General features: G+C 35.5%; 66 protein-coding genes and 1 riboswitch (1 of these 67 only partly in view). Of the genes, 59 read left to right on the top strand and 7 right to left on the bottom strand.

From position 1 onward, the window contains the following. From KYI10_06200 to KYI10_06055, 30 genes are all read left to right on the top strand, one after another. Window positions 1–1489: the 3' portion of a hypothetical protein gene (locus KYI10_06200; protein ID QYA31989.1), read on the top strand. 131 nt of this gene lie to the left of the window's left edge; only the last 1489 of its 1620 coding nucleotides appear in the window; the start codon falls outside the window, past its left edge; the stop codon is at window positions 1487–1489. A gap of 4 nt (window positions 1490–1493) precedes the next feature. Then, window positions 1494–2582 (top strand): phage minor capsid protein, encoded by a 1089-nt coding sequence (locus tag KYI10_06195; GenBank protein ID QYA31988.1) that lies wholly within the window; start codon window positions 1494–1496, stop codon window positions 2580–2582. Further along, window positions 2560–2772: a hypothetical protein gene (locus KYI10_06190; GenBank protein QYA31987.1), complete on the top strand. Its 213-nt coding sequence runs from the start codon at window positions 2560–2562 to the stop codon at window positions 2770–2772. Before KYI10_06195 ends, KYI10_06190 begins: the two co-directional genes overlap by 23 nt. A gap of 5 nt (window positions 2773–2777) precedes the next feature. Beyond that, window positions 2778–3044 carry a hypothetical protein gene (locus KYI10_06185; protein QYA31986.2) on the top strand — a complete coding sequence of 89 codons (267 nt, stop codon included), beginning with the start codon at window positions 2778–2780 and terminating at the stop codon, window positions 3042–3044. Between the two features lie 254 nt (window positions 3045–3298). Next, window positions 3299–3904 carry a phage scaffolding protein gene (locus KYI10_06180; GenBank protein QYA31985.1) on the top strand — a complete coding sequence of 202 codons (606 nt, stop codon included), beginning with the start codon at window positions 3299–3301 and terminating at the stop codon, window positions 3902–3904. A gap of 13 nt (window positions 3905–3917) precedes the next feature. Beyond that, window positions 3918–4292, top strand: a complete 375-nt coding sequence (locus KYI10_06175) for a hypothetical protein (protein QYA31984.1) — start codon at window positions 3918–3920, stop codon at window positions 4290–4292. Between the two features lie 26 nt (window positions 4293–4318). Continuing rightward, a complete protein-coding gene (locus tag KYI10_06170; protein QYA31983.1) occupies window positions 4319–5323 on the top strand; it encodes a major capsid protein in 1005 nt (334 codons plus the stop codon). Window positions 5324–5364: 41 nt separating this feature from the next. Further along, window positions 5365–5640 carry a hypothetical protein gene (locus tag KYI10_06165; protein ID QYA31982.1) on the top strand — a complete coding sequence of 92 codons (276 nt, stop codon included), beginning with the start codon at window positions 5365–5367 and terminating at the stop codon, window positions 5638–5640. A gap of 17 nt (window positions 5641–5657) precedes the next feature. Beyond that, window positions 5658–6041: a hypothetical protein gene (locus KYI10_06160; GenBank protein QYA31981.1), complete on the top strand. Its 384-nt coding sequence runs from the start codon at window positions 5658–5660 to the stop codon at window positions 6039–6041. 11 nt (window positions 6042–6052) lie between these two features. Continuing rightward, window positions 6053–6385, top strand: coding sequence for a hypothetical protein (locus tag KYI10_06155; protein QYA31980.2), 333 nt, complete (start codon window positions 6053–6055; stop codon window positions 6383–6385). Next, window positions 6375–6857, top strand: coding sequence for an HK97 gp10 family phage protein (locus KYI10_06150; GenBank protein ID QYA31979.1), 483 nt, complete (start codon window positions 6375–6377; stop codon window positions 6855–6857). The genes KYI10_06155 and KYI10_06150 overlap by 11 nt, the downstream gene beginning before the upstream one ends. Before the next feature lie 4 nt (window positions 6858–6861). Further along, window positions 6862–7242, top strand: coding sequence for a minor capsid protein (locus tag KYI10_06145; protein QYA31978.1), 381 nt, complete (start codon window positions 6862–6864; stop codon window positions 7240–7242). Between the two features lie 88 nt (window positions 7243–7330). After that, window positions 7331–7885 carry a hypothetical protein gene (locus tag KYI10_06140; protein QYA31977.1) on the top strand — a complete coding sequence of 185 codons (555 nt, stop codon included), beginning with the start codon at window positions 7331–7333 and terminating at the stop codon, window positions 7883–7885. 75 nt (window positions 7886–7960) lie between these two features. Then, on the top strand, window positions 7961–8482 hold the full coding sequence (locus KYI10_06135; GenBank protein ID QYA31976.1) for a hypothetical protein: 522 nt from the start codon (window positions 7961–7963) through the stop codon (window positions 8480–8482). After that, entirely contained in the window at window positions 8437–8820 is a 384-nt protein-coding gene (locus KYI10_06130) for a hypothetical protein (protein QYA31975.1), read from the top strand. The genes KYI10_06135 and KYI10_06130 overlap by 46 nt, the downstream gene beginning before the upstream one ends. Before the next feature lie 39 nt (window positions 8821–8859). Continuing rightward, window positions 8860–10071 carry a hypothetical protein gene (locus tag KYI10_06125; GenBank protein QYA31974.1) on the top strand — a complete coding sequence of 404 codons (1212 nt, stop codon included), beginning with the start codon at window positions 8860–8862 and terminating at the stop codon, window positions 10069–10071. A gap of 156 nt (window positions 10072–10227) precedes the next feature. Further along, on the top strand, window positions 10228–11022 hold the full coding sequence (locus KYI10_06120; protein ID QYA31973.1) for a hypothetical protein: 795 nt from the start codon (window positions 10228–10230) through the stop codon (window positions 11020–11022). 448 nt (window positions 11023–11470) lie between these two features. Continuing rightward, window positions 11471–16657, top strand: a complete 5187-nt coding sequence (locus KYI10_06115; GenBank protein QYA31972.1) for a LysM peptidoglycan-binding domain-containing protein — start codon at window positions 11471–11473, stop codon at window positions 16655–16657. Beyond that, window positions 16650–17084 (top strand): hypothetical protein, encoded by a 435-nt coding sequence (locus tag KYI10_06110; GenBank protein QYA31971.1) that lies wholly within the window; start codon window positions 16650–16652, stop codon window positions 17082–17084. Before KYI10_06115 ends, KYI10_06110 begins: the two co-directional genes overlap by 8 nt. After that, window positions 17081–18877 carry a phage tail spike protein gene (locus tag KYI10_06105; protein QYA31970.1) on the top strand — a complete coding sequence of 599 codons (1797 nt, stop codon included), beginning with the start codon at window positions 17081–17083 and terminating at the stop codon, window positions 18875–18877. Before KYI10_06110 ends, KYI10_06105 begins: the two co-directional genes overlap by 4 nt. Window positions 18878–18887: 10 nt before the next feature. After that, window positions 18888–19154 (top strand): hypothetical protein, encoded by a 267-nt coding sequence (locus KYI10_06100; protein ID QYA31969.1) that lies wholly within the window; start codon window positions 18888–18890, stop codon window positions 19152–19154. 115 nt (window positions 19155–19269) lie between these two features. Beyond that, window positions 19270–21162 carry a polysaccharide deacetylase family protein gene (locus KYI10_06095; GenBank protein QYA31968.1) on the top strand — a complete coding sequence of 631 codons (1893 nt, stop codon included), beginning with the start codon at window positions 19270–19272 and terminating at the stop codon, window positions 21160–21162. A 132-nt stretch (window positions 21163–21294) separates the two neighbouring features. After that, window positions 21295–21984, top strand: coding sequence for a hypothetical protein (locus KYI10_06090; GenBank protein ID QYA31967.1), 690 nt, complete (start codon window positions 21295–21297; stop codon window positions 21982–21984). Between the two features lie 74 nt (window positions 21985–22058). After that, complete coding sequence (locus KYI10_06085; GenBank protein ID QYA31966.1) at window positions 22059–22520, top strand: hypothetical protein; 462 nt, start codon at window positions 22059–22061, stop codon at window positions 22518–22520. After that, the gene (locus KYI10_06080; GenBank protein ID QYA31965.1) at window positions 22507–22893 is read left to right on the top strand and encodes a hypothetical protein; all 387 of its coding nucleotides are present in this window, start codon (window positions 22507–22509) and stop codon (window positions 22891–22893) included. The genes KYI10_06085 and KYI10_06080 overlap by 14 nt, the downstream gene beginning before the upstream one ends. A 47-nt stretch (window positions 22894–22940) precedes the next feature. Then, a complete protein-coding gene (locus tag KYI10_06075; GenBank protein QYA31964.1) occupies window positions 22941–23207 on the top strand; it encodes a phage holin in 267 nt (88 codons plus the stop codon). 1 nt (window position 23208) lies between these two features. Next, window positions 23209–24114 (top strand): N-acetylmuramoyl-L-alanine amidase, encoded by a 906-nt coding sequence (locus tag KYI10_06070; protein ID QYA31963.1) that lies wholly within the window; start codon window positions 23209–23211, stop codon window positions 24112–24114. 329 nt (window positions 24115–24443) lie between these two features. Continuing rightward, a complete protein-coding gene (locus KYI10_06065) occupies window positions 24444–24881 on the top strand; it encodes a type II toxin-antitoxin system antitoxin SocA domain-containing protein (GenBank protein QYA31962.1) in 438 nt (145 codons plus the stop codon). Then, entirely contained in the window at window positions 24874–26142 is a 1269-nt protein-coding gene (locus KYI10_06060) for a hypothetical protein (GenBank protein QYA31961.1), read from the top strand. Before KYI10_06065 ends, KYI10_06060 begins: the two co-directional genes overlap by 8 nt. 335 nt (window positions 26143–26477) lie before the next feature. Next, window positions 26478–27413 (top strand): Abi family protein, encoded by a 936-nt coding sequence (locus KYI10_06055; protein QYA31960.1) that lies wholly within the window; start codon window positions 26478–26480, stop codon window positions 27411–27413. A 388-nt stretch (window positions 27414–27801) separates the two neighbouring features. Here the strand turns inward: KYI10_06055 and KYI10_06050 are convergent, their stop codons facing one another. Further along, window positions 27802–28233 carry a YolD-like family protein gene (locus tag KYI10_06050; GenBank protein QYA31959.1) on the bottom strand — a complete coding sequence of 144 codons (432 nt, stop codon included), beginning with the start codon at window positions 28231–28233 and terminating at the stop codon, window positions 27802–27804. Continuing rightward, a complete protein-coding gene (locus KYI10_06045) occupies window positions 28208–28498 on the bottom strand; it encodes a hypothetical protein (protein QYA31958.1) in 291 nt (96 codons plus the stop codon). Before KYI10_06045 ends, KYI10_06050 begins: the two co-directional genes overlap by 26 nt. A 266-nt stretch (window positions 28499–28764) precedes the next feature. Here KYI10_06045 and comGC point away from each other — a divergent pair, with 266 nt between their 5' ends. From comGC to gcvPB, 8 genes are all read left to right on the top strand, one after another. Then, window positions 28765–29031, top strand: a complete 267-nt coding sequence (gene comGC / locus KYI10_06040; protein ID QYA31957.1) for a competence type IV pilus major pilin ComGC — start codon at window positions 28765–28767, stop codon at window positions 29029–29031. Next, window positions 29024–29449: a competence type IV pilus minor pilin ComGD gene (comGD, locus tag KYI10_06035; GenBank protein ID QYA31956.1), complete on the top strand. Its 426-nt coding sequence runs from the start codon at window positions 29024–29026 to the stop codon at window positions 29447–29449. Before comGC ends, comGD begins: the two co-directional genes overlap by 8 nt. Then, a complete protein-coding gene (locus KYI10_06030) occupies window positions 29436–29678 on the top strand; it encodes a hypothetical protein (protein ID QYA31955.1) in 243 nt (80 codons plus the stop codon). Before comGD ends, KYI10_06030 begins: the two co-directional genes overlap by 14 nt. After that, window positions 29623–30075, top strand: a complete 453-nt coding sequence (gene comGF, locus KYI10_06025) for a competence type IV pilus minor pilin ComGF (protein QYA31954.1) — start codon at window positions 29623–29625, stop codon at window positions 30073–30075. Before KYI10_06030 ends, comGF begins: the two co-directional genes overlap by 56 nt. 160 nt (window positions 30076–30235) lie before the next feature. Then, the gene (locus KYI10_06020) at window positions 30236–30742 is read left to right on the top strand and encodes a shikimate kinase (GenBank protein QYA31953.1); all 507 of its coding nucleotides are present in this window, start codon (window positions 30236–30238) and stop codon (window positions 30740–30742) included. Then, a riboswitch (glycine riboswitch) is annotated at window positions 30729–30814 on the top strand. It overlaps the preceding gene by 14 nt. Window positions 30815–30879: 65 nt before the next feature. Continuing rightward, window positions 30880–31965: a glycine cleavage system aminomethyltransferase GcvT gene (gene gcvT / locus KYI10_06015; protein ID QYA33921.1), complete on the top strand. Its 1086-nt coding sequence runs from the start codon at window positions 30880–30882 to the stop codon at window positions 31963–31965. 12 nt (window positions 31966–31977) lie between these two features. After that, window positions 31978–33321 (top strand): aminomethyl-transferring glycine dehydrogenase subunit GcvPA, encoded by a 1344-nt coding sequence (gcvPA, locus tag KYI10_06010; protein ID QYA31952.1) that lies wholly within the window; start codon window positions 31978–31980, stop codon window positions 33319–33321. Next, window positions 33314–34783 carry an aminomethyl-transferring glycine dehydrogenase subunit GcvPB gene (gene gcvPB, locus KYI10_06005; GenBank protein QYA31951.1) on the top strand — a complete coding sequence of 490 codons (1470 nt, stop codon included), beginning with the start codon at window positions 33314–33316 and terminating at the stop codon, window positions 34781–34783. The genes gcvPA and gcvPB overlap by 8 nt, the downstream gene beginning before the upstream one ends. 40 nt (window positions 34784–34823) lie before the next feature. Here gcvPB and KYI10_06000 read toward each other — a convergent pair whose 3' ends face one another. Further along, window positions 34824–35204, bottom strand: coding sequence for a rhodanese-like domain-containing protein (locus KYI10_06000; protein ID QYA31950.1), 381 nt, complete (start codon window positions 35202–35204; stop codon window positions 34824–34826). A gap of 104 nt (window positions 35205–35308) precedes the next feature. Here KYI10_06000 and KYI10_05995 point away from each other — a divergent pair, with 104 nt between their 5' ends. Beyond that, window positions 35309–36139: a biotin/lipoate A/B protein ligase family protein gene (locus tag KYI10_05995; protein ID QYA31949.1), complete on the top strand. Its 831-nt coding sequence runs from the start codon at window positions 35309–35311 to the stop codon at window positions 36137–36139. A 14-nt stretch (window positions 36140–36153) separates the two neighbouring features. Here the strand turns inward: KYI10_05995 and KYI10_05990 are convergent, their stop codons facing one another. Then, window positions 36154–36750, bottom strand: coding sequence for a hypothetical protein (locus KYI10_05990; protein QYA31948.1), 597 nt, complete (start codon window positions 36748–36750; stop codon window positions 36154–36156). A 95-nt stretch (window positions 36751–36845) separates the two neighbouring features. Here KYI10_05990 and KYI10_05985 point away from each other — a divergent pair, with 95 nt between their 5' ends. The 15 genes from KYI10_05985 (at window position 36846) to KYI10_05915 (ending at window position 50067) form a co-directional block, all read left to right on the top strand. After that, window positions 36846–37898: a Xaa-Pro peptidase family protein gene (locus KYI10_05985; protein ID QYA31947.1), complete on the top strand. Its 1053-nt coding sequence runs from the start codon at window positions 36846–36848 to the stop codon at window positions 37896–37898. A 24-nt stretch (window positions 37899–37922) separates the two neighbouring features. After that, window positions 37923–38480 carry an elongation factor P gene (gene efp / locus KYI10_05980; GenBank protein ID QYA31946.1) on the top strand — a complete coding sequence of 186 codons (558 nt, stop codon included), beginning with the start codon at window positions 37923–37925 and terminating at the stop codon, window positions 38478–38480. Window positions 38481–38599: 119 nt separating this feature from the next. Beyond that, window positions 38600–39028 carry an acetyl-CoA carboxylase biotin carboxyl carrier protein gene (gene accB / locus KYI10_05975; GenBank protein ID QYA31945.1) on the top strand — a complete coding sequence of 143 codons (429 nt, stop codon included), beginning with the start codon at window positions 38600–38602 and terminating at the stop codon, window positions 39026–39028. A gap of 1 nt (window position 39029) precedes the next feature. Beyond that, window positions 39030–40379 carry an acetyl-CoA carboxylase biotin carboxylase subunit gene (gene accC / locus KYI10_05970; protein QYA31944.1) on the top strand — a complete coding sequence of 450 codons (1350 nt, stop codon included), beginning with the start codon at window positions 39030–39032 and terminating at the stop codon, window positions 40377–40379. An 85-nt stretch (window positions 40380–40464) separates the two neighbouring features. After that, window positions 40465–40812, top strand: a complete 348-nt coding sequence (locus KYI10_05965; protein ID QYA31943.1) for an Asp23/Gls24 family envelope stress response protein — start codon at window positions 40465–40467, stop codon at window positions 40810–40812. Window positions 40813–40854: 42 nt separating this feature from the next. Continuing rightward, on the top strand, window positions 40855–41247 hold the full coding sequence (gene nusB, locus KYI10_05960; protein QYA31942.1) for a transcription antitermination factor NusB: 393 nt from the start codon (window positions 40855–40857) through the stop codon (window positions 41245–41247). A gap of 8 nt (window positions 41248–41255) precedes the next feature. Continuing rightward, window positions 41256–42584 carry an exodeoxyribonuclease VII large subunit gene (xseA, locus tag KYI10_05955; protein ID QYA31941.1) on the top strand — a complete coding sequence of 443 codons (1329 nt, stop codon included), beginning with the start codon at window positions 41256–41258 and terminating at the stop codon, window positions 42582–42584. Between the two features lie 12 nt (window positions 42585–42596). Beyond that, window positions 42597–42797, top strand: a complete 201-nt coding sequence (gene xseB, locus KYI10_05950) for an exodeoxyribonuclease VII small subunit (protein QYA31940.1) — start codon at window positions 42597–42599, stop codon at window positions 42795–42797. Then, window positions 42790–43644, top strand: a complete 855-nt coding sequence (locus KYI10_05945) for a polyprenyl synthetase family protein (GenBank protein QYA31939.2) — start codon at window positions 42790–42792, stop codon at window positions 43642–43644. The genes xseB and KYI10_05945 overlap by 8 nt, the downstream gene beginning before the upstream one ends. 93 nt (window positions 43645–43737) lie before the next feature. After that, window positions 43738–45621 carry a 1-deoxy-D-xylulose-5-phosphate synthase gene (dxs, locus tag KYI10_05940; protein QYA31938.1) on the top strand — a complete coding sequence of 628 codons (1884 nt, stop codon included), beginning with the start codon at window positions 43738–43740 and terminating at the stop codon, window positions 45619–45621. Then, window positions 45608–46444, top strand: coding sequence for a TlyA family RNA methyltransferase (locus KYI10_05935; protein QYA31937.1), 837 nt, complete (start codon window positions 45608–45610; stop codon window positions 46442–46444). The genes dxs and KYI10_05935 overlap by 14 nt, the downstream gene beginning before the upstream one ends. Window positions 46445–46522: 78 nt before the next feature. Further along, window positions 46523–46975 carry a transcriptional regulator ArgR gene (gene argR, locus KYI10_05930; protein QYA31936.1) on the top strand — a complete coding sequence of 151 codons (453 nt, stop codon included), beginning with the start codon at window positions 46523–46525 and terminating at the stop codon, window positions 46973–46975. 12 nt (window positions 46976–46987) lie between these two features. Next, on the top strand, window positions 46988–48655 hold the full coding sequence (recN, locus tag KYI10_05925) for a DNA repair protein RecN (GenBank protein ID QYA31935.1): 1668 nt from the start codon (window positions 46988–46990) through the stop codon (window positions 48653–48655). A gap of 12 nt (window positions 48656–48667) precedes the next feature. After that, complete coding sequence (locus KYI10_05920; protein QYA31934.1) at window positions 48668–49339, top strand: response regulator; 672 nt, start codon at window positions 48668–48670, stop codon at window positions 49337–49339. A 2-nt stretch (window positions 49340–49341) separates the two neighbouring features. Continuing rightward, on the top strand, window positions 49342–50067 hold the full coding sequence (locus KYI10_05915) for a glycerophosphodiester phosphodiesterase (GenBank protein QYA31933.1): 726 nt from the start codon (window positions 49342–49344) through the stop codon (window positions 50065–50067). 30 nt (window positions 50068–50097) lie between these two features. Here the strand turns inward: KYI10_05915 and KYI10_05910 are convergent, their stop codons facing one another. Continuing rightward, complete coding sequence (locus tag KYI10_05910; protein ID QYA31932.1) at window positions 50098–50331, bottom strand: DUF2627 domain-containing protein; 234 nt, start codon at window positions 50329–50331, stop codon at window positions 50098–50100. 172 nt (window positions 50332–50503) lie between these two features. On the opposite strand from KYI10_05910, the gene KYI10_05905 reads away from it, so the two are divergent. The 5 genes from KYI10_05905 to gndA all read left to right on the top strand — a co-directional run bounded on the left by KYI10_05905 (window position 50504) and on the right by gndA (window position 55996). After that, a complete protein-coding gene (locus KYI10_05905) occupies window positions 50504–51598 on the top strand; it encodes a Glu/Leu/Phe/Val dehydrogenase dimerization domain-containing protein (protein QYA31931.1) in 1095 nt (364 codons plus the stop codon). 173 nt (window positions 51599–51771) lie between these two features. Continuing rightward, window positions 51772–52209 carry a BrxA/BrxB family bacilliredoxin gene (locus KYI10_05900; protein ID QYA31930.1) on the top strand — a complete coding sequence of 146 codons (438 nt, stop codon included), beginning with the start codon at window positions 51772–51774 and terminating at the stop codon, window positions 52207–52209. A 3-nt stretch (window positions 52210–52212) separates the two neighbouring features. Beyond that, window positions 52213–53181, top strand: coding sequence for an aromatic acid exporter family protein (locus KYI10_05895; GenBank protein ID QYA31929.1), 969 nt, complete (start codon window positions 52213–52215; stop codon window positions 53179–53181). A 245-nt stretch (window positions 53182–53426) separates the two neighbouring features. After that, entirely contained in the window at window positions 53427–54533 is a 1107-nt protein-coding gene (locus tag KYI10_05890; GenBank protein ID QYA31928.1) for a M20/M25/M40 family metallo-hydrolase, read from the top strand. A gap of 59 nt (window positions 54534–54592) precedes the next feature. Beyond that, on the top strand, window positions 54593–55996 hold the full coding sequence (gndA, locus tag KYI10_05885) for an NADP-dependent phosphogluconate dehydrogenase (GenBank protein QYA31927.1): 1404 nt from the start codon (window positions 54593–54595) through the stop codon (window positions 55994–55996). 110 nt (window positions 55997–56106) lie between these two features. Here the strand turns inward: gndA and KYI10_05880 are convergent, their stop codons facing one another. Further along, window positions 56107–56955 (bottom strand): helix-turn-helix domain-containing protein, encoded by an 849-nt coding sequence (locus tag KYI10_05880; GenBank protein QYA31926.2) that lies wholly within the window; start codon window positions 56953–56955, stop codon window positions 56107–56109. A 10-nt stretch (window positions 56956–56965) separates the two neighbouring features. Next, window positions 56966–57565 (bottom strand): hypothetical protein, encoded by a 600-nt coding sequence (locus KYI10_05875; GenBank protein ID QYA31925.1) that lies wholly within the window; start codon window positions 57563–57565, stop codon window positions 56966–56968. Window positions 57566–57671 lie beyond the last annotated feature (106 nt).

Raw genomic sequence — 57671 nt, 5'->3', positions numbered from 1 at the left:
CGAGATAATTGATATCTTACAATATGGAGAGTACAACGCTAAGAACGTAATGACACCTTATCTCATGCTTAACATCTGTAAAATTATCGTTGATACACCTTCACTGTTAATCAGTCGAGGGATTGGTAAGGTAAAGACTAACTTCCCGAATAAGGAAGAGTTAGCAAATGATACAACGACAGAAGAAGCGAAAATGATTGAGGGAACAGTTGATAATTCATACAACAGTGAAGTCATTGACTTGCAGCAAGAGACGATAGACCAGATTGTTAAGAACTCAAAGATTGATCATAAGATGAACATCACTCAATTATTAGTTGATGGTGGTATCGTAGCTGTCCCTTCTATGATTAACGGACAGTTAAAGCTGATGTTCAAGGAGCGTAATGTTTATTATCCTCATGATGATGGTCATGGATATGATTTAGTATATGAGTTACCTCAGACTGAAGAAGAGAAAGAAGCGGGTATTGATTACGTCCATATTTATACTGAACGTGAAGATGAGGACAGACTTCTTATACTTCATAAGTTATTCAGAAGAAATGGTGAATCTCAACTTGAAGAGGTAGAGGATTTATCTTTTATTCAAGAAAAAATAGGTATCGAACAGTTATATCAAGAGTTTGAAGGACGTAAGCGTTCGTTTATAGCTTATCTTGCGAATAATGCAACGTTCTATAATAAGCTAGGTTCATCTGAACTTAAAGGACTTGCAGGGCGACAAGATGAAGTGAACTGGACCTTAACTAGAGCATCACAAACATTTGAGCGTAATGGTAAGCCACGTATCAGTATTACAAGTGAAACAATGGATACTTTACGAAGAATTGCAGCGGATAGATATGGCGATGAAAACAAGATTGATCATAGAGATTTAGAGATACAAGAAATCGGGGAGAATGGTCAAGTCATGCAGATACATCAGATTGATGTCGATAAAATAGGTGATATGGCTTATCTTAAAGACATTATTAGAGGGATGTTAGCAGAAACACAGACATCACAAGCAGCAATGGAATTTGTAAGAACAGATACTGCAAGTCCACAGTCTGGTGTAGCAAAATTCTATGACTTACTTGTATCTTTGATGAAAGCAGAACAAATCAGAAATGATTATGTTGAATTTCTTAAGAAGTTATTCGAGAGTGCCTTATGGTTAGCGAATAAAGAGAACGACAGTATCATCATTGAAGAGCCTAACATCACAGTTCAAGCGATGATTCCGGTGCCAGAAAAGGAAATCACTGATGCGAATATTGCGAAGTACAATGCTAAAGTTCAATCGCTTGAAGAGACAGTGAGACTGAATAATCCTGATAAGACAGATGAATGGGTGTATGAAGAGGTTGAACGTATTAAATCTGAATCGACATCTCAAGACAGTATGAGCGTATTAAATGGCAATAATACGTTGAATAACTTCTTAAACAATAGACAACCGGATGGAACACCGCTCGATGAATTAGGAAATCCAATCAAGGAGTGATTAGATGAACGCTGAACAATTAACATTGCTGATTGATGAATTGAAGAAGCACATTGTATCACTCCTGCATAATACTGATCATTTAAAAGATAGTGATGTACAAAAAACATTACTGACAATCAATAAAATATTTGATGAACTAGGACTTACTGTTCAAGAGGTGTTACCTGTTGAATTAGCGAAGTCCTATTTTATTGCGATTGATGAAGCTACAGAAGATTTACAAGAGAAAGGTATTCAGTTAAATGGTCGAGCTATTGTTGATAGTGTAGTGCAGGCAGACTTTAAGACACAAGCTAACGTTGAAGCATTATCGAATATCGTTACTGATGCGATGTTAGACATGCAAGCAGCAATTAGAACCGCTAAAGAAAACTTTAATAATAGTTATATACAGACATTAGAAGCAGTCAGAAGTGATATAAGCAAAGGGATTTTAGATGGCAACAATCGTGAAGCAATCATAAAGCGCGTATCAGATACATTCCTACAAGACGGATTTACTTCGTTTAAGACTGTAGATGGTAAGCAGTTACCTTTGGACTTCTACTCACGTACAGTTGTCAGAACGAAAATGAGGACAGCAACGAATCATGGTCATCTAACTAGATATGAAGAAGCGGGTGTCAATCTCGTAACGATAACTGGAAGAGAGCCTACCTGTGGCGTATGTGCCAGATATCGTAACCATGTTTTCAGCATTGACGGAGAAGATAAACGATTCCCACATATCAATGTATACGAACTATTTCCATTGCATCCGAATTGCGAATGCCGTATCAGACCATTCGTAATTGAATATAAAAGTCAGTCTGAAATCAATAAAGCTGTTGTCAAAGCGAAGTCATTTAATCCTGATATTGATCCAAGAGCACAGAAACAAAAAGATGCATACAAACAAGACCAGGATAAGAAACGTATCGCAAGACAAGAAGATAAGCACTACATGAAGATGAAAGCGATATTAGGTGATAAAGCGCCGAAGAATATTGGTGCATATCGAAATATCAAGCGTAATAATCCGAGTAAGTTTGAAGAGTTACGACAACAAATGAAAGGTGTTGTTAAAGATGAAAACAGTAAAACTGGATAGTTATAAAAAGTTTACACCTCAAAATTTAGCAGATGAATTGCAAAATGCGATTGATGAGTATGATGTCGAGGATGTCATCATCATTTATAGAGATAAGGAAAAGAACATTGGTTTAATGCTTTCAGATATAACTAAGACCGAAGCTGTTGGGATGTTAGAGATGACCAAGATGAGAATATTTAATTACTAAAAGGAGTGAGTGAAATGGAACAGCATGATAAAATTTATGATTTAACAACTGTAGTAGATGTCGAAATTACCAAATTTGTGAATGAAGCATTTGATTTAGCAGTATCTAAAGCGAAGAACGTACACCAATTAAAGCAATATGATTTACATAGTGCAGTTGGTTCAAGAGAAATGAATGTACCTAGCGAAATTAATGAATGGTTATGGTGTGAAGCTGATACAAGATTTAAACGAAAAATATTTAATTACATCGCTGAATTGCCTGTTAATTAATTATCCGTCCTAGACATGACGTTAAAAGGTCTCTTTATTATGGATATCTTTAAAACTCACGTCCAGAAAGGAAAAGTGATCACTTAAGTATCTCATGATGGTGGTATTCCATCAGGTCTTGTGAGTGACATCATACTCACGCGTCCAGCTTATCGACGCTATAAATGTAAGTGTCGTTCGCTTGTACGTCAACAAGCTAGTCAATCGCTGACTTTACAGCGTAATAAAATGTAGACGAAAAGAGGAGAATTAATATGGAACGTAAAGATTTAACGGAATTAGGCATTGAAGCAGAAGCAGTTGATAAAATCATGGAAATGTACGGTAAAGATGTCAATCCAATTAAGCAAGAAAATGAATCATTGAAAGCAGAAGTGAAATCTTTTAAAGAGCAAGTAGCTGATCGTGATAACCAACTTGATGAAATTAAAACTAAAGTTGGTGATGCTGAAGCATTAAACGCAACGATTGATTCATTGAAACAAGCTAATAAGGATAAGGACGAAGCACATCAGAATTTAGTGAATCAAGTGAAATTGGATTATGAAATTAAATTAGCATTAAACGAAGCCGGTGCAAAAAATGAAAGAGCAGTTAAAGCTTTAATAGACTTAGACACTGTAAAAATTAATGAAGACGGGCAGTTAATCGGTCTAAACGAGCAATTAACTAATCTGAAATCAACTGACGACTATTTATTTAATTGTCCAATCAATCCTAAAGACAAAGATATTAATAACGATCCGGAAAAGCCACCTAACAACCTTAATCCTGGAGGACAACAAGGAAATGGTGGTAAAGACCCAGACTTATCTGAAGTCGGAAAAGCACATGCAAAACGATTATTTAATAAAGATTAAGGAGGAAAATTAAATGAATTTAAGACCAAAAGTGAGCGCTCAATATAATAATGCTCCTACAGCATTCCGCGATTTTAAAGCAGTAGAATGGAAAGTGGGTAACGCAGTATTAGACGCTTCTAAACTTAAAAAAGGCCAAGTGATTAAACCTTTTACTGCTATTTTCTTAAATGAATCTACTGGTTTATTTGAATTAGTGGCAAGCGATACACCAGCAACAATGAAAGGTGCATTAATTACAGGTTCAGAAGAAGTAGTTATCGAAGATACTACTACAAATGAATTAGTATCAGCTATCCGTAAAGCATCTCTTATTGAAGAGCGTTGCACAGGTGTAACTGCAAACTTTAAAACAGCAACTCAAGGAAGATTAACGTTTGACGTTTAATCAATATAAAACTAGGAGGGAATTAAATGGTATTAGAGATTAAAGAATTTGAACAACCGGCATTACAAGCATTTATCGCTGAAGCGCCGATTACTAAAGAACATAGACTTGCTAAATGTTATCCTGTTGAGCAAGTTGATGAGATTTCAAGCGTATACGACTTAGTGACAAACCAAAAGATTGTTGCAGGTTCTATCGTTGGATTTAACGCAGGTACTCCTGTAAGAACTAAAGGAGAAGCGAAACAAGCAGTGGCGAAATTAACTAAAATCGCTCACGCATATCACTTAGATGAAGAAGATATGTTTAAGTTCCGCAATCCACGTAATGACGAAGAGCGTCAGCGCATTATCGATCGTACATTACTAAGCACAGCTGAATTATCTGAAGGTATTGAAGATACTAAAGAATTGATTCGAGCTGAATTAACATATCGTGGTCGTTTCAATTATGAAGATAAACGTGACAACGTTAAGATTCAGTTTGAATTAGAACGTCCTGATGGGAATGACATGACTGCCACTACAAAATGGTCTGACACTGCTAACTCAACACCGTTATCTGACATTGAAGCGGCAATTGCTCAGTATAAGTTAACTAATGGTAACAAAGAACCAGGTTACATTGTTATGACTGAAGCTACTTATGCATTATTCAAACGTTCTAAACAGGTTAAAGACGAATTATATCGTGATGGATTACAACCTCGTATCATCAAAGATGGTGAAATTGCTGATTTATTCGAATCTAATGGTTATCCAGCACTAGAACTTGAAAAAGGTTTCACTACTTTAGAGAACGCTGACGGTACAACTTATGATGTTGCACACTTAGAAGACAACAAATTTGTTTTGCATGCTGCGATTATGGGTGCTACGTTAAGTGGTCCTGCTGCTGAAAATAACTTCGCTAAAGGTAAGTTTGCTTATCGTGTTATTTCTCAAGATCCAATCGGAGAAAAAACAATCGTTGGTGAAGTAACATTACCTGTTTCTAAAAACTTTAATGGAAATGTAATTGTGACTGTCTAATTTAGACAGTCTTATTTATTAAATAATAGGAGGACTTAAAGATGCCCAAAGTATATGTAGATAAAGGTACTGTAATTCACAAAGGACAGGCATATTTTAGACAGTCTTTAGACCTTACTCCAGAAGAGTATGAGAATGTGAAAGACTTAGTGACAATTGAAGATGCGACTGAAACAACTGAAAAATCTTATAAAGATTTAGATGTAGAAGAGCTTAAAACACTAGTCGAAGAAAAAGGCCTTGAAGTTGTTGCTACAGGTAAAAATGGAGCAGTAAAAGCTGACTACGTGAAAGCATTAGAAGCAGCAGCAGAATAATGTAAAGGTGTGATGTTATGGAAACATTGGAACAACATCAATCATTAATCGATGGCACAGTGGCATACATGAACATCATGCCATTACCTGATTATATTAATGAAGTACCAAGTGAAGACTTACCGAAGTATTTGTTTTCGGCCATTCAAGATATTAAGGATTACTTCCCTGGTATCGAGTTAAATCCTCGAATGGTATATCTGCAACTTGATTACAAGTTAGAAGCGGAAGAAGAAGGCTTTGGAGTGCTTAAGCGACATAACGTTGAAGACTATACAGTTAAGGATGTTAAAGTCGTATTCAATCACGAAAAGCTATCTCCATCGCTACTAGCGATTATAGATGGAATACTAGCTGAGGAACGAAAGACATCCTTAGGTAGAACAGGGAGGTTGATATAATGAGACCTCCAATGAATCAAAGAGTTTTAGTTCATAGAGCTATTAAAAGCTATGGGAATAATACTTTGACTGATAAATATGGTAGACCTTTAACAGAAAAAGTAGAGTCTAAAGCGCGTGTCAGACGTAAGTCTAACTTGATTATTACAGCAACTGGTACTGAAACAAACACAAACATTGAAATTGATGTACCTTCTCAAATGATTGTCAAAGAAGGAGAAGAAATCAGTTATATCGATATGGATGGTAACGATGGTACAGGTAAAGTTATCTCTTACGAGGAAGCAACTAACGTTACAGGTTCACGCGTTCTATTTAGGACGGTGTTTGTTGATGGCCGATGAGTATTTCAAATTTGAATTTGATGATAATTACAAAGAACTGCAAAGTTACTTCAAAAAGTTTGATCAACGATTTACTAAGATCGTTATTCAAGAACTCGGTAAGTTTGGATTAAGAGTAGAAGAAGTCGCAAAAGCACTTGCTCCACGTGATTCAGGAGACTTAGAAGACTCAATAAATACTTCTAAAGTAATAGTTGAAGGTAAGACATTCTCGATTACTATAGGTACCAACATGAAATACGCTCTGAGAGTGCATGAGCAGCCCGAAAGTAAAGGTGTTAGACCTAAATATCAAAGAGGTGTTAAGTACCCTGAATACTATAAAAATGGACGTGGAGAGAACACACGTAACAAACCGAATGTCAATGGATATAAGCCAGGAAGAAAGTATCTTACTAATGCGGTTAAAGTTACTGAAGACGACTGGAATATAATGTGCGAAAGAATTCTAGCGCGAGTATTGGAGGGTTAGACTGATGATACAAGAGTCAATCATGAATCTGTTAAGAGAAAATATAGCTGGGCTTACTTGGTCAGTCGACTACCGTACGTTGGGCGACAATACAGGTACAGTATATTCGGATGGTGGAGAAAAGCCTGGTATCTATGATGATGAAATGAAATATCCGCACTATCAAATCTATATCAGATCAAGTGATTTTGATAGGTGCAAAGACATAGCTTTTAAAGTCTATGCATTGCTCCATAAGAAGAGCGATTGGTTAATTAACGAGCAAAACAATGTAATACATGTTTACTTCATTGAAGCGTTGTCTGAGCCACTTAGGATAGGTGTAGAGGACAATGTGATGGAGTATAGCATTAATTTTAGAACAACTTTAAGAATTGAAAACTAAAGCATATTTAGACATCTGAAACGATGTCTATTTTTTATGCAAAAAAACAGGAGGAATAAATTATATGAATGCATTTGATAAAAGTATCATGTTCGGTATGGCTAATTTTAAATTGACAGGTACAGACAGCAAAGCTCTCAACTTTGATGGTAAAGCAACAGGAGATGGTACTAGCTTCTTACAAACAGAAGGTGGGGTTCTTACTATTGAACCTAAGTTTAAGGAAATTCAATTCGAAGATACTGGCGAAAATGATATTGATAATCGAGTTGTCGGTTGGGAAGTAAAAGTTAAAATGACTGTATCTCAAGAAACTCTAGAATTGATTCAATTGGCGATGGCCGGTGCACATGCTATTAAGGATAGTGCAGGGTCAAAATTGATTGGTATTACAGATGGTCCATTAGGTTCATCTAACCGAGATCGTGGAGTAAAAATGGAAATCCACCCACGCCAACTACCAGCTGAAGATAAATCTATGGATATTGTTATCTATAAAGTTGCATCTACATCAGGATTCGAACGAGCATTTAAAAATGAACAAGGTAAATTTGATTTAGAATTCGTAGCTTATCCTAAAGATAACTTTGATATGAGTCAACCAAACAACTTCTTCCAAATCGGACAAGCTACAGCTGAATAACAATATAGCCCTACTTATGCTAGTAGGGTTATTTCTATATTTATTTAAATAATTAATTGAAAAGAGGAATAAAACATGACAAACGAAGTAAAAGTATTAATCACTCAATACGTTAATGAAAAAGGTGTATTAAAAGACGATAGTAAAAAAGAAGTAGTAATCAAAGCGATGCGACCATATCAGTTCTTTGCTATTACTAAAGTTTTGAAAACGTTAATCAATGAACTAAATGCTGATGAAAATATCAACGGTGCTTTAGTAGGGTTATTCGATACGGTAGAAGAAGATATGGATACTAAAGATTTATTAAGTGCATTATCAGCTCAGTTCGTTAAGGATTCAGCTGGATCAATCGGATTATTATTAGAGGTTGCTCCTGAAAGTGCTTTAGAACTGATTTCAATCTTATCTGATGTGCATCCAGAACAACTAAAACTTCAAGAGATGGATACATTCTTTGATGTAGTAGATGCAATTGCAGAAGTTAATGACTTAGCTAAGGTTGTCGAACGTGTAAAAAAGTCTACGAAAAGTTTTCAGAAGAGTCTCAAATGGGGCGAGAAAGTTACTCAAGCGACTCTAAGTCCAGTGAACTAAGTGGTTATGAGCTTGAAGACGCTCTTGTATATAAGCTAGCGCATAAATTAGGTGGAAGGTCAGAAATCATTGATATGCCACTTGAAGAAGCGTTAGCTTATTTAATTATCATTATTGAACAGGAAGAGCAACAAGCAGAAGCGAAGAAATGGGACTTATATATGAATCACTTATCACGTATTAATGCGAATCCTGCGCATAACGATAAAGAATCGAAACGGAGATATGAATTCATTGAAACCATAAATCCTATGAAAGAAAATAAAGCGCTTGAAATGCCTAAAGAATTAGAGTGGAACTTCGAGCAGCTTGAACAATTAAAAGCATTACAAACTTAATTAATTATTTAAATGAATATACAAGGAAAGGAGGATAATATGGCTAACATACAAGAAATAGGTACTAAATTTACGATGTCTGTAGATGGGATGTTGAATAAGTTCAAGGTACTTGAACAGAACTTTGATAATTTGCCAAAGGTGGCCGAAAAATCAACAAAGCGTATGAATAAAGCATTTGGTGCTATAGATGATTCACTCAAGACATTTGACAAGCGTTTATCTGAAACAGGTAAAGACTTCGATACTAAGAAGTTACAGTCTGAATTACAAAAGGCTCAAAAGGAATTTAAAGATACAGGTAATATCAATAAAGAGACGATGCAATCACTTCAAAAAGAAATTAAGAGTGTTGATTGGAAGTCTTTAGATGCAAATTCACGCGATACATTCAAAACTGTTATTCGTAATGTTAACAGTGTAGAGCGCAATATGAATAAGCTGAATGATGTTAAGTTTCTTGAAGGATTACCTGATGATGCGAAAGAAGCAGGTAAGCATTTACTAGCACTACAAAAAGATGTTGAGAAGACAAGTAAATCACTTGAGAAAACTGATGATAAGGTTGATTTTAATAAGCTCAATAGCGAGCTCAATAAAGCTAAAAAAGAATTACAATCAACTGGTAAGGTTGCAGATAACACACTTGATCAGATAAATAAGGATATTAAAGATGTTAATTTTGAATCGATGTCTATGAGTGCTAATGTAGCATTCGGTAAAGTCGAAGAACGTGCTGAACAACTCGATAGAAAACTTAGGAACGTTGGAGATGATGCAAATCTATCTAATTCTACTAAAAATATTTCTAAAGACATTGATGGCGCAACTGGTTCAGTTGGTGGCTTGAAAGGTGCGTTTAAAGGATTGGGACCTGTTATTGGAGGCGCATTAGCTACTGTAAGCATAACAGAGTTTACAAAGAAGATAGTTGAATCTACTGCTGAAATTGAAGCGTTAAACTCCCAATACGAACAAGTTATGGGCAGAATGAAGAACACAACTGATAAGTATCTTGGAGAGATGGCTCAGAAGTATAATGTACATCCTAACGAATTAAAGAAGTCGATGCTGCAGTATCAAGCAATACTTAAATCGAAAGGATTAAACGAACAAGATGCATACGAAACTTCTAAAATGTGGTTAGAACGTACTGTGGACGGTTCGGCGTTTGCTAATGAATCGATTGAAGAATCAACTGGACGTATGATGGCTGTTATTAAGGGTAGACATATTTGCCCCTCTTGCTAGTAATAGCAAGATAAACACCGGGAAAGAAAACTGGAAGGCTAAATATTAAACGGAATATGGTATTATGGTATAAGGGATAGGGTAGCTCCCGAACGACAGTTTCCTGACTGTCTTCCCTTCAATTTATTTCAGGAGCAACTTCAGGAGGTTGTAAATATGGCGACACATAATCTTTTAACAGATGATTATATTCGTGATTACGTTGAATCTATTTCTGATTGTAAATTTATTAGTCAAGAGAATAGAAAAACGAAACCAACGAATAAGACGACTGTAAAGTTTATCACTCTTCAATGTAAGTGTGGGAATGTATTTGAGGTTTGGTGGAAATGTTTTAAAGGCACTCACCAAAAGCCAACTAGACAATGCAGAAATTGCACGAACAAACAAATGAGTGAAAAATTCTTGATGAATGATGAGCATTATAAAGCAGAAAAGAAACGTTTAAACATTGAAATAGAACACATTGAAACATGTAAAGGGAGTCATGAAGCAATCAAGCATAAATGTCCTGATTGTGGAGGTACTTTCATTACGACACCTAACAATGTACTTAGAAAAGCATCAACTAAATGTCGTGAATGCGCAAATTATTCAGCAGCTAGAAAACGAATGAAGACTAAAGAAGAAGTTGAAGCAAATTTGAATGATCTTGGATTGAAATGGATTGATGGTGAATATTCAAACAAGCTATCGAAACTTACGGTATTATGCAGTTGCAATCATAGTACATTTACAAGAAGGTATGAGTATATAATTGGTGGTAATGACAGGTGTTCGCAATGCGCAAACTCAATATCTAAACCTGCTTATGACATTGAACAGTATCTTATAAGAAAAGGCGCATCATTTAACAAAGAAATGACATTCGATGATTTGAGATATATTAAAAAATTACGATACGATTTCTTTGTTGATAATAGATTTCTTATTGAGTATCACGGCGAATAGCACTATCTTAAAACTTCAAGATACGCTGACGATGATTTATATATGCGTGATATGATTAAAGTTAACTACGCCTATGATAAACAAATACCATTGATAATCATCCCATACACTAAAAGAAAAATTTATAAAAATATCATTGATGAAGTACTAGACGAAAATACTTTAAATCTTTTGGTTTCAAAGCACGGATACGTCATAGACTTCACAAACATACCATATACCATAAAGAGTGCTTAGGCGCTCTTTTTATTATGTTTAATATATGCTAATCAGAGTGGAAGGCTAATAGTAAAGTATTGGTCACACGCAACGCATAGGCGACGAAACTGTACAGCAGAATGTAATTCGCCCACGAGTTTCCGGCACCCTACCATTGAGGGTGAAAAGGTATGCTGAACTTATAGGAAACTATAAGAACTAGAGGATAAAAAGCCTTTAGGATAACAAAATGGAATATGACTCGGCAGATACAGTTATGATTAACTTGTCTCAAACAATGCTTAATGATAAAGCTCAAGAGAAATACGGTAAGAAATGGGAGCAGTTAAGTGTTACTCAACAGGAACAGCTAAAAGTACAAGAATCAATAAGGCAACATACTTCAGCTGGTGTACTTGGTCAGGGTGTAAAAGAAGCGGATAGCTATGAAAAGAACTTAGCTCAATTGAAGAACACCTGGAAAGACTTTCTTGCTTCTTATGGTGGGCCTGCGTTAGATATCGCTAATAAAGGTTTAAAAGGCGGCGTTAAAATCATTGGAGGTATGGCTAAGTCTTTTGATTATCTAGGAGGGAAAGTAGAAGCTATTAAAGGGGCTTTATCAGGTCTTTTTACAGGAGATAAAGATAAAGGTCGAGATATGATGAAGAAATTAGGTTTAAATCAGTCTCAAATGAAATTTCTCGAAGATTCTATTGCTAATCTAAATAATTATAAAGATAAAGTAAGTCGATTTATATCTGGTTACAAATTATTGTTTAAGGATGACGGAAGCGATGGACGCCAGATTTTAAGTAAACTCGGAGTGTCTCCAAGTACAATACAGAAGTTAGATGATTTTGCTGCTAAATTCTCCGAGTTCAAGGGGACTATAAAAGGTTTTATTGATGGATTTAAACTTCTTTTTAAGGATGATGGGCAACAAGGACGTGACATACTAAAAAGTATTGGGATTTCACCTAAAACGATTAAAACTCTTGATGATTTTGCCTTAAAAATAATTGAATTTCGTGAGAAATTTAAAAATGCTTTGCAAGGTATTAAAGATGTTATGTCAGGAAAAACGATTTCTAGTGTTACATTCTTAGCGCAACTTGGTTTTGATAATAACCAGATCCAATTTATATTGTCGAATATCGATAAAGTGAAAAATGGTTTTAAGATATTAGCTTCAACAGTAGGGAAAGCTATTTTTGAAATAGGTAAATTTATTGGAACAGAGCTGAAAAGTCATTTCAGTTTCTTGATAAATGAAGCACCTTCAATTTTTAAGGCATTTGGGAATATAGCGAAAGTCGTTGGTTCTGTTGTCGGGGCATCGATGATTGGAATTTGGAAAGTTATGCAATTTGTTTGGCCCGCAGTAAAATTTTTAATCATCTCTGTTTGGCAGAATATCCAGGGTGTAATAAAAGGCGGTCTACAAGTCATAAAAGGTTTAATCCAAGTCTTCAGTGGATTATTTACTGGTGACTTCAGAAAAATGTGGGAGGGTATTAAGAATATCTTCTCCGGAGCCATAAAGTTAATTTGGAACGGTGTCCAATTATTATTCTATGGGAAACTGCTTAAAGGTGGCTTAGCCTTTGCTAAGTTATTCGCAGGCAGCTTTAAATCCATGTGGCAAGGTATCCTCAATTTATTTAAGAATTTCGGTAAATTTATATGGGATACTTCAACAAAAGTATCGAAAAATGTCATTGGTGCTTTCAAGAATCTGTGGACAGGTTCAATGAATATCATAAAGAATTTAAAATCAGGACTTTATAATTCTTGGGTGTCTATAAAGAAAACAACGGTAGATGCCGCAGTTGGATTAAAAGACGGTGTCGTTGGTGCATTTAAAAACACTTGGAATGGTATAAAAAGCTGGATTAAATCGATTAAAGATGGCGTAATCGGTATGAAAGATGATGTTGTAAAATCAGCAGTTGAAATGAAAAATGGTTTGAAAGATAAAGTCATTGGTGGACTTAATTTAATGATCGATGGTGTTAACTGGGTAGCAAAGAGTTTGCACATGGATCCACCTTTGGGGAAAATTGATGCTAGCAAATATTCTACAGGTACCGGAGGTCATCCTGAAGATGGATGGGCGACTGTAGGAGATAAAGGCCCAGGTAACGGAAAAGGCACAAGAGAAATTGTTCAATTCCCAAACGGACGTACAGCATTATTCGAGAAAGAAACAACGTTCTGGATGCCTAAAGGAACACATGTTTATAACAACAAGCAAACTGAAGAATTATTAGAACCTGCTAGGTATTCAAGAGGTACTCCTGGTATGGGTATGCTTGTCAAAGGTCTGGGCAACGGCATAGTAGCTTCAAATAAAGTAGTCGGTGCCAAGAAGACAAGAAAAGCCCTAGATTATACAGCGAAAAAGGGTTCGGAAGTTGAAAAAACAACAAGAGCTGGTGTGGCAATTGCTGAAGACTTACTTGAATACATCGAGAATCCTGGTAAATTAGTGGATCTTGCGATGAAAAAGTTTGGTGTAGACTTTAGTGGTATTGCTGGATTACCTGGCGACATGATGGGTAAAGCTTATAACTTATTGAAAACACAAGCTGTTAAAGTTGTTACCGGATGGCTTGATGAAGCGAGTGGTGCTAACGCAGACGGAAGCGAGATTCTTAATTGGCCTAGAACTACACCATATAGCCCTAACGCAGCAGTGCCAGGATATCCTACTTCTTTCAATGGTGGACGACACTATGGTATCGACTTAGGTATACCATCAGGAACAACAATTCATGCGCCGACAAGCGGTATTGTTTCTCAACAATCTAACTACGGCGGCGGTATTGTAGCACGTTTGTTATCAGGTAAAATCGCTCAATACTTCCTACATTTAAGTAAGGTATTGAAAACAGGACCTGTTAAACAAGGTGATGCAATCGCAAAGTCTGGTAATAGTGGTGCTTGGACTACAGGCGCCCATTTACACTATCAAGTAGAAAGCCCTGCATCTGCAGAGCTTACTAACGCTAACACACTAGATCCTGTTAAGTTCTTGAAAGGTAAAGGCGGCGGTGGTGCAGGAATACTCAAAGGTGTTTCAGCTCCTGGTAATATATCAAACTGGATTTCAAGCGCTATTAAAAGAACAGGTGTACCATCATCCTGGGCTCCATATCTTAAAACTATTGCTCAATACGAATCCGGTTTTAATCCTGCAGCTGTTCAAAATGGTTATGTTGATGTTAATACAGGTGGAAATGAAGCGCGTGGATTAATGCAGGTAACTCCTCAAACATACAGAGGTTTAATGGGAACAACTGAAGGTATGATGAATCCTATTAATAACATTACTGCTTCAATCAAATGGATTAAGTCTCGTTACGGAACAGTAACTAACATTCCGGGCATGGCAACTGGTACATGGCGCGGTGGTTATGCGAATGGCGGTATCATTCCTAAAGATTCTATTTATCGTGGTGGTGAAGAAGGTAAAGAGATTGTAATTCCTACTGTTCCTAAGCGTAAAAATCGTGCAAATCAACTCATAGCTTTAGCTGACAGAATGGTTAATGGTAAGCCTAAGCGTTATGCTAGTGGTACTAAAAAACCATCTACTCATAAAGTAAAATGGGGAGATACACTATGGGATATTAGTCGTAAAAATGGCACTACAGTAAAAGCGCTGCAATTATTAAATGGTATTAAAAATCATTTAATCTATCCTGGCCAGATTATTAAATTAACAGGTGCTATTACAGGATTAAAAAAGAGTGTATCACAACAATCAAAAACGCATAAAGCAGCAGTACAAGCATTAAGTAAAGCACAACGTATGTATAACACAGGTAGTGCCATCGCTAAACGAGGTAAAACGAGTGGTAAAGTTACTGGTAAAGAAGATATCGCAATCGGTAACTTAATCATGGCCAACATGAAGAATATTGGTAAGTTACCGGTTGAGAAGATGCAATCTAATCTTAATGCAATTAACAAGAAGATAAATTCAGTCATTGCATCAAATGAAGGTAAGATAGCAACTCTAAATAATAAGATTGTAAAATCTTCTAAGTCTGCTGAAATTAAAGGTGCAAGCAGAGAGATACAAAACCGTAAGAATAATATCGCTACACTCAATAGCAAGATTAAAAAGACTTCAAACAAAAAACTTATTGCTAAATATAAGAAAGATATCAAAGCGCATCAACGTAAAATATCTTCGCTCGAAAAAAAAATTAAGCGTGCTACTAATAACAAAGTAGCAAACAATGCACGTGCAGATATTGCTGCATATCAAGCACAAATCAACAGTTTGAAGAAGTTGAAACAAAGCGAAGTATTGAAAACTAATTTTCTTAATAGCTTAGTCAAACAGAAACAACGACTACAGAATCAACTTAATAAGAAAAATGAAGAGCGCAAAGCATTAACAGAATCGAAAATGTCGTTTAGAGATAGTATAAGAGATTCTTATCGTGGATATGCAGGCTTTGAAGCGGCAAAAGGTAATACATCAAGAGACTTTATAGCATTTATGAAGTATCGACTTAATAGAATGAAGAAGTTTGCAGCAAACGTTACAAAATTAAGAAAAATGGGATTAGATCCTACAATCTTAAGAGAAATTCTTGCAGGTGGTATCGAGTCGGCTATACCTCGTGTAGAAACTTTAGTCGGTGGAGGTAAGAAGAATGTCCTTGAAATTAATAAGTTGCAGAAACAAGTAATTAGCTATGTTAACAATCTTTCAAATGAACATTCACGATTTGGTTACGACAATGAAATTAAAGCTAAAGACAAAGAAGTTGCATCAATCAAGAAACAACAGACATCTTTGCAAAGTCGAGCAACTAGCTATTTGACTGCTAAACCTAAAACCAAGCCTAAGGCTAAGGCAAAACCTAAAGCACCTGCTAAGAAGACTGTAGCATCAAAGGTTAAAGCTAAGGTAACACCTAAAGCAAAACCTAAAAAAACGAGAACTCATAATATTAAATGGGGCGACACATTAGGTGGAATTGCAGCAAAATATCATACATCTGTATCTGCTATCAAGAAATTGAATGGTTTAAAATCAGATATGATTTACGCTGGAAGAAAGCTTAAGATACCAGGATATGCTAAGGGCGGCATTGTAAATATCCCTCAAATAGCATGGATTGCCGAGGGTGGCTTTGCAGAATCGATTATCAGTCATGATCCATCACAACGAGTTCAACAGCAGAAGATATGGAAAGATACTGGCGATAAGCTTGGATTCACTAAAGATGATGCACTTACTATGCGAATGATTCAGCTACTAGAAGAACAGAAAGAGTTGCAACGTCTAATGGCACAAAGAGAGACAGTACTAAAAATTGATAAAAAGGTATTCGCAAAAGAAGTTGCACCTGATATCGATAAAGAAATGGCACAAAATCTTAAGTACAGAAACAGGGGGTTAGCGAATGTCTAATAGATTACAAGCTGGATTCAGTATATACGGTGAACATTCACATTCTAGAAATATGTTAATGAGTAGCTATAGCTTTCCAACTCCTAAAATGAAAGAAATCAAAGAAACCGTTCCTTATATGAGTGGTTCTTATGATTTCTCTTTTTTATATGGAAAACCATCTTATGAAGACAGACAGATATCGTTCGAAATGATTGTATTCTGCAACGATTATCAAGACAGGTCAGTCATTATTACAGATATTAAGAAATGGCTATATGGTAAGCCTATGAGTCAATTACGATGTGATGTATACGAAAACTTAGAATACTATGTTAAATGCGTTGATATTGAACCTGAAATATTATCGTATGGTATCAACTTCAAAATCGTATTTGAAGGTCATCCATTTGCTAGAAACGTAATTGATAATAGCGAGGTGATATGATGTACCGGTTAAAGTTATACAACGTTGATGATGCAACTAAGAAATATACAATACTAGATTTATCGAACGGTATATCCGAAGTATCATCAGCAACTTTAGAACGACAGGTAAATTCTATAGATTCATCAAGTATCTCGTTATTTCATAGTTTCTTGCAGCAATCAGCGTTTAATATCAAATCATTTAAGACTATGCTTGAAATCTACAATACGAAAAAGAAAAAATATGAGTTTAGAGGTCGTGTAATAACTCCTGATCATTCTATGGAATCAAGTGGTGAATTCAAGCATCAACTGACATTTGAAGGTGTAAAAGCATTTCTTAAGGACAGCCTACAAAAACAGTCGTTTGAGTTTGATAAAGCACCAATAGACTTACTTAAGTTAGTTATCAACCATCATAATAGTGAAGTTGGAGCTGAAACATATAAACGCTTTACTGTAGGGACTGTAGATGTACCTAAACCTGTGATACCAGCAGATGAAACATATCGAGAAGAAGAGAAATATTTTTATAGGTATGATGACAAAGATACTTTGACAACCATTGAGGAAGATTTAGTAAATAAATACGGTGGTGTAATAATCATTGAAATCACTGAATCTGCAAATATCATACATTGGTATAAAGATTACGCTAAAGAAAAGAGTACTAAAATTGCACTCGGAGAAAATCTTCAAAACATCCAATATAAGATAGATCCTACCGACATTATTACAAGACTAAAACCTTTAGGAGTATCAAGTGAAACTGCAAACGGACAAGAGATTAAATTAACGATTGCTAATGTTAATAAAGGTAATCCATATATCGATATTCCTGAATTGATTAGTATATATGGGGTTCAAACAGGTGCAGTAGATTTTAATGACATGTATACACCAGAAACTTTAAAAGCAGCAGCTAACAAGTGGATAAAAGAGCAGAATAAGAAAGTGGCAAACGTATCTATCTCGTTAGATGCAATCGATTTAGAATTGATCGGATTACGTCCTGACTCTTTAGAAATATATAACATGCATCTTGTAGAAGTATCACCTTTGAATATTAACGACAAGATGAAAATAATCGGAGAGAGTATTGATTTGATTCAACCGCATAATAAATCTGTAACCATTGGAGACAAGCCTTGGACAATGGAGGATGTTCAGAAGCAGATTGCCAGAGAGCGCACAAAAGAAGTTGAAAGAAAGTTGGCAGAATCAACAACAGCCCTCAACTCAAAAATCGGTACAGTATCTAATGATCTGCAAAACGTAACAAAGGGATTTAATCAATCTACTTCAACGTTACAAACAAACATTCAGTCGCAACAACAGTTGATTACTGGTGTTACTTCAGGCGTGACATTGAGTGATGTTAACGGATTTCAACCAATAAAGAACAGTACGTTGAATGTTGGAATGTCAGTATTCAGAGTAAGTCCGCCGCAAATAGATTATGGTGTTCAGATTAGCGATGGTTTCTTCTCTACAACGAGTAATACACCACTTCAGTTTGATGGCTATACCGTTATACATTTCCAAAGGTATCTCAAAGTAAGCTTCTCTTCTTACATGAGTGATGGTGGAAGTGGCGTTATAGAGGTCTTTAGCTATGACGGTGTAACAACAACGTACTACAATTCAGTTATTGTAGATGTTACAGGCAAAGGTAATCAGAGGTTGAATGAATTATTAATTGATTTAGGAAGACCGACAAAAAGAGTGCTTAACTTCTATTTCAGAATTAAATCGAACAGTGCATCGAGTATAAACGTAAAGACACTATACATTGGAACAACAGATTATTAGGAGGGATGATATGGAAGCCTGGGCAGTATTAACTAAGGTTATTGACGGAGAAGAAAAGATAGTCAAAGCAGGACTGAATCTCGTAGTAGATGATGATTACGACAGAGCAATCATGGTTGATGAAGTCAAAGCAAGACAATCAGAAAAATTAGAAATAAAAGATGGAGTTGTATCAGTGAAAACTGATGCGACTCTTTTAACGTTAAAAGAACTTAATGAAGCAACAAAACTAAAGGAGATTATACCAGTGGTAATCTCGAAAGAAGTGGAGGAATAAGATGGAGATTAATACACTTAAGACTAAGAATAATTATCATAATTATATTGTGATTAAACAATCCGATAATACAAGTCTTATTGAATTGTTATTATGCGGACCTAATGGCTCAATTATGAACGACCTAAATCAAAGTTGTACATTAACTATACTTGATGAAGTAGATAAAAAGATAAGACAGAAAACTACAGAACAAATCGTTAACGGAGCTGTAACATTTAAAGTTGCTAACGATTTAAAAACCAATCCTCATACTTTAGAAATTACGACTGCTGATGGACAGAAGTTTCCTAGTAACAATGACTTTACTATATTGGTTTCTGATACACATGATAAAAGTGAGTTAAATGTTATTAATAATTTATCAAGAGATGAAGCGTTAGCGGAAATAAATCAATCAGTAAAGGAATTTATTTCAAAAAATACTGATCAATATATTGATAAAGTAGCTACTGAAAAATGGATATATGAGAATAATTTCAAACCTAAAGAAGCGGTAAAGACTGAAAGTGCTTTGCCATTTAACGCAGAGAAAAACGAGATAAGATTAGTTCAAGATGATAATAAACAGTACGTGTTTGATGGCACTAAATGGATTGAATTTGGCGCAGTTAATCTCGATGGGCTTACTGATATAGAGAACAAGTTGCAATCATCTAAAAACAGATTGTATGATTTAGAAAATAATACTAATCGTTCTATCATTTCAACTTCGGGGAGAAAATTCCCAATGATTACTTTTGTTGATGATGATGGAAATGTTAAAGTATTAGAAAAATGGGAACCCGTTTTAAAAGAGAAAAAGAATAAACTAACAATAGCAGTCGTAACATCTTGGGTTGATAACCAAGAGCCAACAGTGATGAATTGGGAAACATTACATCGTTTAAATCGTGAGTATGGAGTTGAGATGGTTAGCCATACACATGAACATAAACATGCTCAACAATTAACAGATGAAGAAGTAGAGCATGAATTTAGAGAGGCGCAAAAGGTTTTAAAACGTGAGGGTTTTACTCATAACATCATCGTTCAACCCTTTGGCGAAAACACAAAAAGTGTGAGAACGATTAGTCGTGATTACGCAAGAGCGAACATATCTACTAAGGAAGGTATCAATACATTACCTTTAGATACCTTTAGAATGAACAGGATAACGTTAGGGGAATCGACTAATAACACTTGGGAGCATTACAAAGCAAGATTAGATGAAACAATTGAAAATAATGGTTGGATTATCTTCAAAAGTCATTCGCAATATGAAAGTTTTGATAATACACAGATAGAATTGTTAAAACAGATTATAGACTATTCGCGAGAAAAGAACATGATGAATGTCACACTTGAAGAAGGGTTGAATAAAGTAGGGAATCTTATTGACGTTGGGGATTATACTGATAAGGCAGGTACAAGTGAATATTTCGTATTAGATGTAGAGGGTAAATTACATGCACGCACACTTTCAAAAGATTACTATACCTTGAAATTCAATTCATCAAATATCGACACACCTGTTACATCGTTCCCAGCGCAAGCAACTTCTATCACACCTATCATAAGTACAAATGCTGCACCATTTCCAACAGGAAAACCGGGTATGTTAATTACAGTAAGTTCCATAGAGCCTTCTACATCTTATCAAGAATACGTGCCTTCAAACAGTGAAACGCTTTATCGTAGACGTTGGGATAAGGTTAACAATAAATGGTTGCCATTCGTTAAAATAATCGATGGTATGGTCGAAGAAGTCGTAAGGCATTATGCAAAACAAACAATCGTTCCAGCAAATAGAACAATTGAAACTGTTATCACAAACGCGCAACTTGACCTATTAAACTTTAATGTAGGACACATGTTGCAGGCTACACCTGAAAAACTACTGCCTGACGGAATTATCTTCAACGCTTATATATTAGAAGCAAATAAAATCACTATCAGATATGCAAATGTAACAGGCTCTACTGTGACAGTACCAGCTTTGTTTTTCAGATTTAGGATAAGCAAGTGAACTTAAAGAATGAGTATCAAAGTAAAAGATACTATCTCTTAAAAATTAAATCAATTACACAATTTTAAAAATTCTCTTACCATTTTCTTTGATATAGCGTATATTTAAAAGAAAATGCATGGAGGAATTACTGTGAGTATATTTGACGATATTATTATTATTATTGGTGATCAATTTTGGAAACTATTTAATTCTTATGCACCTGCATTTATAGCGTTAATAGGTACTTTTGCAACTATATATTTTAATAAAAAAACGTCTAATGAAAACAGAAACGCAAATGAAGAAATTGCAAAAAAACAAAGGCTCTTACAATTAGGTTTGAATACTAAACAACAAGAATTTCAAAACGAAATCAGAAATTTAAATGAAAAACATCTTACTGATTTAAAAAATAAAGAGCTAGTAGCAAACATAATTGCTAAACAAAGAATAGATTGGTTGCAAGATGTTAGAACTGTTACCAGTGAATTTATATCAAGTTATTTTAATTTAATTTCAGACTTTATGGCGCCTACAGATATAAAAAAGCATGCTGATAATCTGAATAAATTTAATAAACACTACTATTTACTATATTTATATTATCCATTGAAAGATAAAAAGGGTAATATAAATAAAAATCATCAAGTGCTTTTAGATTCATTGGAGAACTTCTATCATGTTGTTAAAGAAGTTCAATTAAATCATTCTATAAATACCACAAATAAAATAAAATCGGGTATTGATACTGAAAAGCTTGATTATTATCTTGATAAATTTATAGAGGAATCAACTCTATACTTTAAACTAGTTTGGGAAGATGCAAAATCAATGAAATAAATATACTCAACCTCTATTCACGCAAAGTGATTAGGGGTTTTTATTATAAATAAATTTAAAAAGGAGTTGATTAAATGAACAGAATTGAAGATGTTACACCTGATGATTCAAAGATTTCACGACCACTATCGACACCTGAGAAATTGACATGTGCATCAACCTTTACGTTCGGACTTTATTCATTAGCTAGAGCATCGTTCTGGATATTAGAATCTGATTCTGCAGTGAATGATAGCCCGTTATATGAAGCGCTCCACCAAGTTTTCCCTTTATGGACCTGGGGGGCAGTCATTATGTTCTTCAGCATATGTCTGATAGCCAGTTGTTTCTATATACCGCACCGACTGACAAGAAAGATTTATGATCTTTTAGTAATGATAGGTGGTATCGGACTATCAATCTTTTATTTCTTTTTAGCGGTTGCAGGAATAAATAATTCTATTAACTGGTTAACACCTACAGGCTTTTTGATACTTTCGGCAGGTCTAGGTGTAATTGGATTTATAGGTGGTGTTAGCTATTTTGCAAAACGATAGAGTCGAGTCTTTAAAGGATTTACAGATACTGCATGAGCGTGATAAACGTAAGATATATCAGTATATTGATGAAGTTGATGATAAACATACAAATAACTATCACTTACTCGACAAAGCAATAACGTTATTTAGCGAATCACAGAAACCACTTGTTAAATCACTTACTAACATTGAGGGGCAGATGGTAACGTTAAATGATACGATGAGTGGATTTAAAGGCGAAGTTGATAAGTTAAAAGGCAAAGTAGATTCACATGAAGAATTTATCAGTAAACGTAAGAATGCGAACGACAAGATCATAGTCGCAATCATAGGTGCTTTCGCTACAATCGGCGGAAGTGCCTTTGTTTTTGCACAAATATTTTTTAAATAAAGGACGTGCCAAAATGGTACGTCTATTTTAATTGGAGGAATTTATAAATGAATAAAGAACTACAGTTAGCTTTGACACGTTTAGTCGTTCTATTAATTGCATTAATCAACTCTGCTTTGGCACATTACGGGAAACCATTAATTAAAAGTGACGAAACATTTATCTACCAAACATTAAGTGACTTATTTTTAATTGGATCTATTGCGTGGACTTATTGGAGAAATAACAATATTACTCGCAATGCGCAACAAGCACAGAAATTTAAAAAAGTATTAGATATTGAAAAAAACAACGAAAATATGGAGGAAAAATAATATGACTAAAAATAAAATCGGTACTTGGAATGGTGTTTCTGTTTATACAGATTTCTTACCTATCGGAACAAGAAGAACAGGGCAAAGATTGAACAGCGGTAATCCTAAATTCGCAGTGTTTCACGACACAGGAAACCCTAATACAACAGCACAACAGAACGTGAACTACTATAAGAATACTTATATGGAACCATGGGCTAGTGTTGCATCAGCACATATCTTTGTAGATGACACTGAATGTATTATCTGTATTCCTGTAACTGAAAAAGCATGGCACGTGATTTACAGTACACCAACAGACAACGCTTGGTATGGTGCAGATGCAAACGATGTAGCATTTGGTATTGAAGTATCATACTACAGTGATAGAAATAAATCTCTTAAATCGTTAGATAATGCTTGTCGTATTATGGCAGCTTTATGTAATTCGTGGGATATTAATCCACGCACAAACATGCCAGGACATCAAGATATTCAGGCCGACAAACAAGACCCTGGTAATCTACTTGCTGCATGTGGATATGCTAGACGTAACATGAGTGTTATCGATAACTTGATCGTTAAGTATATGAATGGCGATGCACCTGTTAAGAAAGTTGCACCTGCACCTGAAAAAGTTGTGAAACAATCACCACCTGTTAAAAAACCTGCATCAAAAGGTGCTAAACGTATTAAGGCATGGTCTGAGAAACCTCACTACAAAGGAACGATTCAATATAACGCATCGCTAAGACAGCGTGCAGGTAGTGATTTCAGTAACTTTAGTTTCAACAAAGAAATTGGAACGCTTAAAAAAGGGGAGACTGTATATATCTTCGAAGAAATTCAAGACGCACAAGGTAACATATGGTGCAGAACATACTCACCTAGCAATAATGGTTGGGTACACAAGCATACAATTAAATAAATGAACTTTAATCCCTACATTCAGAATAAGAGTGTAGGGATATTTTTGTTTATAAAGATGGCCCTCTTCTATATGATATTCTTTCAAAAATAAATATTATTAATTTATAAGTTATTTTTCTTTATTTAAAATACTTTTTTCTTTATATAAGTTGCTAAAGTAAAAGGATAGGGTATATAATAAGTAGACTATGTTAGACAAAGCTTGACAAAGTCTTTTGTCATCTTTATTTGATTAACAGTTAAGTGACAGGAGACAGTTTGAAGACTGTCTATTTTTGTGTCTGTATTCAGAACAATTGGAACAGTTGTCGAAAGGGGGATTTTACAATGAAAGAATTAGCTAATATGATTCTGACACGAGCAAATGAAACTAATACGCCTGTAACTAACTTGCATTTACAAAAAGTAATGTATTTTTTATTAGTTTTCATGGCGGATACACCTAAATACAATGAGCAAGCAAGAGAATTATTTAATCAAGGTAATCTTCAAGCTTGGCCGTATGGTCCTGTTGATCCTGGAGTGTATCAAGACTATAAAAAATTTAAAGATAGACCGATTAAACTTGAATGTGACTTTAGTCCTATCACATCGATTGATGAGACATTAACTACATGGATAGATAAATTATTAAAAATTAATGTTTTCAGTCTAGTGCGCCTAAGTCATGAACATCGTTTTTGGGCTAATAATGAGGATAATATTAAAAAAGGTTTTCGACCAGAATATACTTTTGATGATATAGTTGGTGCTATGAATGACTAATGAGATATTAGAAGAATATATAAATGAAAAATTAAATATTAATAACATGGATGCTGTCAATTACTCTATTGATAGCATCAAATTATATTATGATAAATTTGTAGATATCACTCAAAGTAAAGATGATCAGGCTATAGATTTATTTAAAGATTTTGAATTTGAACAATTACTAGAGTCCTGTAACAACTTAAGTTCTAGACATGTGCCTTACTCAAGAATAACTGATTTAGTGTTTAAAGAAGAAAAAGAATATAGTTCCACTGAAATGCGAGAAATTGCGACATTTCCAACACTATTTAAAGGAGCATTTCTAGAATGGTTAGAAAAAGAATATAGTAGTGTAGGGTTTTCTGATGACATTACTAAAGAAGAGGTTTATGGAATTAAAGATGGCGGAGATACCAAATCATTAGATGAAAAGTTCAAATTAAGTGAAATTAAAAAAAATTTAGATGGTATTGAGAATATATACAAAATCATTGAACACCTTGAACTAGCTATTAAACAAAAACAAGGGTTATATGATAAACAAAAAGTTCAGCTAGAAGAATTCGATAGCAAAATATACGAATTTGATTTAGTTTTAAAGGGTTATGATGATGATATAGAAGGCTCTCTAAAAGTAGTTAATCAGATAAAGGAGGACAAAAATCAAATTTATACTCAATTTGTAGCTATATTGGGAATATTTACTTCTATTATGTTTGCGCTTATTGGGGGATTTAATGAGTTAACGACGTTAGCTATGAGTGTAAAAGATACACCTGTTCCCAAATTGTTGATTTTTATGTCATTACTAATGCTTGGAATCACTTTATTAGTTTTCATGTCATATAGTGCAGTCAGTAAACTTACTGGCTTAAAATTAAAAAGTTGTCAATGTAGTGATGACGAAGAATGTCGTTGTTTATTTAGGGAAAAACACCCTACTGTTTTTTATACAAGTTTTTTCTTAATATGTATCATGATGACAGGTTTCTTATTAGGGGCTTTCTATGATAAAAATCCTAAAATTAACCCCACTATTGATTTAGCCCACATTAATGGTTATATAATTCCTTTAGTATTATTGCTGATTTTTTTGATTATAGTATCAGTCTTGATTTATAAAATTGTTTTTAGCAAACAACTTGAATTACCAAGAGAAATATCTATAGAAGAAGCAAACTATCATATAAATAAATTAAATAATAGAATGATAGCTTTATGGGTAGTAGTCACTATTTTGTTAGGTTTAACGATAATTCAGCTGATATTATAACTATGTTTTTAAAAAAGTATGATTTTGATGAAAATAGTAGTATTATTGGTATCTAAAATGGGAAAAATGAAACATTTATAAATAAACGTGCAACGCTTGGAAATAAAATATAGAGTGTTACCGCTACAAACCTTTAGTAAATAAGACTTTGAAGCCTTCGCCCTGCATTCGAAAATGAGTGTGGGGCTTTTTTGTTGTTATAATTTAAATGATTTTTATTGACTATATGTCAATTATAATTTATATTTTAAATATAAACGACAACGCCCTCACTTCCTTTTTAGGCAGATAAGTTCTGATGTGGGGGCTATTTTTGTATCTAAAAGGGGATAAAAATGACTGGACCTAAACACTTAACTTTTGAAGAACAAATAGATTTATTAGTAGCAAGAGGAATGAATATCCCAGATAAATCAGGTGCCATGAATAAAATTGAAAATATTGGTTATTATAAACTAAAGGAATTTGCGTTTCCGCTTTCTAGTGTAGTCACAGAAGATGATGGTACCAAAACCAGAAGATATGATGGAGTAGAATTTTCTAGTGTAATTACACGATATTATCAAGATAAAAATTTAAGACTCAATGTACTACATGCAATTGAAAAAATAGAAGTATCATTAAAAACCCGTATATCCTTTGTATTAGGTGAATCTCATGGAGCTTTTGGATATTTAAAGTTTGGTAATTGGTGCAATAAAAAAGAATATTGTAAGCATTACTTAAAAGATCAAGAAGAAAAATTCAAATACCAACTTATTAAAAAGATAAAATTATCACATAGCCATGAATTAACTGATAAGGTGAATTTAAATGAACAAGGATTACCTAGTGTATGGTTGATGACTGATGTTCTTATGTTTGGTGACGTCATTGCATTGTTGAAACTTATGTCGAACAAAAACCTTAGAATGATTTCAAGTTATTATAACTGTACAAATGACGAATTGTTATCTTGGTTAAAATGTTTAAACTTTATTCGAAATATTTGCGCACATAATTCAAATATTCTAGACATTAAATTGAAAACAACTCCTAAGATCCATCCTGAATGGAAAAATGATATATTTAAAATGAAGAATAATAATTATTCTAATAGACTTGCGGTTGTAATATATATTGTTCATCACTTTATTAGAGAAATAAATAACAAATATCACATCTATAAAATACCTGTTGCTATCGAAAAGATAGTAAAAAAAGACGAAAAGAAAATAAATCAATTAGGATTTGTAAATGCTGAAGCAATAAAAAAATTGAAAGTATTGTAAGTATTATACATATAAATAACCGAAAAGCACCTTAACTTATATGATTAGGTGCCTTTTTATTTCGGGTAAATAACCGAAAATTTAAAAATTCGGTTAAATAGCCGAATATTTGATTAAACAAGTAAATTGTCGTATAATTATATTACACGCAGCTTTATACAATACGCCGAAAAACACATGCGCTGGTCAACGTCGACTATGACCAATAAAACAGTTAGCTTGTCATTGAGTGACTTCTTTGACTAAAAGATATTGTATATTGCCTGCAGCTCAAAGCACCAAAAGTTCAGACACCTATATTTATAGGTGTTTTTTATACTTAAAAGGCACCTTACTGATTATAGTAGGGTGCTTTTTGAATCATATTAATATAATATCCTTGTATTTATTATCTTACTTCGACAATAAAGTTAAACTTAAGTTGCATTTTCTCATTATTATAACATGTTCTGACTTGCACTTCTTGATTGAATTCATCTATTTTTTCAATGACACAATCAATTTCATGTAATTGATGATCATTGTGATAGATTATAGTACACGATGAAGGCATACACGAATAGTGATGTAACTTAACGTTGATTTCAATTATTTGTTCATCGCTTAATGCAGGCATATAAAAATAGTCTTGCGTTTCTATTTGACGTTTTATGTCGGCATACTGTTGTGGCATAGTTGCGAATGGTGACCATTTAATCATGCCGCGTCCTTTAGGTATGTTTCTTTCAAGATATTGCGAAGGAACATTTTTGTAATTAGTTTCTTCTACTAGGTGTTCTGGAACGATAGGATGATTAACGTTTAAATTGTGGGCTTTCACTAAGATCACCAATTTCAAATATAATAGAATAGACTTTAGCAGGTTCATTTTCAACGCCCTCATTAAGTATTTCTTCAATAGGTAATAAAGAAACATCTCTTCGATTATCTTCTGTTATAAGATTATTTTTATATAACATGTGATAAAGCTTTGTTTTAGCATCTTCTACACCTACATCAGTTAAACTGAATTTACATTCCTGGTATTCATCCTTAAGGATATCGTATGTAATCTCATCGATAATAATACATTGTAATTCTTTCATGTTACCATCTCCTTCACTTAAATTATAGAACATACGTTCGTATTAAATCAAGAGAATTTTATTTGACCACATCAATAGGAAGTACTATGATTAATATTTTTTCGTATTTGACCACAATGTATGTACTTGATTTTAGTATGACCACATCTCGACCACGAAGGAATATAAAATCAAAGGAATATAAATAAATAAATACAGTCTTAAGCTTTGATTTAAAAAGGATTGTAAAACAGAATAAAATATAAGAAAACACGACTTTAATTGAAATGTTATTAGTATTACTCGTAATTTCGATTTTAATCATCGTTATCATTCCGAATATTGCTAAACAATCTAAGACAGTACAGGCTAAAGGATGTGAAGCTCAAGTAAAGATGGTACAAGGTCAGATTGAGGCATATCGAATTGATACGGGTAAAACACCATCTACAATAAATGAGCTTGTTCCTGAATATTTAAAAGAAAATCAAGTGAAATGTAAAGATGGAGCAGACATAATAATCAATAATGGTGAGGCATCATTAGGTGCTTAGAGCATTTTCATATATAGAAATGCTCATTGTACTAATGATTGTCACCGTAATACTCACTGTTGTGCCTGTAAACAGGTTTAAACTAGATGAAATAAAACATGAAGAGATTAATGATGAAATAATTTCACTACTAAATTACTATCAGACAAAAGCCATTGTATCTAAGGTGAATATCTATGTGTCATTTCCTCCGGGAAGTGACACCATTTATATTAAATCAGCCGCGCTCGACATTAATGCTTCCTATCAAATAGATGATGGTTATATTGATCGGCACAATAGTTCGAATAATATGCAGTATTATTTTGATGGGAGAGGGATTAATAAAGGTGGCTCAGTTATTTATCATATAGGCGATAAAAAATATCGTCTAATCTTTCAGATTCATTGGGGGAGAATGAGAATTGAAACGTTATAGTGGTTTTTTATTGATAGATAGCATGCTAGCATTTTCTGTCATCATCCTAATCGTAATGCTGCTACTTCCAATGTACAACGAAATGTCCATGACATATCAGAGTAAGCAAGCTACGCTTGAAAAGATTCGGTTACTGTATATGCATATCGTAATTAGAGAAGGAGAATACACACGTGAAGCAGATACAATCTGTATTAAAGCATCTAAGATATGCCATACGTTCAAATAAAGCATTTACGCTGCTTGAGATGCTTATTAATATGGCTGTAGTTATGATTGTTATATCAATTATACCGATGATCTTAATTCAGATATATCAATTTAACGGACGTTCTACAGATCATCACGATATAAATACGGCTTTATTTTTAAGGGAGATTGCTACTGAACTTAAAAATGCGAAGGACGTTACAGTTAGGGATGGCAAACTTCGAATAGCACTTCGAGCAGATTTGATTACATATGAATGTGTGCATAATCGCATCGTACGAAAAGTAAATGGAGAGGGTTACATCATCATGCTGGAAGGCATTAAGGAAGGAGTCTTTTTTATAGAAGATGAACATCTATACATATCTCTGCAATCAAAAAATGAATCTCTCGCAAAGAAATATCAGGTTCTATAATGGGTTTATAACGCCATATTTACTGATTCTATTATTTTTAACAGTCTTTTTTTTAAGTTATTATAGCAACAGATTCATGTTAAAATTAAAGACAATGGATCATCTTGAACAGTATTATTATGAAGAGATTCTAAAGTCTGTAGAAAAAAGAGGTGTTTAGTTGGCTTATGTACTTGTAGGATTTATGGGTGTTGGAAAAACAACAATCGGTAATTTATTAGCACGAAAGCTCGGGATAAAGTTTGTTGATATCGATGAACAAATTGAATTAGAAATGAATATGAAGATCAAGGATATATTTGACCAGTACGGAGAAACTTACTTCAGAACGTTGGAACATATCGTTTTAAAAAAACACATAAACATGAATATTATATTAGCTACAGGTGGTGGAATTGTCGAAAATCCGAACAATATTTCACTTTTAAAAGAAAATAAAATGAATATATGGGTAGATACGAACATTAACACTGTGTATAATAGAATTATAAATGATGCTAATCGTCCGAATGCGATGAATAGATCATTTGATGCCATTAAAGACTTGTACTTTGGAAGACGTTCACGTTATAATGAAATCGCATACATTAGCGTTAACAATGATGATGAACTGTCAGACTGTGTGCAGGAAATTCACAATTTTATTATTGCGGAAGAAGGAAGTTAGAGAGAATGATAAATCATCGCCGAAGGGGCATCGCTATATTAAACTCTCAGGCAAAAGGATAATTTCCGGACAAACCCTGTAATGAAGCAGGATAGCACTATGCTATGCTGTTTTTATTTTTAACAATTAGGAGGAATATCATGTCAGAATTAAAGAAAACACCACTTTATGAAAAATATCTGGAAGATGGTGCAAAAGTAATTGATTTTTCTGGTTGGGCTTTACCTGTTCAATTTTCTAGCATTAAAGAAGAACATATCACTGTTAGAGAAGGCGTAGGGATGTTTGATGTCAGTCATATGGGTGAAATTATTGTCGAAGGTGAGCATGCACTTGAATATCTTCAGTATGTACTTACAAATGATGCATCTAAAATGACTGATAAAAAAGCTCAGTATACAATGATCTGTAATGAAGATGGTGGTGTCATTGACGACCTTGTTGTATATAAATTAGGAGAGAATAAATACTTACTCGTAGTAAATGCCGGAAATACTGATATTGACTTCGAATGGTTAAAATCACATGAAAAAGATGGTGTAACAATAACGAACGTATCTTCTGAATATGGACAAATTGCAGTACAAGGGCCTAAAACTTTAGAAAAGCTTGCACCTGAAGTTAAGGAAGATATTTCGGAAATGAAATTATTTGAATTTTTAAAAGATGTTGAAATTTTCGGTAAAAACGTAATCTTAAGTCAATCAGGTTACACTGGTGAATATGGCTTTGAAATTTATTGTAAAGCCGAAGATACGGTAGCAATCTGGGAAGCACTGCTTAATTTAGGTGTTACGCCTTGTGGTCTTGGTGCTCGAGACACGTTACGTTTAGAAGCGGCATTACCGCTACACGGACAAGATTTATCAACTGATATAACACCTTATGAAGCTAAGATGGGCTTCAGCGTTAAACTTGATAAAGGCAACTTTATCGGCAAGTCAGTACTTGAAACTCAAAAGTCAGAAGGTGTAAAGCGTAAATCTGCTGGTATTGAACTGTTAGAACGCGGGATTGCACGTACTGACTATGAAGTGTTTGATAATAAGGATAATAAAATCGGTTATGTTACTAGTGGAACGCAATCACCATTAACTGGCCGTTCAATTGCTTTAGCATTAATTGATACAGATTTTACAGCAATTGATACAGAAGTTTATGTACAAGTTCGTAAAAAACGTATTCCAGCAAAAGTTGTTAAAACTCCATTCCATAAAAATTAAGGGGCGAAGAAAATGAGTCATCGTTATATACCATTAACAGAAACTGATAAAAAAGAAATGATGGAGACAATCGGTATCAACTCAGTTGATGAGTTGTTCCAGGACATACCTGAGAAAGTACGTTTCCAGGGCGATTTAAATATCAAGCCACGTAAATCTGAAACTCCGTTACTAAGAGAATTACAGGCGCTTGCAAACAAGAACGTAACGAGTGATACACATGTGTCATTTTTAGGTGCAGGCGTATATGATCATTATATTCCGACAGTGGTAGATCATGTGATTTCACGTAGTGAATTCTATACTGCATATACTCCTTATCAACCTGAAATTTCACAAGGTGAATTACAAGCCATCTTTGAATTCCAGACGATGATTGCAGAACTTACTGGTATGGATTGTGCGAACTCTTCTATGTATGATGGAGGTACATCATTTGCGGAAGCAGCAATGCTTGCATGTGGTCATACGAGAAATAAGAAGATTATTGTTTCAAAAGCAGTGAACGATCAATCACGCGCAGTATTACACACTTACGCAAAAGGTCAACATCTAGAAGTAGTTGAAATTGATGTGAAAGATACCGTTACGGATTTAGATGCTTTAAAAGCAGCAATTGACGAAGATACTGCATGTGTAATGGTGCAATATCCAAACTTCTTCGGAAGTATAGAGGATTTAGAAACAATCAAATCTTTCACTGAAGGCACTAAGGCCTTATTCGTAGTTTCGAGTAATCCGATGAGTCTAGGTCTATTAACACCACCTGGAGAATTCGGGGCAGACTTAGTTGTTGGAGATGCACAAGTATTTGGTATTCCAGCACAACTGGGTGGGCCACACTGTGGTTACTTTGCAGCAACGAAGAAGTTAATGCGTAAAATGCCGGGACGCCTTGTTGGACAGACACAGGATGATGAAGGAAACCGCGGATTTGTATTAACATTACAAGCGCGTGAACAACATATTCGTCGTGATAAAGCAACATCAAATATCTGTTCTAATCAAGCTTTAAATGCTTTAGCTGCGTCAGTTGCAATGAGTGCATTAGGTAAGAATGGCGTCTATGAAATGGCGAACCAGAACTTACAAAAAGCAAATTATATGAAATCACGTATGATTGAAGAAGGATTCGAAGTGCTTGAAGGAACAACATTTAATGAATTCGTAGTGAAATTTAATCATCCGGTTAAAGAGATTAATGAAAAGCTTCTTGATGAAGGTTTTATTGGTGGATATGACTTAGGTCAAGTTGAAGAGACATATCATAACCATATGTTAATTGCAGTAACTGAATTACGTACGAAAGAAGAAATTGATACATTTATCGCGAAAGTAGGTGTGTTCAATGCTTAAAGGAAGCTCTCCGTTAATTTTTGAACGTTCAAAAGAAAATCGTTTCAGCTATTCATTACCAGAATTAGAAGTAGAAAATAAAAAAGTCGAAGATTTATTAGATAGTAAGTTCATCCGTAAAGAACGCCCGATGCTGCCTGAAGTAGCGGAACTAGATTTAATGCGTCATTATACCGAACTTTCAAATAAAAACCATGGTGTAGACTCTGGGTTCTATCCACTAGGTTCTTGTACGATGAAGTACAATCCAAAGATTAATGAAAAAGTCGCACGTATGTCAGGCTTTGCGAACGCTCACCCGCTTCAAGATGAAAAAACAATTCAAGGTTCTTTAGAAGTAATCTACGATTTACAAGAACACTTAAAAGAAATTACAGGTATGGATGAAGTAACGCTTCAACCAGCAGCGGGGGCTCATGGTGAATGGACTGCACTTATGATGATTCGTGCTTACCATGAAGCGAATGGAGACCATAACCGCACAAAAGTCATCGTACCTGACTCAGCACACGGTACTAACCCTGCATCTGCAACAGTTGCTGGCTTTGAAACAGTAACCGTTAAATCAAATGAATTCGGGCTAGTTGATATCGAGGACTTAAAGCGTGTTGTAGGTGATGATACGGCTGCAATCATGTTGACAAACCCAAATACTTTAGGTTTATTCGAAGAAGATATTTTAGAAATCCGTGAAATCGTACATGCTGCCGGCGGTAAATTATACTATGATGGCGCAAACTTAAATGCGATTATGAGTAAAGTACGCCCTGGAGACATGGGATTTGACGCAGTTCACTTGAACTTACATAAAACGTTTACTGGACCTCACGGTGGTGGTGGACCAGGTTCTGGACCAGTGGGTGTGAAAGCAGATCTAGTGCCATTCTTACCAAAACCACATATCATTAAAGGGGAAGATGGTTTTAAATTTGATAACGACCGACCACAATCAATTGGTCGCGTTAAACCTTTCTATGGTAACTTTGGTATCTACTTACGTGCCTATACGTATATTCGTACGATGGGTCCAGATGGTCTGAAAGAAGCTTCAGAAGTTGCAGTGCTAAATGCGAACTACATGATGCGTCGTCTGCAGGATTACTTCGTATTACCATATGACCGTCATTGTAAGCACGAATTCGTAATTAGTGGATCTAAACAGAAGAAACTTGGTGTTAGAACTTTAGATATGGCGAAACGCCTGTTAGACTTCAACTTCCATCCACCAACAATCTACTTCCCGCTTAACGTAGAAGAATGTATGATGATCGAACCGACAGAAACAGAATCAAAAGAAACGCTAGATTCATTCTGTGATACGATGATTCAAATCGCTAAAGAAGCTGAAGAGAATCCGGATATCGTACTAGAAGCACCACATCACACGGTGATCGGTAGATTAGATGAAACATTAGCAGCACGTAAACCGGTTTTAAAGTATGAAGGTTCAAACGAGAAGTAGTATAAAAAAACAAGGTTAAGACGCATGTCTTAACCTTGTTTTATTTTGACTTAATTTTGCCAGTCCAGCCTTTATAGCCATTTTTAAGCATATAGATATCATTATATCCATGCTTCTTCATCATTCGTGCAGCACGATAGCTTGAAATACCGTTCGCATCGACGAAGTAGATGGGCTGATCTTTACGTAGACCTAGCATACGTGTTCTAAATATTGACATCGGAATATTTCTTGCCCCGATGATATGACCATAATCATAGTCAGCCTTCTCGCGTAAATCGATTACTTGTGCTCTTCTTAACCCTTGTTGAAACTCATCTTGACTTAACTCAGTAACAGCTTTACGATTAATAAAGTAATTAACAAGTATATAGATGAATAGTAAGAGAAGAACAATACCTAACACATACCAGAAATTCATACAGGTATTCCTCCTTTTTATTTCATAGATATATTATAGATATAATATACTTTATTTTCAAAGTATTTTTTAAAACTATAGACATACAGTAAAGAGGGTTGCATATGCAGGAAGAATGGTTGTTTATCAATACACACAATAATGATCCATATTATAATATGGCGATGGATGAAGCATTGCTTAACTTAGTAGCACAAGGAAAGCTGCCGCCTGTCATCAGATTCTATGGATGGAATCCGAAAACATTATCGATCGGTTACTTTCAAAAACTAGAAAAAGAAATTGATCTTGATAAAGTGTCTACCGGAGGATACGGACTTGTCAGACGTGCGACAGGTGGACGAGGAGTTCTGCATGATAAAGAACTGACGTACAGTGTGATCGTACCTGAATCTCATCCTATGATGCCGGAGTCGATTACTGCTGCTTATAAAGTGATTTCAACAGGGCTGTTAGAAGGGTTTAAGAATTTAGGGTTCCAGGCGGAATTTTCGGTGCCAAGGACGAAAGAAGATAGAGAACGCCTAAAAGACCCGCGAAGTTCAGTATGTTTCGATGCTTCGAGCTGGTATGAACTAGTTGTTGAAGGCAAAAAGATTGCGGGTAGCGCACAGACCCGTCAAAAAGGAGTGATTCTGCAGCACGGTTCAATATTACAGTCGATTGATGTAGATGAACTGTTTGATTTGTTCATCTTTAGTAGCGAACGACTGAAAGAACGTATGAAACGTAGCTTCTATTCCAAAGCAGTCAGTATAGCTGATCTGACCGATGAAGAGATTACCATTGCAATGATGGAAGAAGCATTTTATGAAGGGTTTGAGAAAGGTCTCGACATTAAGCTCAAGCCTTTTGAAGTAACTGCTGAGATTGAACAGGAAGTTTCTGTACTAATAGAAAAATATAGAAGTGAAGAATGGTTAAAAAGAAGGTAAGCGCATGCGCTTACCTACTCAATTGTTAATTTGTCAAATGCATCTATCGCATCGTGAAGCATCGCTTTACCTTGCGTTATTTTTTTTGTATCAGATGTTTCGTAGCCATTATGGATTAAACTGAACGCCTTATCAAATTTATGGTTCGCATCATTAACCTGGCGATGCACATCTGTAAATGTTGAGGGGGGTTCGCTATTTTTAAATACATGATTATATTGCTGGATTGTGCCTTTGACGTCGGATTTAATTGTGCTTAGTGTTTCTTTTATCTGGATATCATTCTGTTCTGAAAGCTTACTTTCAATCGTTGAAAAATCTTTAATCGCTAAGGCAAGTGAAGCTGCATAAGAATTAAAGTGCGTTGTATATTCATGATTAGCCATCTGCATGCTCCCTTGCAGCTGTTTTAATTCATTGTCAGTAGCATTTAAAGTGTTTTGCTTGGTGATTAAATCTGTTTTTTGATCTTCGATTTTTGATTTTAGTACTTTAATTTCCTTATTTAAGTCCTTGGATTTTTCGGTTAGGTCAGTTTCAGCACCTCCGCCACAGGCAGTAAGTGTTATAGTAGAAGTCATTATTAATGATAATATTTTGAATTTTTTCATTTTTTACTCCTCGAATGATTCGTTTTTCTAAATACTATGGTAACATGTATATATTCAGAAAATATAGTCAAAATACATATACTAAGGAGAAAAAGATGAAAATAGAAAAAGTCAGACATTTATTAGAAGAAAAGCAGCTGGACGCAGTCGTAGTCCTTTCACCACATAACAGAAGATATTTATCTGGATTCACAGGCAGTAGTGCAGGCTTGATCATCAGTAAGGAAAGAAACATACTCGTTACAGATTTCAGATACATAGAACAAGCAACGAAACAGGCACAATCTTTTGAAATCGTAAAACAAAAAACATCTTTACTAAATATGATAACTGAAGTAATTAAAGAGTTAGAATTAAAGACAGTAGGATTTGAAGGGAATCTTGTCACTTACCAAGAGTACATGCAGCTTGCAACAGGTGCAGAGCTTATTGATGTTACTGGTGAAATTGAAAAGATTAGAATGATAAAAGAACCATTTGAAATCGAGCAGATACAAAAAGCTGCGGATATCGCAGACGCTACGTTTGATTATATTTTAAAGATTACAAAACCTGGTGTAACTGAAATGTATCTAAATAATGAGATGGAGATGAAGATGAGAGCATTAGGTGCTACAAGTTCTTCTTTTGAAACAATTGTCGCATCAGGCATCAGAGGTGCATTACCACACGGTGTTGCAAGTAATAAAGTGATTGAATCTGGTGAAATGATTACATTTGATTATGGTGCACTTTATGAAGGTTATATTTCGGATATTACACGAACAATTGCAGTCGGAGAGCCACAAGACGAGATGGTTAAAATCTATAACATTGTTTTAGAATCGCAGCTTAAAGCACTTGACGAAATTAAACCTGGAATGACTGGCGTTGAAGCGGATAAAATTGCGAGAGACGTGATTGCAGGATATGGTTATGGAGACGCATTTGGCCATAGTCTTGGACACGGCATTGGACTTGAAGTGCATGAAAACCCTATGCTTTCACAACGTTCTCCTCATACTTTGGAAGAAAATATGTGTGTAACGCTTGAACCCGGAATCTATGTGCCAGGTTTAGGTGGCGTTCGTATAGAAGATGATGTTTTAGTCACTAAAAATGGTCTAAAGCGCTTTACACATTCCACAAAAGACCTTATTATTTTATAGTAGGTATATTGAGGAGGAAAATTCATGATTTCAGTAAATGATTTTAAGACAGGTTTAACAATCGAAGTAGATAATGGTATATGGCGTGTTATTGAATTCCAGCACGTTAAACCGGGAAAAGGTGCTGCATTTGTACGTTCAAAGCTAAGAAATTTAAGAACAGGTGCAATCCAGGAAAAGACATTCCGTGCAGGAGAAAAAGTCGGAAAAGCTCAAATTGACAACAAACGCATGCAGTATTTATATGCTTCAGGCGATCAGCATGTATTTATGGATACTGAATCATATGAACAGATTGAATTATCTGAGGATACAATTGAATATGAATTAAAGTTCCTGAAAGAAAATATGGAAGTTCATATCCAGATGTATGAAGGGGAAACTTTAGGTGTTGAATTACCGAATACAGTGACGCTTCAAGTTACTGAGACTGAACCTGGTATTAAAGGTGATACAGCTCAAGGTGCGACGAAAGCTGCTACTGTTGAAACTGGATACACATTAAACGTACCTTTATTTGTTAATGAAGGGGATACATTAATTATCAACACAACAGATGGTTCTTACGTATCTCGAGGATAATTTTTATGAAAGACATGTTTTTATACATGTCTTTTTTATTTTTATTGTTGAATTGGTCAGACCACTAGTTTACAATTGATTAGTAGCTAGTCTTAAAACTATGTATAAAGGAGTATCTTATGAATCTTGAACATATAAAATTACTGATTGATATGGTCGATAGATCAGAAATCACTGAATTTAATTATGAAGATAAAGAATTGAAGGTTGTATTGAAGAAAGAAAAAGAAAAGGTGGCAGCACCTGTAAAGCAACTGACACAGGAGCAAATTCAAGTTAAAGAGATAACTACGACTGAAGAACATAATGAAGATACTATTACGATTAATGCGCCTATGGTTGGAACATTTTATAAATCTCCATCCCCTGAAGCGGATCCTTATGTTAAGGTAGGGGATAAGGTGACGAATGATAGTATTGTGTGCATTTTAGAAGCGATGAAACTGTTCAATGAAATTCAAGCTGAAGTAAGTGGAGAAATCATTGAAATTTTAGTTGAAGATGGTCAGCTGGTAGAATATGGTCAGCCCCTCTTCAAGGTGAAGTGATATGAAGAAGGTATTAGTGGCAAATCGAGGAGAGATAGCGGTACGTATCATTCGAGCACTTAAAGATTTAGGAATCCAGTCCGTTGCTATCTATTCAGAAGCTGATAGAGATGCACTACATACACAGCTTGCTGATGAAGCATATTGTGTAGGTCCGAAACAGTCTAAAGACTCTTATTTGAATATCCCGAACATACTGATGATTGCGAGTAGTACAGGATGTGATGGGATTCATCCAGGTTATGGATTTCTAGCAGAGAATGCACGGTTTGCTGAAATGTGTGAGGCATGCCAAATTAAGTTTATCGGCCCAAGTCATCAATCAATCAGTAAGATGGGAATTAAAGACGTTGCTAAAAAAGAGATGATAAAAGCTGGTGTTCCAGTGGTGCCTGGGAGCGATGGGTTACTGGAAGATGTTGAAAGTGCGCTAAAACTTGCTGAAACCATGAGTTATCCGGTCATAATTAAAGCGACTGCTGGCGGTGGTGGCAAAGGCATACGTGTTGCCAGGAATGAGCAAGAGTTAAGAGATGGCTATCGTATGACAGAACAGGAGGCAGAAACTGCATTCGGAAATAAAGGCTTATACTTAGAAAAGTTTATAGAAAATTTCCGTCATGTAGAAATTCAAGTTCTTGCGGATCAATATGGTAATACACTGCATTTCGGGGAACGTGACTGTACGATACAGCGTCGTATGCAGAAACTCGTCGAAGAAAGTCCTTCGCCATATATTGATGAAGCTACGCGATATGCGATGGGTCAGGCAGCAATTAATGCAGCTAAAGCTGTTAACTATGAAGGTGCCGGAACTGTTGAATTTATATATGATATAGATACGAAGCAATTTTATTTCATGGAGATGAACACGCGTATTCAAGTTGAGCATCCAGTTACAGAAATGGTGACAGCGACAGATCTTGTTAGATGGCAGATAAAAATTGCGAGTGGTGAAAAACTTACGATGACACAAGAAGAGATAAAGGTTAACGGTCATGCGATTGAATTTAGAATCAACGCAGAAAATCCATATCATAATTTTATGCCTTCTCCAGGGTTAATTACCCAGTATATTGCTCCTGGGGGTTATGGTGTCAGAGTAGATTCGGCATGTTACACAAACTACAGCATTCCACCTTTTTATGATTCGATGGTTGCCAAGCTTATCGTTCATGATAAAGACCGAGAAACTGCACTAAACTCAGCGTATCGAGCGCTCTCAGAATTTATTATATTAGGTATAGATACAACGATTCCATTCCATATGGCATTAATTCAGAATGAAACATTTCGTTCAAATGACTACAACACTAAATTTCTTGAAGACAACAATATATTGTCAGATTAAAAACGCGTTTAGCGTTTTTTAATTTCTGTTTTTATTTTATAATAAATTCATGGTATAGTTATTGTTATAGACAGGAGGTTATGTCATGATCGAAACAAATAAAAAAGGTAATCTTGGGACAGTTGAAATTGCACCAAGTGTTATTGAACTCATTGCCTCAATTGCAGTTTCAGAAGTGAAAGGTGTGTCACTTGTACAAAAAAGTAAATCTTTAGAAAAGCTTGGTGTTAAAAATCAACGTGGTGTACAAGTTGATACGAAAGATGACACGATAGTTCTAGATGCGTACTGCGCATTTGACTATGGTACAAAGATTGCAAAGACTGCTACACTTGTACAAAAAGCAATCAAGAATGCACTAGGAAATATGACTGCGATTGAGCCGTCACAAATAAATATCCATATTGTAAATGTTAAATTTAAAGAGAATTAATCAGGGATGCTTGCATCCCTTTTTGATTGAAGGAGAAACTTTATGTCGAGAACAGAATCTAGAGAACATGCGATACAAATATTATTTCAGATAGAAAATGAAGCGCACGAAATATCAGTGGAAGATGCAACACGTTTTATCGTGGAACCTCCAAACAGAGATGTATTTGCTGATGAATTAGTTCGTGGTGTCAGTTCAAAACAAAATGAACTGGATGACAAGATTACGCCACACCTGAAGTCATGGGCATTAGAGCGCCTCAATAAAATTGACCGTATTATATTGAGACTAAGCGCATTTGAATTACTGTATACAGATGCACCAGAAAAAGTAATTGTCAACGAAGCAGTGAACTTAGCGAAGAAATTTAGCGACGATGAAAGCTATAAGTTTATCAACGGAGTTTTGAGTGAAATTATTAAAAATAAGGCGTAGTGATAATTATGGAGAAGTATCTAAGTGTAAGTGCATTAACGAGATATATTAAAACGAAGTTTGATAAAGATCCTTATTTAACCAATGTCTATATTAAGGGTGAACTGTCAAATTTTAAGCGTCATTCAAGTGGCCATCTTTATTTTGCATTAAAAGATAATGACGGTGTTATTAGCTGTATGATGTTTAAGCGTGATGCAGCACAGCTTACTTTCTCTCCAAAAGAAGGAGACAGTGTTCTTATTACGGGACGTATCAGTGTATACGAAAGTAGAGGGAGCTATCAACTTTATGCCAAAGATATTCGATTAGATGGTATTGGTATATTATATGAACGACTAGAAGCTTTGAAGAAAAAGTATTTCGAAAAAGGTTATTTTAATGTAGAAAATAAGAAACAACTACCAAAATATCCTGAACATATCGCGGTGCTTACAGCGAGTACTGGAGCTGCTGTACAAGATATTAGAACGACGTTATCCAGACGCTATCCTTTAGCGGAAGTTACGTATATTTCAACAATCGTTCAAGGTGAAGCAGCAAAAGATGATATCGTCAATAATTTAAATGCAGCTGATCAGTTAGGTGCCGATGTTATTATCGTGGGACGTGGTGGGGGTTCTATTGAGGATTTGTGGGCGTTCAACGAAGAAGTTGTCGTCGAAGCGATATATGCATGTAATACACCGGTCATTTCTGCGGTGGGGCATGAAACGGACACTACACTCAGTGACTTAGTGGCGGATCACAGAGCCCCTACTCCGACTGCAGCAGCCGTAATGGCAACACCAGATAGCAAAGAGCTGCTCGTCGGGTTAAAGCAAGTAGATATCACGATGCTGCGCGCAATGAACCAAAGACTAAAGCATAATAATGAACGATTAAATTATCTTTCTTCATATTATATCTTTAAAAATCCATATATGCTGATCGAACAAAAGATGCAGAAACTAGATGAGTTTGAGCAGAGAATGAAGCATGCATCATTTAATTTGATCAATCAGAATAAGATGAATTTTCATTTCATTTCGAATAAAATTGATGCGCAGAAGTTGAATACGAAATTAAAGTATCAATATGAGCAGATTCATTCGATGCAGAATGTTATGAATCGAATGCTATCATATAAGCTGTCAAACTATCATCAGCAGCTCAAACACCATATCGCTTTACTGTCATCTTTAAGTCCAGCAGAGACTTTATTACGAGGCTATGCGATTGTGCGAAGTGAGGATAAGATTATTAAATCTGTAGATGATGTGAATGAACATGATTATGTACATATACAGCTTAATGATGGGGAAATTAAGGCAGAAGTGATGCATATTAATAAATAAGAGGTGATTATCATGGCTAAGACATTTGAAGAAATGATGCAGCAGCTGGAATCAATCGTTAAAGCGCTTGACGATGAACAGGTGAGTCTAGAAAAATCTATAGAACTGTATGAACAAGGTGTAAAATTATCTCAAGCCTGCCAAATGAAGCTTGCTGAAGCAGAAGCGAAGCTTACCAAGCTGAATAGTGCTGAGGAAAATCCAGATGAATAAACAGTTTCTCCAAAATATTGAAGATGTGATTGCAGGGTTATATAACTCAAAGGACAACCGGTTATTTGACTCCATGCACTATTCATTAAGTGCTGGTGGCAAGAGGATACGCCCATTATTTGTCTTGACGACTATAGATAGTTTGGGTGGTAATGCTATTGACGGTCTATCTTTTGGTGTGGCTTTAGAGATGATCCACACGTATTCGCTTATCCATGATGATTTACCTGCCATGGATAATGATGATTATAGACGAGGTAAATTAACAAATCATAAGCATTTTGATGAAGCAACAGCAATATTAGCCGGGGACGCATTATTGACAGACGGCTTTCGTATGATTACAGAAAGTAAGTTTGATGCAGATATCAAGCTGCCGCTTATAAGTCTGTTAAGTGAAGCTGCTGGCTCTAAAGGAATGGTTTACGGACAAATGCTTGATATGGAAGGCGAACATCAGGCACTCGGACTCAATCAGATGGAACGAGTACATAGTTATAAGACAGGTGAGCTGATTAGAGCGGCATTCGTTGCAGCAGGGATAATCATGAAGCTTTCGGATGAAAAGATGAAGCTTCTAGACCAAATTGGAAGAAATGTGGGGCTCATGTTTCAAATACAGGATGATATATTAGATGTTGAAGGCTCATTTGAAGAGATTGGTAAACCTGTAGGCAGTGATGTCGAAAATGATAAAAGTACTTATGTTTCATTGCTCGGCCTTGAACAATCTAAAGCACTGCTGAAAGAAAAATTTGAACATACAGAAAAACTAGTACAAGCGTTACGTCCAGTTAATGATGGCTTGCTACAACTTATAAGATTTATTATCGAAAGAAACAAATAATTAAAGCCTGTGAAGGCTTTTTTTATTTTTCATGACTTACAAAAGAGTGTTATAATAGGGATTACTAAAGTATAGACTGTAGGTGGGGAAGTAATGGACGTTACAAAGATTAAAGATCCTTCCTTTTTAAAGGATTTATCATATGAAGAATTAGATGGATTGAGTCAGGACATAAGAACCTTTCTAATAGAAAAGTGTGCAGTTACAGGTGGACATATTGGTGCAAATCTAGGGGTCGTTGAACTGACGATCGCACTCCATAAAGTATTTAATAGTCCAGAAGATAAATTGATATTTGATGTCGGCCATCAGGCATATATCCATAAGATTTTGACAGGTCGAGCAGAGCAGTTCGATACATTACGTCAATATAAAGGATTAAGCGGGTTTCCAAAGCTGAATGAAAGTAAACATGATGTATGGGAAGCAGGGCATAGTTCTACTTCTTTATCAGCAGCGATGGGAATGGCGAAAGCGCGTGATATTCAGCAGCAGCATTATGAAGTAGTGCCCATCATTGGAGATGGAGCGTTAACAGGTGGAATGGCCTTAGAAGCATTAAATCATATTGGTCATGATAAAACGAATATGACAATCATTTTAAATGATAACGAAATGAGTATCGCGCCGAATGTCGGGGCAATGCATAATATGTTCGGAAGATTAAGAACGAACTCGAACTATAATCGTGCTAAAAGTGATATTGATCTCTTCTTGAGCAAACTTCCAGGAGGACATAAGCTTAGAGATTCGGCAGATCGTGTGAAAGACAGTTTAAAATATCTTGTCGTCAACGGTATCTTTTTTGAAGAGTTAGGTATTAAATATATTGGACCGGTAGATGGTCATAACTATAAGGAGCTTGAGGAAGCATTACTGACTTCAAAACGCATTGATGGCCCAGTAATAGTTCACGTCATTACGAAAAAAGGGAAAGGCTATCATCCGGCAGAAAATGATAAGATCGGCACATGGCATGGTCTAGGTCCATATAAACTTGAGACAGGTGAGGTCTTGAAGGGAAGTGTACAAGGCCCTTCTTGGAGTCAGTTTTTTAGTGATACTGTGCAGTCATTTGCAGAAAGAGACAAGACGATCGCAGCCATTACGCCTGCGATGCCTGTCGGAAGTAAGCTCACGAAGTTTCAAAAAGAACTTCCGCAACAGTTTTTTGATGTAGGGATAGCAGAACAACATGCGGTTACAATGGCGGCAGGAATGGCTGCTAACGGTATGAAACCTTACGTTGCGATTTATTCGACATTTTTACAACGGGCATATGATCAAATGCTGCATGACGTGGATAGACAGAACTTACATGTAGTTTTTGGTATCGACCGCTCTGGACTTGTAGGTGCGGACGGGGAGACACATCAAGGTGTCTTCGATATCTCTTTCTTGACGCATATGCCGAATATGACTGTTATGATGCCGAAGGATGAAAATGAAGCGTATCATCTCTTACATAATGCATTTTATGAATATGAGGGCCCTATAGCGATTCGTTATCCCCGTGGTAATGGATATGGTGTGAAAGTAGATACAACACCAAAAAGTATCGTGCGAGGCAACTGGGAAGTGCTTCATGAAGGCACTGATGTAATCGTATTAAGTTTCGGTCCGACATTAAAGCTCATTGAAGCAGTCAGAGAAGAGCTTCTAAAAGAAGGAGTCAGCATTGAAGTTGTAAATGCACGTTTCATTAAGCCTTTAGATTACCAGTATCTAGATGCCGCTGCTAAACGTAATATCCCTGTATTGACGGTAGAAGAAGCAATGTTAAGTGGTGGTTTTGGAGCAGCTGTTAGCAATTATTATTCTGATTTACACTTGAATGTCCACGTAACACGTATTGGAATCGACGATGAGTATATAGAGCATGGGGATGTTTCTATGCTGCTTGACGATATTGGTATTAATAAAGCAAATCTTATCCATGAAATAAAGCAGTTGGCGATATTACATGAAGAAAGTTAGGATAGATGAATATCTTGTAGCTCAAGATTATTATCAGACGAAGGATGCTGCAATGCGTGCAATAATGGCAGGACTCGTTTTTGATGATAATATACGTATTGATACTGCTGGTGAAAAGATTGATCCGCTAAAGATAAGAATACGAGTTAAGGATCAACGAAAAAAATATGTAAGTAGAGGCGGACTGAAATTAGAGAAAGCACTACAGCAATTTGATCTCGATATAAATGATCGCGTTCATCTCGATATAGGATCCTCTACAGGAGGTTTCACGGACTGTGCACTTCAAAATGGTGCAAAACATGTATATGCGCTCGATGTCGGAACAAACCAGCTGGATTACCGTCTTCGTATTCATCCGAAAGTCACAGTAATGGAACAGACAAACTTTAGATATGTTTCGCGTGATTTATTTGATCCTATTCCTGACTTTGTAAGCATTGATGTCAGCTTTATCTCTCTGTCGCTTATATTTAAGACACTTGTCGAAGTTATTAAAGATGGCAGTGATATAATTGCGCTGATCAAACCACAGTTTGAAGCCCATAAAGAACAGGTTGATAAAGGTATCGTCAAGTCGAAGGATACACATATAAATGTAATCCAAAAAGTATTGAATTATGCAACTGATTATAATCTGCGCCCTCAAAACCTTACGTATTCTCCAATCTCGGGGACTAAAGGGAATATTGAATATTTATTGCATCTTAAATTTGAGAAGAGTATGATGGATAATCATTCACATAATAGACAGCAAATTTTTAAGGATACTGATATTATATCCATCATAAATGAAGCTTTTGATACTTTAAACCACTGTTAGGTCAGTGGTTTTTTTCATATACAATGATACATGTCTATGATAGAATATAATGTATAAATATGCACATGGAGGTGCGCAATGGCCAACAAGACGATGCGACAAATTAAAATTAGAGAGATCATTTCTAATCAGCATATTGAAACACAGGAAGAACTGGTAGAAAAATTAAATGAAATCAACCTAAATGTAACTCAGGCAACCATTTCGAGAGATATAAAAGAGCTACAGCTTATTAAAGTACCGACTAAGGACGGACAATATGTATATTCTCTACCAAGAGATCGCAAGTATCACCCGATTGATAAACTCGGACGATATTTGATGGATTCTTTTGTAAAACTAGATGGTACGGAGAACTTACTCGTCTTAAAGACATTACCAGGTAATGCACAATCCATTGGAGCCATCATTGATCAGCTTGAATGGGATGAAGTAATCGGTACAATTTGTGGAGATGACACATGCTTATTGATATGTAGAGATAAATCTGCTGCAGCGCAGGTTACGGAACGTATTTTTAACATGTTATAATGGGGGTATTAGATGCTTGTTTCATTATCTATTCAGCAGTTTGCAATTATTGAATCATTAGAGATTGAACTTAAAAATGGCTTAACAGTATTAAGTGGAGAAACTGGGGCAGGAAAGTCAATTATTATTGATGCGATTGGGCAGTTGATTGGAATGCGTGCGAGTCAGACTATGGTTCGTCATGGAGAACAAAAAGCAGTTGTAGAAGGTGTATTTGATATTGAGAACAATGATAAGGTGATATACCTGCTTGAACAAAAAGAGATACCACTCGATGATTTTATGCTTGTCAAGCGCGAAATTTTTAAAAGCGGTAAAAGTCTTTGTAGAATAAATAACCACCTGATAACGTTAACTGAACTTCGTGAAGTTATGCAAGAGCTTCTTGATATCCATGGACAACACGAAACACAGCATCTACTAAAACCGAAATATCATATTATGCTGCTCGATGAATATTCAGAGCAGGACTATCAGAAGTTATATGAAGAATACAGAGCGTATTACTTTGACTACAAAGAGAAACAGAAGGAGCTAGAACAGCTCCAGCAAAAAGATGAAGCACTGCTTCAAAGACTTGATCTGATAAAATATCAGTATAAAGAGTTATCGGATAAAAATCTTGTGGTGAATGAAAAAGAACGTTTAGAAGAAGAGATTAACCGACTTGAAAACTTTGAAAAATTAAACGATGTCTTATCGAAATCGATAACGCTGCTTAATGATGAGGGAAAATTACTGGAATTATTGTTTGATTTTAAAGAGCAGCTGACAGAAGTAAGTGCAATTATTCCTGGAAAGTTTGATAAAACAAAAGAAGAAGTAGAAGGGTTATATTATATTTTAGATGACACAAAGCATACATTACATGATGCACTTTCGAATAACGATTATGATGAACAGGAGCTTAATGATTTACAAGCTCGTTTGAATGATATCCAATTTTTAGAACGAAAGTATGGTAAATCCTTAAATGATCTAATTCCATTTATTGAGGAACTGCAAGCGGAGATCAATAAAATAGAAAATATCGAAGAATCGACAACGCAACTTCACCAGGCTATCGCACACCTATACGACAAAGTTATGACTTCAGGGTCACAACTGAGCAAAGCAAGACGACGCGTTGCGCAGAGTCTCAGAGATAACATTTTAGATGAGATCCACCATCTTGAGATGAAAGGTGCAAACTTTGAAATGGCTTTCCATAAAACTGAACCGACAAGTGAAGGAATCGAGTCATTGGAATTTATGATTAGTCCAAATAAAGGTGAACCTTTGAAACCATTATATAAAATTGCTTCAGGTGGGGAACTTTCTCGTATTATGTTAGCCCTAAAGAGTATATTTGCAGAATCAAAAGGAAAGACTGCTATATTGTTTGATGAAGTAGACACTGGCGTTTCAGGTAAAGTAGCACAGAAAATGGCTGAAAAGATGCATGATATATCTGAGTATATTCAAGTGATATGCATATCACATTTGCCTCAGGTTGCTGCAATCAGTGATCATCATCTCTATATAGAGAAGATCGAACATGATGATCGCACGATTACTCAGATTACAGAACTTGATGGAGAGATGAGAATTCATGAAGTTGCAAGAATGATATCGGGGGTAGAGGTCACACCGTTAACGCTTGATCATGCAGCAGAATTAATTGCTCAAAACACTAAGTAGAAGAGGGATAATATGGTACTTAAAGTTGCAATAGTTGATGATTCAAGGGAATTAGCACTCTCGATCAAGTCCTATCTAGAACAATATGACATGAAGGTCGTAGCGATGTGTCATAATGGAAAAGATGCAGTGCACATGATTGAAACATGCGATTTTGATCTACTTCTACTTGATCTGATTCTCCCGTACATTGATGGTATTGGCTTACTTGAAAAATATATTCCTAGATCTCATGAGTATAAGATAATCTGTTTAAGCGCCTTTGGCAAAGACTCGATCTTAAGAGAGGCGATGTCGTTAGGTGTCGATTATTTCATACTTAAGCCGATTAATTTTGATAATTTTATCAGCAGAATCTATCAAATTTGCAATATGGATTTTGTTGATCATACAGATCAGCTGTTGAATAACTTAGGCTTTAACGACAAACATAAAGGAACAAGATATTTAAAGGATGCACTTGATATTGTGAGCAAACATCCAAATGAGAAAATTCAACTGACGATCATGCTATATCCTGAAATCGCTAAATTACATCAAGTGAAATCGGCGAATGTTGAAAGGTCTATTCGCCATGCGATAGAAAAAGCATGGAGCAATGGGTTAGAACAAATTTTTAAGGAGCAGGGTAGATACATAAAGCCGACAATTGGTGAACTTATTAAATTTCTGAAGGATGGATAGTTATGGTAATGATATTTGCACACCGAGGATATTCCGCTAAATACCCAGAAAACTCATTACTTGCCTTTAATAAGGCAGTCGAATATGGTGCAGACGGCTTCGAATTAGATATACATCTGACCAAAGATGAACAGATCGTTGTGATTCATGATCATACAATCAACCGAACAACAACTGGAAGAGGAAAAGTTGTAGAAATGTCATTTGATGAAATTCAGCAGTTTAACATTAAGAACGGCCTCTTTAATGTGACTGATGAAAAGGTGCCGCTACTCAGTGAAGTTTTAGATATCGTGAAAAAGCATAATAAGCTATTAAATATCGAAATTAAAGCTGAAGCAGGTAAGATAGAGATAAAATTACATGAACTATTAACGCGTTATGATATTATTGATCAGATTATCATATCAAGCTTTAATATTGAAAGTTTAGTTAAGATGGAAGCGTTAGATTCATCATACGAAACTGCTTTGTTATTTGATAGATATCATACGTCACCTTGGGACTATAAGACAAGTCATAATATAAAGAGTATCCATCCGAATGCAAAGCATATCACGATTGATCACCTTGTTGAACTAGAACATAATGAACTTCCAGCAAGAGTATATACAGTAAACAAAGAAAAAGATCTGAAGACATGGATGAGTAGCAGTGTTACCGGGATTATTACAGATGAAGTTGAACGTGCAGTCCAATTAAAACGAACGAAAAAAATCGAGAGCTGAGTTTACAGCATCTCGATTTTTTGAATATAATTATTTACGGAACTTTTGCTGTGCTCGTTTACTTTTCTTTTCGATGTGCAGTATATATCCACCGACAAAACTAACACCAAGCACCATCAAAACAAACCCAATAATAAATTGTAGCCAAATATAATGGAGCTCTGGAACAAGAATACCAAAAAGTGCATCTCTCATCCATTTAATACCTAATCCAGCCAAATAGATTGGAACACCAAGCACCATCAATGCAATAACCTTTTTCAAAACATCACCAATTTCATTTTTATATATCATTATTATAACATGATTGTATTAATTTGATAGTCGAAAAATATGCTGCAATCTAATAAAACTTCGTAAATTGAAATATTTAATTGTTAGTACTATAATAAAAATGTAAGCAGTTACATATCTTGATCTGAAAAGGGGAATAGCAATGATATTTGAAACATTAGAACGATACGATTATGAGCAGGTTGTATTCTGTCAGGATAAGGCGAGCGGTCTTAAAGCAATCATAGCAATACATGATTCAACGCTAGGTCCTGCACTTGGGGGATGCAGAATGTGGCCATATAATAGTGAAGAAGAAGCAATTGAAGATGCGCTTCGATTAGCTCGTGGAATGACGTATAAGAACGCAGCAGCGGGACTTAATCTAGGTGGTGCGAAGACGGTTGTCATCGGCGACCCTAAGAAAGATAAGTCTGAAGCGATGTTCAGAGCGTTAGGACGTTATATCCAAAGTCTAAATGGTCGTTATATTACTGCAGAAGATGTCGGTACATCCGTTACAGATATGGACACGATATATGCAGAAACTGACTATGTTGTAGGATTATCAGAAAGTTATGGATCAAGCGGTAATCCAAGCCCGATGACAGCGTTAGGCGTATATCGTGCGATGAAACGTACGGCCAAAGAAGCATTTGGCGATGACAGCTTAGCAGGTAAGACGATTTCTGTACAAGGTGTAGGAAATGTGTCTTATACTTTATGTAAATATTTACACGAAGAAGGTGCGAAACTAATCGTTACAGATATCTTCCAGGAATCAATTGATCGCGCGGTGAATGACTTCGGCGCAACTGCAGTGAAGCCTGAGGAAATCTATTCTGTTGAAGCGGATATCTTTGCACCATGTGCATTAGGCGCTGTTCTAAACGATGATACAATTCCACAACTGAAAGTTAAGGCAGTGTGTGGATCTTCGAATAACCAGCTGAAGGATATGGAAATCCATGCAGCGATGCTTAAAGAAAGAAATATTATCTATGCACCAGACTTTGTTGTAAACTCTGGGGGAGTTATTAATGTAGCTGATGAGTTAAGCGGCTATAACCAGGACCGTGCAACAAAAAAAGTCAATGAAATCTATGATCAGATGGATAAAGTATTTGAAATCGCGAAACGTGATAACATTTCAACAGCTTTAGCAGCAGAACGCTTAGCTGAAGAACGTATTGATCAGATGATGCGTGTACGTAGTACATTTAGTTTGAATGAACATTCTTTGATTTCGAGACGTTAAGAGCTATTCTAAGCACCTACAAAAGATTTTTGCAGGTGCTTTTCTTTTAATGTCGGTAGCAGAATGAATTAAACGCTTATCTATATGTGTTAAAATTTCACGAATTAATCACTAGATTTAACAGGCTTTATTCGTTATGATAGTTGTATCAATTTAGAAGAGGTGTTATATCAATGGATATGAATTTCAATATGTATATGGAAGATTTTGTTAACACAGCGCGTCAAGAGATTGAGAATGCAGGGTATAAGCAATTAACGACGTCTGAAGCGGTAAATGAAACATTCGATAAGCCTGGTACAACTTTTGTTATGATTAATTCAGTTTGTGGGTGTGCGGGTGGAATAGCTCGTCCAGCTGCAGCACATGCTGTTCACTATGATAAATTACCGGATCAGCTTGTAACAGTATTTGCAGGTCAGGATAAAGAAGCAACTGCTACAGCGCGTGAATATTTCGAAGGTTATCCACCAAGCAGTCCATCATTTGCATTACTTAAAGATGGTAAGATTATCTCTATGATTGAAAGACATGAAATTGAAGGTCATGATCCTATGAGTGTTATTACAAATATTCAAGCATTATTCGAAGAGCATTGCGAAGAGCGTTAATAGATGAAGATTAGACCTTATCGTATTGGATTCAGAACGATAAAGACAGCATTCGGGATGGCTCTGGGTGTAATTATCTGTAAGTTATTAGGACTTGATAATTACGCATCAGCAGCCATCCTGGTTGTTTTATGTGTAAAAAATACACGTGTAAAGTCATTGCAGGCAGCCAGCGCGCGTTTCTTTTCGTGTATGCTAGGATTACTGTTTTCTTATCTATTCTTTACGCATCTTGGGTTTAATCCAGTCGTGCTCGGTTTACTTGTACTAGTCTTTATTCCAGTGACTGTTATGTTCGGTATTGAAGAAGGTGTAGTCACCAGTTGTGTCATCATTCTACATTGTTTTAATTTTGGTTATATAAACCGACACGTAATAATCAATGAAATAACTTTGATTGTCGTCGGACTTGGCATTGCATTATTGCTTAATCTATATATGCCGGACTTATCAATGCGATTGAATGAGTATAAGAAAGAAATCGAAGCAGAGTTTCAGGTCATCGTCTCAAAGTTGAGTGATGCGCTTATCTATCCAGAAATAGCACTAGATAAACAACAGATTGTTAAGCTGCATCAGACGATAGAACGTGCTAAATCTGTAGCATATACAGAAGTGGAGAATCATTTTACAAGAAATGAAAATTCATACTATCATTACTTTAATATGCGTGAAGCACAGCTTGAACTTCTGTTACGGATGGTGGACCTAATTAACCAGATGGACCATAGTGATAAGCTTCATGTTAATTGTAGTAATCTATTACAAGACTTATCAAGCAATATATCCAGCAACAATTTCACTGCTATCCGATTACATGACCTATATGCTATTATGCTGGATGTTGAAAAGTATCCTTTACCGATGAATAATAAACAGTTGAAATCAAGAGCAGCTTTAATCCAGCTTCTGAATGAGATTGAGCAGTATCTTGAGATTAAATCAAATTTTGGATCACTAAAACTCTACTAAAAAATCAGGACGCAGTCCTGATTTTTTAGTTCGTTAAATATGGTAGTACACTGCTTAAAATAAGAGCAGATACTATAAGTACAAGTAAAATGATGATTGTAAAACGTAAAAGATTTTTGTTCAAGGAAACCATCCTTTCATAAGTATTAAAATAATTATAACAAATGTCTCATGCCAATGCTTAGACTTTTCTGTTTACCTAACCTTTGGTACATTAGTAGTAACGAAAAAAAAGGAGAGATGATATGGATACTGAACGATTAGTAGAAACATTTAAAAGTCTTGTCAAGATTGATAGTGAAACAGGACATGAAAGAGCAATCGCTGATCACCTTAAAAATGTATTTTCAGAGCTCGGACTGCAAGTAGAAGAAGATGACACTCAGCAAAAGACAGGTTTTGGTGCGGGCAATCTTTTTATTACATTAAAAGGAAACACAGATCAAAAACCGATATTATTATCTTGTCACATGGATACGGTGACACCTGGTCAAGGTATAGAACCGATTGTAACCGATGGGATCATCCATACTGATGGTAGTACCATTCTTGGTGCGGATGATAAAGCAGGTATTGCAGCAATTATCGAAACGATTCAGACATTGCAAGAAGAGCATCGTGACCATGGTGAAATTCAAATCGTGATTACTGTAGGAGAGGAGTCATCACTAGTCGGGGCTAGAGCTTTAGATGGTAGTAAATTAGTTGACGGCTATGGATTTGCACTGGATGCAGGTAACAAAGTCGGTACAATCGTCAATAGAGCCCCTAATAATGCATCATTAAATGTCACTATTAAAGGTGTTACAGCACACGCTGGTGTTGAGCCTGAAAAAGGTGTAAGTGCAATTAATATAGCTTCACGTGCAATCAGTAATATGAAGCTCGGAAGAATAGACGGTGAAACTACTGCAAATATTGGCCGTATAGAAGGTGGAGAAAAAACGAATATTGTAGCTGACAGCTGCTTTATACTCGCTGAAGCAAGAAGCCTGGATGAGGAAAAGATGCATCAACAAGTACAGCACATGAAAGAGGCATTTTTAACAGCCGCTGCAGAACTTGGTGGGTCAGCAGACGTAGAAGTTACTGTGAATTATCCATCATTCCATGTACCTGAAGAAAGCGAAGTAATAAAGATAGCACAGCAATCAGCACTTAATATCGGTCGAACGCCTGAGGTGGTATCCAATGGTGGCGGTAGTGATGCCAACTTTATTAATAGTTATGGTGTTCCAACAGTTGTTCTTGCGGTTGGTTATGAGAAGATTCATACAGTAAATGAAAGAATTGCAGTTACGGAGATGGAGAAATTAACAGAACAGGTCCTTGAAATCATCAAGCTTGTTTAATCAAAGTGACATTACAATATGTTATAATGAAATGGAATAATTATTGAAAGAGGTAGAGTATGAGTAAACAACAAATAGGTGTTATTGGTCTTGCAGTTATGGGTAAAAATCTTGCATGGAATATTGAATCGAGAGGTAATTCTGTTTCAGTCTATAATCGTTCAAGTGACAAAACAGACTTAATGATGAAAGAATCAACTGGTAAGAATATTCATCCGACATATACTTTGGAAGAATTCGTAAATAGTCTTGAAACTCCCCGAAAGATTATGATGATGGTTAAAGCAGGAGAAGCAACAGATGCGACAATTGAAAGTCTATTGCCATTATTAGATAAAGGTGACATTCTAATTGACGGCGGCAATACCAATTATAATGATACGGTTCGACGTAATGTCTATCTTTCTGAAAAAGGAATCAACTTTATCGGAACGGGTGTTTCTGGTGGTGAAGAAGGCGCACTTCACGGTCCATCTATCATGCCAGGTGGTCAGAAAGAAGCTTATGAACTCGTTAAACCAATTCTAGAATCTATTGCAGCAAAAGCTAAGGATGGCAAGCCGTGTGTCGCTTATATTGGTCCAGATGGAGCAGGACATTATGTGAAGATGGTACATAACGGTATAGAATATGCGGATATGCAGCTTATAGCAGAAAGCTATGATCTGATGAAGAATGTACTCAATATGTCACATCAAGAAATTGCAGAAACATTTAAGACATGGAATGAAGGAGAGCTAGATAGCTATCTTATCGAAATTACGGCTGATATCTTTAATAAGCTAGATGAAGATGGCACACCGCTTGTAGAGAAAGTACTGGACAAAGCAGGACAAAAAGGTACAGGTAAGTGGACATCAATTAATGCGCTTGACTTAGGGGTTCCATTAACGATTATTACCGAATCTGTATTTGCCAGAACGATATCAAGTCAAAAAGATGAACGTGTAATTGCGCATGAAGCTATTCAAAATGAAAAGAATAATTTTGAAGGAAATAAGGATGAATTCCTTGAAGCCATTCGTGAAGCATTATATATGAGTAAGATTTGTTGTTATGCTCAAGGATTTGCACAGATGAAAGAAGCTTCAGACAGCTATAACTGGGACTTACAGCTTGGTGATCTCGCAATGATCTGGCGTGAAGGGTGTATTATACGTGCACAGTTCTTACAAAAGATCAAAGACGCATATGATCTTGATAATGATCTTCAGAATTTATTGCTTGATCCTTATTTTAAAGGGATTGTTGAAAAATATCAGCAAAGTTTAAGAACGGTTGCATCAACTGCAATTTTGACAGGTACACCGGTACCGACTTTTGCTTCTGCAATCAACTATTTTGATTCATATACTGCGAAAGATCTTCCTGCTAACCTTATCCAGGCACAGCGTGATTATTTTGGAGCACACACATATGAAAGAAAAGATAAAGCAGGTACATTCCATACGGACTGGAAATAATAATTTTTTCATTCTGAAAATATAATAAGTAAATTCAAATAAACCAGAACAATACTGTCACTGTACAGCATCGTTCTGGTTTATTTGATATATTGATTTATAATCTGACATTAGAATTGTTTCTCTATAGGAATCCATAGCTCTACTTTATTAAAGTGGTTGTCGAATGCATAATCTGAAGGAAGCACATAGACAAACTGCTCATTCCTTAAATAATTAAGTTGAAGATCGACCTGTTTTTCGATAGAATACCAAATCTCACTGAAAATATAATCCAGATGTCCTCTGGATTGAAATACTGCATATTGAGCACGATTGATGGCGGAAGTTTCATAATGATAAGATCGTTCTGACTGAACGCCGATAAATATATGAACACCTGTTATATCCGGATGAAGTGTTACATATAATTTACCATTCGTACTCAAATGCAACAATTCATCGATAAATCCATCCTGGTTTTCATTATAGATTAGATCAGGAATTAAAAATTGATTCGATAGATGCTGGTTATCTATTCTGACGGATTTTCCGACTAACTCAGTATGATCAGCATGTTTTATACTATAATGCGCGGGGGGCTTCGTTGTTGTTGAGAGCTGCAGATAAAGGCGATGAACCATCTGGAGTTTCTCTGGATTTGCACGGGCTTGTATCGGAGAAGTTCCATGAAATTCACTAAAAGCTGTACTGAATTCATGAGCACTCGTATAGCCGTACTTTTTTGCAACGTCGACAAGTCTATAGTTTCCGTTCAATAAATAGTTTGCAGCTTCTGTCATCTTCCTGCTGTGGAGGTATTCTTCCACAGTCATTCCTGTGATCATGGTAAAGGACTGTGTAATATGGAATGCACTCTCTTCAAGGTAATTACTAAGGTCATCAAGTGTAAATGACTGTAATAAATGATCTTCAAGATATACGATTGTTTTTTGGACAGTTTCAATTGATTTCATCATTTCACACTTTCTAAATCTCGTAGTTAATAGCGTAGATATGTATCATTTCCTGCTTGTCGTTATCATAGTCTTCTAGCTTGATCGTGTGAAGCAGGGTGATTTCATTGAAATATTGCAAGTAGTTGATATAACTAGCATCAGGATAATACAAGATGAGCAATTTTCTGTGTAAGTCCTTAATTGACAGTAGCGAATCGATAAACTTTTTGAAGATATGTACAGAAAAAGGATTGAATAGAAAGAAAATGCTATCCTGTGCTTTAATAGTATAATCCAATATATCACAGTTGATCGCTTCGATATGGCATCGGTGATGCTTTGAATATGCCTGGATATTCTTTAATGCATGCATATAAAGCTGTTTGTTAATTTCAATGCCTTTAGTTTGAACTTGTAGCTGATGGGCCGCATAGATTGGTACTCGATGCATCCCTGAGCCGATATCGACAAATACGTCATCAACAGTTATCAATGGCTTAATCAATTGGAATAGTTTTTCGAGATGTATATAGTCTGTCGGTTCATAGCGATGAATTGCACCACGAGAGTATGACTCATAATAAATTTCTGTCTGAATATTAAGCTGGTGATCAAAGTATGCATCGTTCATAAAGTTAAATCCTTTTTATGATTAAGATAACATAAATAAATAGAAAATAAAATTATTACTTTGAATTATAGAGTTGAATCATATTAAATAACACCCGAACAAAAAC

The organism is Macrococcus sp. 19Msa1099 (assembly GCA_019357535.2).
Taxonomy (GTDB): domain Bacteria; phylum Bacillota; class Bacilli; order Staphylococcales; family Staphylococcaceae; genus Macrococcoides; species Macrococcoides psychrotolerans.
The sequence above is the reverse complement of the archived record's forward strand: the minus strand, read 5'-3'. Positions and strand labels throughout refer to the sequence as shown.

What these genes read in the sequence shown, in the direction of transcription:
- KYI10_06195 (QYA31988.1), top strand. Translation starts at nt 1,494, where the DNA reads ATGAACGCTGAACAATTAACATTGCTGATTGATGAATTGAAGAAGCAC.
- KYI10_06190 (QYA31987.1), top strand. Translation starts at nt 2,560, where the DNA reads ATGAAAACAGTAAAACTGGATAGTTATAAAAAGTTTACACCTCAAAAT.
- KYI10_06180 (QYA31985.1), top strand. Translation starts at nt 3,299, where the DNA reads ATGGAACGTAAAGATTTAACGGAATTAGGCATTGAAGCAGAAGCAGTT.
- KYI10_06175 (QYA31984.1), top strand. Translation starts at nt 3,918, where the DNA reads ATGAATTTAAGACCAAAAGTGAGCGCTCAATATAATAATGCTCCTACA.
- KYI10_06170 (QYA31983.1), top strand. Translation starts at nt 4,319, where the DNA reads ATGGTATTAGAGATTAAAGAATTTGAACAACCGGCATTACAAGCATTT.
- KYI10_06165 (QYA31982.1), top strand. Translation starts at nt 5,365, where the DNA reads ATGCCCAAAGTATATGTAGATAAAGGTACTGTAATTCACAAAGGACAG.
- KYI10_06160 (QYA31981.1), top strand. Translation starts at nt 5,658, where the DNA reads ATGGAAACATTGGAACAACATCAATCATTAATCGATGGCACAGTGGCA.
- KYI10_06155 (QYA31980.2), top strand. Translation starts at nt 6,053, where the DNA reads ATGAATCAAAGAGTTTTAGTTCATAGAGCTATTAAAAGCTATGGGAAT.
- KYI10_06150 (QYA31979.1), top strand. Translation starts at nt 6,375, where the DNA reads ATGGCCGATGAGTATTTCAAATTTGAATTTGATGATAATTACAAAGAA.
- KYI10_06145 (QYA31978.1), top strand. Translation starts at nt 6,862, where the DNA reads ATGATACAAGAGTCAATCATGAATCTGTTAAGAGAAAATATAGCTGGG.
- KYI10_06140 (QYA31977.1), top strand. Translation starts at nt 7,331, where the DNA reads ATGTTCGGTATGGCTAATTTTAAATTGACAGGTACAGACAGCAAAGCT.
- KYI10_06135 (QYA31976.1), top strand. Translation starts at nt 7,961, where the DNA reads ATGACAAACGAAGTAAAAGTATTAATCACTCAATACGTTAATGAAAAA.
- KYI10_06130 (QYA31975.1), top strand. Translation starts at nt 8,437, where the DNA reads ATGGGGCGAGAAAGTTACTCAAGCGACTCTAAGTCCAGTGAACTAAGT.
- KYI10_06125 (QYA31974.1), top strand. Translation starts at nt 8,860, where the DNA reads ATGGCTAACATACAAGAAATAGGTACTAAATTTACGATGTCTGTAGAT.
- KYI10_06120 (QYA31973.1), top strand. Translation starts at nt 10,228, where the DNA reads ATGGCGACACATAATCTTTTAACAGATGATTATATTCGTGATTACGTT.
- KYI10_06115 (QYA31972.1), top strand. Translation starts at nt 11,471, where the DNA reads ATGGAATATGACTCGGCAGATACAGTTATGATTAACTTGTCTCAAACA.
- KYI10_06110 (QYA31971.1), top strand. Translation starts at nt 16,650, where the DNA reads ATGTCTAATAGATTACAAGCTGGATTCAGTATATACGGTGAACATTCA.
- KYI10_06105 (QYA31970.1), top strand. Translation starts at nt 17,081, where the DNA reads ATGATGTACCGGTTAAAGTTATACAACGTTGATGATGCAACTAAGAAA.
- KYI10_06100 (QYA31969.1), top strand. Translation starts at nt 18,888, where the DNA reads ATGGAAGCCTGGGCAGTATTAACTAAGGTTATTGACGGAGAAGAAAAG.
- KYI10_06095 (QYA31968.1), top strand. Translation starts at nt 19,270, where the DNA reads ATGAACGACCTAAATCAAAGTTGTACATTAACTATACTTGATGAAGTA.
- KYI10_06085 (QYA31966.1), top strand. Translation starts at nt 22,059, where the DNA reads ATGAACAGAATTGAAGATGTTACACCTGATGATTCAAAGATTTCACGA.
- KYI10_06075 (QYA31964.1), top strand. Translation starts at nt 22,941, where the DNA reads ATGAATAAAGAACTACAGTTAGCTTTGACACGTTTAGTCGTTCTATTA.
- KYI10_06070 (QYA31963.1), top strand. Translation starts at nt 23,209, where the DNA reads ATGACTAAAAATAAAATCGGTACTTGGAATGGTGTTTCTGTTTATACA.
- KYI10_06065 (QYA31962.1), top strand. Translation starts at nt 24,444, where the DNA reads ATGAAAGAATTAGCTAATATGATTCTGACACGAGCAAATGAAACTAAT.
- KYI10_06060 (QYA31961.1), top strand. Translation starts at nt 24,874, where the DNA reads ATGACTAATGAGATATTAGAAGAATATATAAATGAAAAATTAAATATT.
- KYI10_06055 (QYA31960.1), top strand. Translation starts at nt 26,478, where the DNA reads ATGACTGGACCTAAACACTTAACTTTTGAAGAACAAATAGATTTATTA.
- KYI10_06045 (QYA31958.1), bottom strand. Translation starts at nt 28,498, where the DNA reads ATGAAAGAATTACAATGTATTATTATCGATGAGATTACATACGATATC.
- comGC (QYA31957.1), top strand. Translation starts at nt 28,765, where the DNA reads ATGTTATTAGTATTACTCGTAATTTCGATTTTAATCATCGTTATCATT.
- gcvPA (QYA31952.1), top strand. Translation starts at nt 31,978, where the DNA reads ATGAGTCATCGTTATATACCATTAACAGAAACTGATAAAAAAGAAATG.
- gcvPB (QYA31951.1), top strand. Translation starts at nt 33,314, where the DNA reads ATGCTTAAAGGAAGCTCTCCGTTAATTTTTGAACGTTCAAAAGAAAAT.
- KYI10_06000 (QYA31950.1), bottom strand. Translation starts at nt 35,204, where the DNA reads ATGAATTTCTGGTATGTGTTAGGTATTGTTCTTCTCTTACTATTCATC.
- KYI10_05995 (QYA31949.1), top strand. Translation starts at nt 35,309, where the DNA reads ATGCAGGAAGAATGGTTGTTTATCAATACACACAATAATGATCCATAT.
- KYI10_05990 (QYA31948.1), bottom strand. Translation starts at nt 36,750, where the DNA reads ATGAAAAAATTCAAAATATTATCATTAATAATGACTTCTACTATAACA.
- KYI10_05985 (QYA31947.1), top strand. Translation starts at nt 36,846, where the DNA reads ATGAAAATAGAAAAAGTCAGACATTTATTAGAAGAAAAGCAGCTGGAC.
- efp (QYA31946.1), top strand. Translation starts at nt 37,923, where the DNA reads ATGATTTCAGTAAATGATTTTAAGACAGGTTTAACAATCGAAGTAGAT.
- accB (QYA31945.1), top strand. Translation starts at nt 38,600, where the DNA reads ATGAATCTTGAACATATAAAATTACTGATTGATATGGTCGATAGATCA.
- accC (QYA31944.1), top strand. Translation starts at nt 39,030, where the DNA reads ATGAAGAAGGTATTAGTGGCAAATCGAGGAGAGATAGCGGTACGTATC.
- KYI10_05965 (QYA31943.1), top strand. Translation starts at nt 40,465, where the DNA reads ATGATCGAAACAAATAAAAAAGGTAATCTTGGGACAGTTGAAATTGCA.
- nusB (QYA31942.1), top strand. Translation starts at nt 40,855, where the DNA reads ATGTCGAGAACAGAATCTAGAGAACATGCGATACAAATATTATTTCAG.
- xseA (QYA31941.1), top strand. Translation starts at nt 41,256, where the DNA reads ATGGAGAAGTATCTAAGTGTAAGTGCATTAACGAGATATATTAAAACG.
- xseB (QYA31940.1), top strand. Translation starts at nt 42,597, where the DNA reads ATGGCTAAGACATTTGAAGAAATGATGCAGCAGCTGGAATCAATCGTT.
- KYI10_05945 (QYA31939.2), top strand. Translation starts at nt 42,790, where the DNA reads ATGAATAAACAGTTTCTCCAAAATATTGAAGATGTGATTGCAGGGTTA.
- dxs (QYA31938.1), top strand. Translation starts at nt 43,738, where the DNA reads ATGGACGTTACAAAGATTAAAGATCCTTCCTTTTTAAAGGATTTATCA.
- KYI10_05935 (QYA31937.1), top strand. Translation starts at nt 45,608, where the DNA reads ATGAAGAAAGTTAGGATAGATGAATATCTTGTAGCTCAAGATTATTAT.
- argR (QYA31936.1), top strand. Translation starts at nt 46,523, where the DNA reads ATGGCCAACAAGACGATGCGACAAATTAAAATTAGAGAGATCATTTCT.
- recN (QYA31935.1), top strand. Translation starts at nt 46,988, where the DNA reads ATGCTTGTTTCATTATCTATTCAGCAGTTTGCAATTATTGAATCATTA.
- KYI10_05920 (QYA31934.1), top strand. Translation starts at nt 48,668, where the DNA reads ATGGTACTTAAAGTTGCAATAGTTGATGATTCAAGGGAATTAGCACTC.
- KYI10_05915 (QYA31933.1), top strand. Translation starts at nt 49,342, where the DNA reads ATGGTAATGATATTTGCACACCGAGGATATTCCGCTAAATACCCAGAA.
- KYI10_05905 (QYA31931.1), top strand. Translation starts at nt 50,504, where the DNA reads ATGATATTTGAAACATTAGAACGATACGATTATGAGCAGGTTGTATTC.
- KYI10_05900 (QYA31930.1), top strand. Translation starts at nt 51,772, where the DNA reads ATGGATATGAATTTCAATATGTATATGGAAGATTTTGTTAACACAGCG.
- KYI10_05895 (QYA31929.1), top strand. Translation starts at nt 52,213, where the DNA reads ATGAAGATTAGACCTTATCGTATTGGATTCAGAACGATAAAGACAGCA.
- KYI10_05890 (QYA31928.1), top strand. Translation starts at nt 53,427, where the DNA reads ATGGATACTGAACGATTAGTAGAAACATTTAAAAGTCTTGTCAAGATT.
- gndA (QYA31927.1), top strand. Translation starts at nt 54,593, where the DNA reads ATGAGTAAACAACAAATAGGTGTTATTGGTCTTGCAGTTATGGGTAAA.
- KYI10_05880 (QYA31926.2), bottom strand. Translation starts at nt 56,955, where the DNA reads ATGATGAAATCAATTGAAACTGTCCAAAAAACAATCGTATATCTTGAA.
- KYI10_05875 (QYA31925.1), bottom strand. Translation starts at nt 57,565, where the DNA reads ATGAACGATGCATACTTTGATCACCAGCTTAATATTCAGACAGAAATT.